47 protein-coding genes and 3 pseudogenes (1 of these 50 running past the window's edge) are annotated in these 57,671 nt (G+C 70.6%); 35 read left to right on the forward strand and 15 right to left on the reverse strand.

Annotated elements, in window-relative coordinates; translation table 11 throughout:
- Positions 1–281: 281 nt before the first annotated feature.
- The 3 genes from QH290_RS17410 to QH290_RS17420 all read left to right on the forward strand — a co-directional run bounded on the left by QH290_RS17410 (position 282) and on the right by QH290_RS17420 (position 3,190).
- On the forward strand, positions 282–974 hold the full coding sequence (locus QH290_RS17410) for a putative protein N(5)-glutamine methyltransferase (RefSeq protein ID WP_280384011.1): 693 nt from the start codon (positions 282–284) through the stop codon (positions 972–974).
- Between the two features lie 257 nt (positions 975–1,231).
- A complete protein-coding gene (locus tag QH290_RS17415; RefSeq protein WP_280383938.1) occupies positions 1,232–2,050 on the forward strand; it encodes an SAM-dependent methyltransferase in 819 nt (272 codons plus the stop codon).
- Between the two features lie 21 nt (positions 2,051–2,071).
- Positions 2,072–3,190 carry a terpene synthase family protein gene (locus QH290_RS17420; RefSeq protein WP_280383940.1) on the forward strand — a complete coding sequence of 373 codons (1,119 nt, stop codon included), beginning with the start codon at positions 2,072–2,074 and terminating at the stop codon, positions 3,188–3,190.
- Between the two features lie 150 nt (positions 3,191–3,340).
- On the opposite strand, the gene QH290_RS17425 is transcribed toward QH290_RS17420, so the two are convergent.
- Positions 3,341–4,600, reverse strand: coding sequence for an MFS transporter (locus QH290_RS17425; RefSeq protein WP_280383942.1), 1,260 nt, complete (start codon positions 4,598–4,600; stop codon positions 3,341–3,343).
- 52 nt (positions 4,601–4,652) lie between these two features.
- Positions 4,653–5,230 (reverse strand): annotated as a pseudogene (mug, locus tag QH290_RS17430) (G/U mismatch-specific DNA glycosylase).
- Between the two features lie 85 nt (positions 5,231–5,315).
- Here mug and QH290_RS17435 point away from each other — a divergent pair.
- Positions 5,316–6,296 carry a COX15/CtaA family protein gene (locus QH290_RS17435; protein WP_280383944.1) on the forward strand — a complete coding sequence of 327 codons (981 nt, stop codon included), beginning with the start codon at positions 5,316–5,318 and terminating at the stop codon, positions 6,294–6,296.
- 304 nt (positions 6,297–6,600) lie between these two features.
- Positions 6,601–6,813: an FmdB family zinc ribbon protein gene (locus tag QH290_RS17440; protein WP_280383945.1), complete on the forward strand. Its 213-nt coding sequence runs from the start codon at positions 6,601–6,603 to the stop codon at positions 6,811–6,813.
- Positions 6,814–6,824: 11 nt separating this feature from the next.
- Here the strand turns inward: QH290_RS17440 and QH290_RS17445 are convergent, their stop codons facing one another.
- On the reverse strand, positions 6,825–7,601 hold the full coding sequence (locus tag QH290_RS17445) for a transporter substrate-binding domain-containing protein (protein WP_280269646.1): 777 nt from the start codon (positions 7,599–7,601) through the stop codon (positions 6,825–6,827).
- A 75-nt stretch (positions 7,602–7,676) separates the two neighbouring features.
- Positions 7,677–8,027, reverse strand: coding sequence for a hypothetical protein (locus tag QH290_RS17450; RefSeq protein WP_280269647.1), 351 nt, complete (start codon positions 8,025–8,027; stop codon positions 7,677–7,679).
- Between the two features lie 81 nt (positions 8,028–8,108).
- Here QH290_RS17450 and QH290_RS17455 point away from each other — a divergent pair, with 81 nt between their 5' ends.
- Positions 8,109–9,074 carry a quinone oxidoreductase family protein gene (locus QH290_RS17455; RefSeq protein WP_280269648.1) on the forward strand — a complete coding sequence of 322 codons (966 nt, stop codon included), beginning with the start codon at positions 8,109–8,111 and terminating at the stop codon, positions 9,072–9,074.
- Positions 9,075–9,089: 15 nt separating this feature from the next.
- On the opposite strand, the gene QH290_RS17460 is transcribed toward QH290_RS17455, so the two are convergent.
- The gene (locus QH290_RS17460; RefSeq protein ID WP_280269649.1) at positions 9,090–9,710 is read right to left on the reverse strand and encodes a TetR/AcrR family transcriptional regulator; all 621 of its coding nucleotides are present in this window, start codon (positions 9,708–9,710) and stop codon (positions 9,090–9,092) included.
- Positions 9,711–9,793: 83 nt separating this feature from the next.
- On the opposite strand from QH290_RS17460, the gene QH290_RS17465 reads away from it, so the two are divergent.
- Positions 9,794–11,254 (forward strand): FAD-dependent monooxygenase, encoded by a 1,461-nt coding sequence (locus QH290_RS17465; RefSeq protein WP_280383948.1) that lies wholly within the window; start codon positions 9,794–9,796, stop codon positions 11,252–11,254.
- Positions 11,255–11,454: 200 nt separating this feature from the next.
- On the forward strand, positions 11,455–12,912 hold the full coding sequence (locus tag QH290_RS17470; protein ID WP_280383951.1) for a hypothetical protein: 1,458 nt from the start codon (positions 11,455–11,457) through the stop codon (positions 12,910–12,912).
- 6 nt (positions 12,913–12,918) lie between these two features.
- Here the strand turns inward: QH290_RS17470 and QH290_RS17475 are convergent, their stop codons facing one another.
- Positions 12,919–13,911 (reverse strand): heme o synthase, encoded by a 993-nt coding sequence (locus QH290_RS17475; protein ID WP_280261287.1) that lies wholly within the window; start codon positions 13,909–13,911, stop codon positions 12,919–12,921.
- A gap of 557 nt (positions 13,912–14,468) precedes the next feature.
- Here QH290_RS17475 and tkt point away from each other — a divergent pair.
- Genes tkt through QH290_RS17510 form a run of 7 tightly spaced genes read left to right on the forward strand, consistent with a single transcriptional unit; the run spans position 14,469 to position 21,953 of the window.
- Entirely contained in the window at positions 14,469–16,613 is a 2,145-nt protein-coding gene (gene tkt / locus QH290_RS17480; RefSeq protein ID WP_280383953.1) for a transketolase, read from the forward strand.
- 4 nt (positions 16,614–16,617) lie between these two features.
- Entirely contained in the window at positions 16,618–17,802 is a 1,185-nt protein-coding gene (gene tal / locus QH290_RS17485; protein WP_280261293.1) for a transaldolase, read from the forward strand.
- A gap of 5 nt (positions 17,803–17,807) precedes the next feature.
- Entirely contained in the window at positions 17,808–19,370 is a 1,563-nt protein-coding gene (zwf, locus tag QH290_RS17490) for a glucose-6-phosphate dehydrogenase (RefSeq protein ID WP_280383955.1), read from the forward strand.
- The gene (gene opcA, locus QH290_RS17495; RefSeq protein WP_280261298.1) at positions 19,367–20,275 is read left to right on the forward strand and encodes a glucose-6-phosphate dehydrogenase assembly protein OpcA; all 909 of its coding nucleotides are present in this window, start codon (positions 19,367–19,369) and stop codon (positions 20,273–20,275) included. Before zwf ends, opcA begins: the two co-directional genes overlap by 4 nt.
- Positions 20,276–20,297: 22 nt before the next feature.
- Positions 20,298–21,032, forward strand: coding sequence for a 6-phosphogluconolactonase (pgl, locus tag QH290_RS17500; RefSeq protein ID WP_280383957.1), 735 nt, complete (start codon positions 20,298–20,300; stop codon positions 21,030–21,032).
- Positions 21,033–21,087: 55 nt separating this feature from the next.
- Complete coding sequence (locus QH290_RS17505; protein ID WP_280267273.1) at positions 21,088–21,438, forward strand: hypothetical protein; 351 nt, start codon at positions 21,088–21,090, stop codon at positions 21,436–21,438.
- Positions 21,435–21,953: a nitroreductase family protein gene (locus QH290_RS17510; protein WP_280267272.1), complete on the forward strand. Its 519-nt coding sequence runs from the start codon at positions 21,435–21,437 to the stop codon at positions 21,951–21,953. Before QH290_RS17505 ends, QH290_RS17510 begins: the two co-directional genes overlap by 4 nt.
- A gap of 40 nt (positions 21,954–21,993) precedes the next feature.
- Here QH290_RS17510 and QH290_RS17515 read toward each other — a convergent pair whose 3' ends face one another.
- Positions 21,994–22,914 (reverse strand): alpha/beta fold hydrolase, encoded by a 921-nt coding sequence (locus QH290_RS17515; protein ID WP_425301788.1) that lies wholly within the window; start codon positions 22,912–22,914, stop codon positions 21,994–21,996.
- 96 nt (positions 22,915–23,010) lie between these two features.
- On the opposite strand from QH290_RS17515, the gene QH290_RS17520 reads away from it, so the two are divergent.
- Both QH290_RS17520 and QH290_RS17525 read left to right on the forward strand, forming a co-directional pair.
- Positions 23,011–23,850 carry an SDR family NAD(P)-dependent oxidoreductase gene (locus QH290_RS17520; protein ID WP_280267270.1) on the forward strand — a complete coding sequence of 280 codons (840 nt, stop codon included), beginning with the start codon at positions 23,011–23,013 and terminating at the stop codon, positions 23,848–23,850.
- Between the two features lie 184 nt (positions 23,851–24,034).
- Positions 24,035–25,120 carry a CHAP domain-containing protein gene (locus tag QH290_RS17525; protein WP_280267268.1) on the forward strand — a complete coding sequence of 362 codons (1,086 nt, stop codon included), beginning with the start codon at positions 24,035–24,037 and terminating at the stop codon, positions 25,118–25,120.
- Between the two features lie 2 nt (positions 25,121–25,122).
- Here the strand turns inward: QH290_RS17525 and QH290_RS17530 are convergent, their stop codons facing one another.
- Complete coding sequence (locus QH290_RS17530) at positions 25,123–25,980, reverse strand: LysR family transcriptional regulator (protein WP_280383959.1); 858 nt, start codon at positions 25,978–25,980, stop codon at positions 25,123–25,125.
- Positions 25,981–26,049: 69 nt separating this feature from the next.
- Here QH290_RS17530 and QH290_RS17535 point away from each other — a divergent pair, with 69 nt between their 5' ends.
- Positions 26,050–27,165, forward strand: coding sequence for a YbfB/YjiJ family MFS transporter (locus tag QH290_RS17535; RefSeq protein ID WP_280383962.1), 1,116 nt, complete (start codon positions 26,050–26,052; stop codon positions 27,163–27,165).
- Here the strand turns inward: QH290_RS17535 and secG are convergent.
- Positions 27,152–27,385 carry a preprotein translocase subunit SecG gene (gene secG / locus QH290_RS17540; RefSeq protein ID WP_280267264.1) on the reverse strand — a complete coding sequence of 78 codons (234 nt, stop codon included), beginning with the start codon at positions 27,383–27,385 and terminating at the stop codon, positions 27,152–27,154. The two genes, QH290_RS17535 and secG, sit on opposite strands and share 14 nt — an antisense overlap.
- Positions 27,386–27,510: 125 nt before the next feature.
- Between secG and QH290_RS17545 the strand changes: the two genes are divergently transcribed.
- From QH290_RS17545 to QH290_RS17585, 9 genes are read left to right on the forward strand one after another with little or no spacing between them, the layout of a single operon-like run.
- Positions 27,511–29,115: an ABC transporter substrate-binding protein gene (locus QH290_RS17545; RefSeq protein ID WP_280383964.1), complete on the forward strand. Its 1,605-nt coding sequence runs from the start codon at positions 27,511–27,513 to the stop codon at positions 29,113–29,115.
- Complete coding sequence (locus tag QH290_RS17550; RefSeq protein WP_280383966.1) at positions 29,115–30,092, forward strand: ABC transporter permease; 978 nt, start codon at positions 29,115–29,117, stop codon at positions 30,090–30,092. The genes QH290_RS17545 and QH290_RS17550 overlap by 1 nt, the downstream gene beginning before the upstream one ends.
- The gene (locus tag QH290_RS17555) at positions 30,085–30,912 is read left to right on the forward strand and encodes an ABC transporter permease (protein ID WP_280267262.1); all 828 of its coding nucleotides are present in this window, start codon (positions 30,085–30,087) and stop codon (positions 30,910–30,912) included. The genes QH290_RS17550 and QH290_RS17555 overlap by 8 nt, the downstream gene beginning before the upstream one ends.
- Positions 30,909–31,736: an ABC transporter ATP-binding protein gene (locus QH290_RS17560; protein WP_280383968.1), complete on the forward strand. Its 828-nt coding sequence runs from the start codon at positions 30,909–30,911 to the stop codon at positions 31,734–31,736. The genes QH290_RS17555 and QH290_RS17560 overlap by 4 nt, the downstream gene beginning before the upstream one ends.
- A complete protein-coding gene (locus QH290_RS17565; RefSeq protein ID WP_280383970.1) occupies positions 31,733–32,389 on the forward strand; it encodes an ABC transporter ATP-binding protein in 657 nt (218 codons plus the stop codon). Before QH290_RS17560 ends, QH290_RS17565 begins: the two co-directional genes overlap by 4 nt.
- Entirely contained in the window at positions 32,386–33,363 is a 978-nt protein-coding gene (locus tag QH290_RS17570; protein ID WP_280267259.1) for an ornithine cyclodeaminase, read from the forward strand. The genes QH290_RS17565 and QH290_RS17570 overlap by 4 nt, the downstream gene beginning before the upstream one ends.
- On the forward strand, positions 33,360–34,688 hold the full coding sequence (locus tag QH290_RS17575) for an alanine racemase (protein WP_280383971.1): 1,329 nt from the start codon (positions 33,360–33,362) through the stop codon (positions 34,686–34,688). Before QH290_RS17570 ends, QH290_RS17575 begins: the two co-directional genes overlap by 4 nt.
- Positions 34,685–35,776, forward strand: a complete 1,092-nt coding sequence (locus QH290_RS17580) for a PLP-dependent cysteine synthase family protein (RefSeq protein WP_280267257.1) — start codon at positions 34,685–34,687, stop codon at positions 35,774–35,776. Before QH290_RS17575 ends, QH290_RS17580 begins: the two co-directional genes overlap by 4 nt.
- An 8-nt stretch (positions 35,777–35,784) precedes the next feature.
- The gene (locus tag QH290_RS17585) at positions 35,785–37,200 is read left to right on the forward strand and encodes an MATE family efflux transporter (RefSeq protein WP_280383973.1); all 1,416 of its coding nucleotides are present in this window, start codon (positions 35,785–35,787) and stop codon (positions 37,198–37,200) included.
- A 6-nt stretch (positions 37,201–37,206) separates the two neighbouring features.
- Here the strand turns inward: QH290_RS17585 and QH290_RS17590 are convergent, their stop codons facing one another.
- Positions 37,207–37,824: a TetR/AcrR family transcriptional regulator gene (locus QH290_RS17590; protein ID WP_280267255.1), complete on the reverse strand. Its 618-nt coding sequence runs from the start codon at positions 37,822–37,824 to the stop codon at positions 37,207–37,209.
- A gap of 141 nt (positions 37,825–37,965) precedes the next feature.
- On the opposite strand from QH290_RS17590, the gene QH290_RS17595 reads away from it, so the two are divergent.
- The 3 genes from QH290_RS17595 to QH290_RS17605 all read left to right on the forward strand — a co-directional run bounded on the left by QH290_RS17595 (position 37,966) and on the right by QH290_RS17605 (position 42,514).
- Positions 37,966–39,375 carry a lipase family protein gene (locus QH290_RS17595; RefSeq protein WP_280383975.1) on the forward strand — a complete coding sequence of 470 codons (1,410 nt, stop codon included), beginning with the start codon at positions 37,966–37,968 and terminating at the stop codon, positions 39,373–39,375.
- A gap of 83 nt (positions 39,376–39,458) precedes the next feature.
- Positions 39,459–40,235, forward strand: a complete 777-nt coding sequence (locus QH290_RS17600) for an META domain-containing protein (protein ID WP_280383977.1) — start codon at positions 39,459–39,461, stop codon at positions 40,233–40,235.
- A 41-nt stretch (positions 40,236–40,276) separates the two neighbouring features.
- On the forward strand, positions 40,277–42,514 hold the full coding sequence (locus QH290_RS17605) for a thiamine pyrophosphate-dependent enzyme (protein WP_425303617.1): 2,238 nt from the start codon (positions 40,277–40,279) through the stop codon (positions 42,512–42,514).
- A gap of 219 nt (positions 42,515–42,733) precedes the next feature.
- On the opposite strand, the gene QH290_RS17610 is transcribed toward QH290_RS17605, so the two are convergent.
- The 3 genes from QH290_RS17610 to QH290_RS17620 all read right to left on the reverse strand — a co-directional run bounded on the left by QH290_RS17610 (position 42,734) and on the right by QH290_RS17620 (position 45,879).
- On the reverse strand, positions 42,734–43,102 hold the full coding sequence (locus QH290_RS17610; RefSeq protein ID WP_280383979.1) for a cytochrome P450: 369 nt from the start codon (positions 43,100–43,102) through the stop codon (positions 42,734–42,736).
- An 86-nt stretch (positions 43,103–43,188) separates the two neighbouring features.
- Positions 43,189–44,412, reverse strand: a complete 1,224-nt coding sequence (locus tag QH290_RS17615) for an esterase/lipase family protein (RefSeq protein WP_280383981.1) — start codon at positions 44,410–44,412, stop codon at positions 43,189–43,191.
- 435 nt (positions 44,413–44,847) lie between these two features.
- Positions 44,848–45,879 (reverse strand): AraC family transcriptional regulator, encoded by a 1,032-nt coding sequence (locus tag QH290_RS17620; protein WP_280383983.1) that lies wholly within the window; start codon positions 45,877–45,879, stop codon positions 44,848–44,850.
- A gap of 105 nt (positions 45,880–45,984) precedes the next feature.
- On the opposite strand from QH290_RS17620, the gene QH290_RS17625 reads away from it, so the two are divergent.
- Entirely contained in the window at positions 45,985–46,935 is a 951-nt protein-coding gene (locus QH290_RS17625; protein WP_280383985.1) for a cobalamin biosynthesis protein, read from the forward strand.
- On the opposite strand, the gene QH290_RS17630 is transcribed toward QH290_RS17625, so the two are convergent.
- Both QH290_RS17630 and QH290_RS17635 read right to left on the reverse strand, forming a co-directional pair.
- On the reverse strand, positions 46,914–47,798 hold the full coding sequence (locus QH290_RS17630; RefSeq protein ID WP_425303619.1) for an SURF1 family cytochrome oxidase biogenesis protein: 885 nt from the start codon (positions 47,796–47,798) through the stop codon (positions 46,914–46,916). The two genes, QH290_RS17625 and QH290_RS17630, sit on opposite strands and share 22 nt — an antisense overlap.
- A gap of 5 nt (positions 47,799–47,803) precedes the next feature.
- Positions 47,804–48,292 (reverse strand): low molecular weight protein-tyrosine-phosphatase, encoded by a 489-nt coding sequence (locus QH290_RS17635; protein ID WP_280267659.1) that lies wholly within the window; start codon positions 48,290–48,292, stop codon positions 47,804–47,806.
- Positions 48,293–48,336: 44 nt separating this feature from the next.
- Here QH290_RS17635 and cobC point away from each other — a divergent pair, with 44 nt between their 5' ends.
- The 4 genes and pseudogenes from cobC to QH290_RS38120 form a co-directional block, all read left to right on the forward strand.
- The gene (gene cobC / locus QH290_RS17640) at positions 48,337–49,374 is read left to right on the forward strand and encodes an Rv2231c family histidinol phosphate aminotransferase CobC (RefSeq protein WP_280383989.1); all 1,038 of its coding nucleotides are present in this window, start codon (positions 48,337–48,339) and stop codon (positions 49,372–49,374) included.
- A gap of 126 nt (positions 49,375–49,500) precedes the next feature.
- The gene (locus QH290_RS17645; protein ID WP_280384016.1) at positions 49,501–50,625 is read left to right on the forward strand and encodes a Nif3-like dinuclear metal center hexameric protein; all 1,125 of its coding nucleotides are present in this window, start codon (positions 49,501–49,503) and stop codon (positions 50,623–50,625) included.
- Between the two features lie 524 nt (positions 50,626–51,149).
- Positions 51,150–57,029 (forward strand): annotated as a pseudogene (locus tag QH290_RS38115) (SDR family NAD(P)-dependent oxidoreductase); the annotation flags it as partial.
- A 321-nt stretch (positions 57,030–57,350) separates the two neighbouring features.
- Positions 57,351–57,671, forward strand: a pseudogene (locus QH290_RS38120) (type I polyketide synthase); its annotated part runs 1,485 nt beyond the window's last position; the annotation flags it as partial.

Here is a 57,671-nt window from a genome sequence, read left to right on the forward strand (position 1 = left end):
CTTCTGCACCGCCGGTTCCGACGAGCCCACCAGCGCCGCCGCCCCCCCCCCCCCCCCCCCCCACCACCCCACCCCCCCCCCCCCCCCCCACCCCCCCCCCCCCCCCCCCCCCCCCCCCCCCCCCCCCCCCCCCCCCCCCCCCCCCGCGGGGTTGCCTACCCCCCCCCCCCCCCCCCCCCCCCCCCCCCCCCCCGCCCCCCCCCCCCCCCGGCCCGCGGTTTGCCCCCCCCCCCCGCCCGGCCCCCGCCCCCCCCCCCCCCCCCCCCCCCCCCACGGCGGAACTGGATTCCCTGGTGGCGCAGCGGATCTCGGGCATACCGCTGGAACATCTGCTGGGCTGGACCGACTTTCGCGGACTGCGGGTGGCGGTGGGGCCGGGCGTGTTCGTGCCGAGGCAGCGCACCGGATTCCTGGTCGAGCAGGCGGTGGACCGCGGCCGCCGCGGCGGTGCGCGGGTCGTGGTCGACCTGTGCTGTGGCTGCGGGGCGCTGGGCCTCGCGGTCGCCACGGAGCTGGCCGCGTACGGCATCGCCGTCGACCTCACCGCGAGCGATATCGAACCCGCGGCGGTGGCCTGTGCCCGGCGCAACCTCGAATCCCTGGGTGCCCGCGTCTGCCAGGGCGACCTGTTCGCACCGCTGCCCGCGGAGCTGACCGGGCGAATCGACCTCCTGCTCGCCAACACCCCCTACGTGCCTTCCCAGATGATCGGCCGTATGCCCCCGGAGGCGCGCGATCACGAGCCCCGCTCGGCCCTCGACGGCGGCTCCGACGGCCTCGATATCGTGCGCCGCGTCGCCGCCGGGGCGCCGGACCGGCTGGCGCCCGGCGGTCACGTGCTCGTCGAGGCCAGCGACGCGCAGGCGCCCCGCGCCGCGAAAATCTTCGCCCGGCACGGCCTCACGCCGACGATCGCCCACTGCGAGGAACTCGAGACGACCGTCGTGATCGGCACCCGGCTCGCCTCCGGCTGAGCCGGTCCGAGACACCTACCCCTCAGCCAGAATTCCAGCGCGCATTTTAGCGAACTCGGATCGAATGCGGAACGAAATTCGAATTCGAACCGCCCGGTAGAAATGCCGCGGCGGAGCGTGGTGGGGGTTGCGGTATAGTCGCCGTATCGCGAAAGCCTTTAGCAGACACTGGGATAGCCATGTATGCAGACAGGTGTGAGCGTCAGACGGCCGATGACGACGTGTCGCGATATTATGTGCGCAAAACGGCCGAGATCATGCACAAATACGGTCCCGGGCCACGCATCCACTTTCATGTCGGCCTATTTCCCGACGGGTCCGAGCCGCCCACGTCCAACGTGCCCGGACAGGTCCTGCAGCGACGGCTGCACGACTCTCAGGAAGAGGCGCTCACCCACGCGGCCGAGGTATGGGATGTGACCGGTCACCGGCCCGGCGACCTGCTCGACATCGGGTGCGGGGTGGGTGGTGGCTCGCTGTTCTGGGCGCAGGAGCACGACGCCGTCGTCACCGGTGTGACCGTCGCCGCCGACCATGTCGGCGTGATGCGGCAGCTGGTACGCCGTGCCGGGGCGCAGGGCCGGGTGTCGGTGCGGGCACAGGATGCTCACACGCTCACCGACCGCAATGCCTTCGATGCCGCCGTGGCGTTCGAAAGTTCCGGGTATATGAATCGAGCCCGGCTGTTCGAGGTCGTCGGCACCGCGTTGCGCCCCGGGGGCTGGTTCGGAATCCAGGAACATTTCCTGTCGCACCCGGACCGGGATAACGTCGCCGCCCTGCTGGACGGCTATTACAAAACCCGGCTCGGAGTCCTCGGGGAATACCTGTCCGCGGCCGCGGCGGCGGGATTCGTCCTCGAGGCCGACGAGGACGTCACCGCGCGCGTCACCGAATTCTGGATGCAGTCGGCGGCCTGGACGACCGCCGAACTCGCGGCGATCGACGACGGCCGGGCGTCCCCGATCCGGCGGGAGCGGCTGCTGCAGTCCTGCGTTTTCCACGGGCGGCTGTTCCGGCTCTGGCGGGACCACGCGGTGCAGACGCGTCAATTGCTGTTCCGCCTGCCCCGCTGAGAGTCCGAGGAGGAGGGCGCCGTGGCCGTTCACCGAACCGTGCACCCGAGTACCGCACAGCGATACTCGCTGCCGCCGTTCTACTGCCCGATACCACCGGTCCTGAACCCGAATCTCGCACGTGTGACCGAGCGCGCCTGGCGGTGGACCGAAAGGGTCGGCCTGTACCGCACCGACGCCGATCGTGAGTGGGGCCGGGCAACCCACAGCGGCGAGTGGGCGTGCCGCCTGATCCCGGAGCCGTCGGCCGAGGATGTGGCGGTGCTGTTCGCCCGGTGGAACTACTGGCTGTTCGCCGTCGACGATCTCCTCGATGAAGATGCGGTGGGCGACACGGCAACGACCGTATCGGCCGGGCACACCATCGAGTTCGCGTGGCGAATGATCCGCGGCATCGAACATCCGGGCGCTCGGCTCGACCGCCCCGGCGCCGACCTGGTACCCGCCACGCGCGCGGCCGTGAGCGCGGTGCAGTGGCAGCGGATCACCCGCGCGGTCCGGGACTGGATGCTGGCCGCCACCCTGGAGGCCGCCACCACCGAGCGGGCCGCCCTCCCGGCCCTCGACGACTATCTGGCGGTGTGCGCGGAGGGCAGCGGATTCCGCTTCTTCTTCGGCTGGATGGAGATCGGGGCGGGCGTCGAGGTGCCGCCGGAGCGGCTGTACGCGCCGGGCCCGCAGGCGCTCGCGCACCTGGCCGGGACCATCATCCGGATCGACAACGATCTGATGGGCTATCGGAAGGGCGACCATCTCGATCCACCGGCGCAGAACATCGCCAATATCCTTGTCCGCCACCGCGGCTGCGCGCTGCCGGATGCGATGGCCGAGGCGGCGGCGCTGCGCGACCGGCTGATGCTGCGCTTCCTCCAGCTCGCCGACCGGATCGGCGGATCGCCCGCCTGCGGCCCGGCGTTGCGGCGCTATATCGCCGGATTGGGCCACACCATTCGCGCGAACCTCGACTGGGGCAATACCGCGCCCCGGTACGCCAGCCCGCGAAATCATCACGCGCACCCCGACCCCACGGCGACCTGCGGGATCTCCGTCACCGATGCCGCACCCGCCCCGCCGACCGGCCCGCCGCGGGACGCGCCCGCGGTCGCCTGGTGGTGGGATCGGTCGCTGGACCGTCTCTAGCGGGCCGCCGGCGCCGAGAGGCGAAGCGGCTCATGTGCATCCGCCCCTCGGCGCCGGTTGTATCCGAGACAGTGCCCGGCAGGCCATGCGGCGACCACCGGGCACCATCCAGATATTCGGAGCAGCCACCGCGATGGATGCCTTCCGGCCTCATCGACCGGCCCGGCCGCCGAGCAGCGGCCGCGACAGCAGCGCCGTCGCCGCGGTGATCAGCAGCAGCACGATGATGTAGCCGGAGAACAGCGCCGGATGCGCGGCGAACTGTTGCTTCAGGGCGGGAGTGGTGCCGCCGAAGACCGCCGCGGTGATCGTGTACGGCAGCGCCATCACGGTCACGCGGTAGCGGGCCGGGGCGACCATGGCCGTGGCGCCGGGCAGGGTCGCGGCCAGCGTCACCACGCAGACCGACCCCACGATCATCAGCACCCAATACGTCGCGGGCGTAGCCGAATTCAGCAACATCTGCATCGGCAGGGTCGCCAGCGCCGAGGCCAGTGCCGCACCGGCGATCCAGCGCAGCGGGCCCACCCGGTCGGCCAAGGCCCCGAACACCGGCGCCGCCGCCATGTAGGCCAGCTGGGCGACCACGCCCGCCCACAACACCTGGGCGTCGGGCAATTTCAGCACCGAGATCGCATAGCTCGTCGGGGCGCTGACCCAGAGATAGTAGGACGACAGCGTGCCCGCGGTGATTCCCGCGACGGCCAGTGCGGGCGCGAGCAGTGCCCGCCAGTCGCGACGCCACCGCACCGGCCGCTCGGACGGCTCCCGGTCGAGGGTCTCGGGAATGGTGCGGCGGGCGAACAGGAATACCAGCGACAGCGCGGCGGCGGCGAGGAACGGGATCCGCCAGTATCCGTCGCGCAGCGCGTCCGCGCCCGCGCCGGTCACCAGCGCGGCCACGAACAGGTTGGCCGAGATCGTGCCGAGGCCGTAGAAGATCGAGTACACGCTCGTGCCGAGCATCCGGCGCCGCGGCGGCGCGGAGTCGTACATGTACGCCTGCGCGACCGCCTGCTCCCCGCCGAACGAGAAGCCCAGGACCAGCCGCCACACCAGCAGCAGGATCGGGGCCGCCGCGCCGATCGCCTCCCGGCCGGGTGTCAGCGCCATGCCCAGCGTCGCGACCCCGGCCAATCCGATCGACAGCACCAGCGCCGGCTTGCGGCCGCGCCGGTCCGCCAGCTGCCCCAGCACCAGCGCCCCGATCGGCCGGATCAGGAATCCGACGGCGAACAGGCCGAATCCGTACAGCACCGACTGCTGCAGGTCACCGCCGAAGAACTGTGGCGCGAAATAGGTCACCAGCAGCGCGTACAGCGACCATTCGTAGGCCTCGAGGGCGGCGCCCGCCGCGGCGGCGGTGATGCGATGGGCCGAGCGGGCGCGCGTGACGATCAATGTGTTCATGAGCGCGCCCACTTTAACACCGTTCAAGTTAGTTCCGTACCTGCACGTTCACCTACCGAGCGGACCGACCGGTGCACTCGACGGCTTCGCGCAGGGCCCGGAATTCCGCCGCCAGCGCATCCAGCGTGTAGTGCGCGTTCAGGCCGCTCGGATTCGGCAGCACCCACACCTCGGTGTCGCCGAGCGACTCCGGTTGGCGGCCGACGGTCGTGCGCGGACGGCCGAACGCGGTGCGGTAGGCCCCGATTCCGAGCACGGCGAGCACCCGGGGCCGGTACCGCGCCACCCGCTCGACCAGCGCCCGCCCACCCGCGCGCAGTTCCTCCGGCGTCAGCTCGTCGGCCTTCGCCGTGGTCCGCGGCGCGACATTGGTGATGCCCAACCCCACCGCAACAGCTCGTCCTGCTCGTCCGGCCGCACCGGCCGCGGGGTGAAGCCCGACCGGAACAGGGCGGGCCAGAACCGATTACCCGGCCGGGCGAAGTGATGCCCCGTCGCCCCCGACCACAGCCCCGGATTGATCCCGCAGAACAGCACCCGCAGCCCCGGGGCGATCACGTCGTCGATCGTCTTGTCCTGTGCGGCAGCCAGTTCGGCGGCCGTCGGTCGGGTGGACGGTGCCTTCGCCATGGCGTCAGTCTGCCCGAGCCCCGGCGCGATGCCCGAAACCACGGCCCACTACAAGCTGTAGTTGACGGTCGACTACCATCGGTGCGTGCTGTCTCGCGCATTCATGCGATTGGTCGATCTGCTGCCGCTGCCCTCGTTGCGGGTGCAGCGGATCATCGCGGCGGCGGTGATCCTGTCGCAGGCGGGGATCTCGGTCACCGGTGCGGTCGTCCGCGTGACCGCGTCCGGGCTGGGCTGCCCCACCTGGCCGCAGTGCTTCCCGGGGAGTTTCACGCCGGTGGCGCACGCCGAGGTGCCGGTGCTGCATCAGGTCGTCGAATTCTCCAACCGCCTGCTGACCTTCGCGGTCACGCTGTGCGCGGCGCTGGTGGTGCTGGCCGTGCTGCGCGCCCGGCGGCGACGCGAGGTGGTGATCTACGCGTGGCTGATGCCCGGCGGCACCGTGGTGCAGGCGGTGATCGGCGGCATCACGGTGCGCACCGGGCTGCTCTGGTGGACCGTCGCGGTGCATCTGCTGGCGTCGATGGTGATGGTGTGGCTGGCGGTGCAGCTGTTCGCCAAGATCGGCGAACCCGACGACGGTGTCGAGGTGACGCAGGTGCCCGCGCCCCTGCGGTGGCTGACGGTGCTGAGCGCAATCGCGTTGTCCGGCACGCTGATTGCCGGGACGCTCGTCACCGGCGCCGGGCCGCACGCCGGGGACAAGAGCATCGAGCGGCAGGTCACGCGGCTCGAGGCGGAGATCGTGCCGCTGGTCCACCTGCACGCCGACCTGCTGATCGCCTATCTCGCGCTGCTGGTCGGCCTGGCGTTCGGCCTGGCCGCGGTCGGCATGACGCGCGCGATCCGCCTGCGCCTGATCGTGGTCATCGCACTGGTGTGCGCGCAGGGCACCGTCGGCGTGGTCCAGTACTTCACCGACGTCCCCGCGGCGCTGGTGGCCGTTCACGTCGGCGGCGCCGCCGCCTGCACCGCCGCCACCGCCGCCCTGTGGGCGGCCATGCGCGGCCGCGAGCAGGTCGGGGCGTCGAACAACACCTCGACCGTCGCACGCGCCTCCTCCTGAATGGGTCGCGATCGGCTCCGGGCGTCCGGCGCGTGCCGAAGTTGGCGCGTTCGCACCGAGATTGGCGTATTCCGCTCTCCCCCAGCGGTATCGCGGCGGGGACACTGAACACGGCTGCCGCGACCGGGTGTGGTCGCCCAGCCAGGGGTTGTCTCACAGCACGCCCGCGGCTCGCCATCCCCGCGAGCGGCTGTGCGACGTGGGTTGGTGCGCGGTAGGTGAGTTTCGGGTGTTTTGCCGCGCCCACCCCTGCACTTCGATCACGGTCCTTGGCCCGCCGCGTGCCCCGCGCGATAATCCCTCCATGCCGACCTACGCGTACCGCTGCCGTGAATGCACCGACACGTTCGAACTCGTGCGCCCGATGAGCCGGTCCGCCGATCCCGCGCCCTGCCCGGGCGGGCACACCGACACCGTCAAGCTGCTCAACGCGATCGCGCTGACCGGATCGGCGGGCGGCGCCGCGGCCGCGCCCGCCCCGGCCTCCGGTGGGTGCTGCGGCGGCTGCTGCGGCTGACCCTCCCGCACTCAGGCGGTGGCGTTCGGGCCGATCCAGGCGTCGAACAGGCGATCCACGCCACCGGTGGCCAGCTGCGCGGCCAGCCATCCGTTGACCTGGGCGGCGAGCAGCGGGTCCTGCTTGCGCAGCAGGAACACCTTGCCGAAGGAGTCGAACGGCCGGTCCGGGTGCAGCACCGTCAGATCCGGATGCGTGCGCACGCGGTAGCGGCCCTCCACCGAATCCGTGGCGAAGACGTCGGCGCGCCCGGCGGCGATCTCGTCGAAGATCGTGACATTGTCCGGCCACAGGGTGAGCTGCGCGTCCGGGAAGTTCTTGCGCGCGAACTCCTCGTTGGTCCCGCCGCGGTTGACGATCACCCGGACCTCGGGCCGGTTGATCTGCTCGACGGTGGCGTACCTGTCCGCATCGGCCGTGCGCGTGATGGGGGCCTTGCCGTCGGTGCCGTAGGTGATCGAGAAGTCGGAGAAGGCGCGCCGCGCCGGCGAATCCGAGATGCCGCCGACGGCGATATCGCAGTTCAGGGCGCCGAAATCGGTCTTCAACCCGGTCCAGGTGGTCGGCACGAACTGGATCGGGCGGCGCAGCACATCGGCCAGGCCGCGGGCCAGATCGATATCCACGCCCCGGAATCCGCCCGTGCCGTCGCTCACCGAATACGGCGGGTAGTCACCGGTCGTGCACACCCGCAGGGCGGCCGGACCCTGGGCACTCGCCGGAACGGCCACGGCCACAAGAGAAATCACACCGGCCACCACCGCGGCCGCGATATGTCGAACTCGCATACTTCCCACTGCTCATGCGCGCCTCGGCGCCGCGGCGCCCTGGAGGCACGACGCTAGCAGACCGGCCGCGCGGGCTCAGCGCTCGTTGCGCGCCTTCGGAAAGCGGGTCTGGTGGGCGACCCAACCGGCCATCTTCGCCCAGTGCCCCTTCGCCGGGGTGACGATCGAGGTCAGCTCGCGGTCCCAGTGTTCGGTCTCCGACAGCCCGTTCACGGTCTCCACCAGCGCCTTCGCCGAGGCCAGATCGTCGACGACGCGGTCGCCGAGCACGCCGTCGGAGCCGACCAGGGTGACCCGGACGCCCGCGCGGCCGATGGGCTGCAGCACGGCGGTGGCGGAACCTCCGTGTTCGGCGACGAACTCCTTCACCGAGTCGATCACGGAGGGCGACAGCTTCGTCGGTGCTGCGGTGGCGGTTTCGCTCATGATCGCGAGTTTACCGTCCAGTAGGTTCCGGTCCACCGCCCGGCGGGAATGATCACAGCGCGGCGGGTGTAGAACGTTGTCATGCGCGCGATTCAGGTTTCCGAGCACGGTGGACCCGAGGTCCTGCGGTCGGTCGAGGTTCCGCAGCCGCAGGCCGGGCCCGGCCGGGTGCTGGTCGATACGGAGGCGATCGGCGTCAACTTCATCGACACCTACATCCGCACCGGGGTCTATCCGCAGGATGTGCCGTATGTGCCTGGCTCGGAGGGCACCGGCGTGGTGTCGGCCGTCGGTCCGGACGTGACCGAATTCGCGGTCGGCGACCGGGTCGCGTGGGCCGCGGCGCCAGGCAGCTATGCCGAACGGGTCTCGGTCCCGGCCGCCGTGGCGGTGCCGGTTCCCGCCGGTGTCGAGGCCCCGGTCGCGGCGTCGGCGCTGCTGCAGGGCATGACGGCGCACTACCTGATCGAATCCGTCTACAAGCCGGAGCCCGGCGAGACGGTGCTGGTGCATGCCGGTGCCGGTGGCGTCGGCCTGCTGCTGACCCAGCTCGCCACCGCGCGCGGTGTCCGGGTGATCACGACGGTGTCCACGGATGAGAAGGAGGCGCTGTCGCGGGACGCCGGTGCCGCCGAGGTGCTGCGCTACGGCGACGACCTGGCGCGGCAGGTGCGCAAGCTGACCGACGACGCCGGGGTCGCGGCGGTCTACGACGGCGTCGGCCGGGCCACCTTCGACGCCAGCGTCGACTCGCTGCGCGTGCGCGGCATGCTCGCGCTGTTCGGGGCGGCCAGCGGCCCGGTGCCGCCGGTGGACCCGCAGCGCCTCAACCGCGGCGGTTCGCTGTTCCTGACCCGCCCGACGCTCGCCCACTACACCCGCGACCGCGCCGAATTGCTGTGGCGCGCAGGCGATATCTTCAACGCCATCGCCGCGGGAACCCTCCGCGTCCGCATCGGCGCGACCTATCCCCTCGCCCGGGCCGAGCAGGCGCACCGAGACCTGGAGGGCCGCAAGACGACCGGTTCGATCGTCCTGCTGCCCTGAGCGGGCGGGCGACGGTCAGAAGTCCCGGCCGGTGAGACCGCGGTAGACGAAACGCGTCAGCCCGTCGACGGCTTGGTCATCGGTCAGCTCGACCGTGCCCTGCTCGACCGCCTCGAGCAGGGCGTGCAGGGTCAGGAACATCATGGCGAGGCTGGCGTCCGGGGTGCTCGGCAGGCGCATCCCGGCGGCGGGGAATCGGTCGAGGTGATCGGCGATCTCCGCGCGCTGCTCGGCCGTGAACCGGGCCGTCAGCGCCGCGAAGTCGTCGCTGACCAGGGCGGCCTGATCCACGGCGCGTAACACCGGCCAGTTGCGGCGGGCGAAGGTCCAGTACTGCTCGACATGGAAGCGGACGGCCCGCGGGTCGGTGAAGTCCGGGTTGTGCGCCTGCTCCTCGGCCGCCGTATCCCCTTCCGCGGCAAAGTCTTCCAGCAGGGCCTGCAGCAGCTCCTGTTTCCCGGCGAAGTGGTTGTAGAACGAGCCCGCCGCGCGGCCCGCCGCCGCGGTGATATCGGTGATCTTCGTATTCAGGTAGCCCCGCTCGGCGAACAGCCGCCGCGCCGCATCCTTGAGCGCCTGCTCGGTCTCCGCCGCCTTCTCCCTGCGGCTCCCCGGCTCCGCGCGACTCGTGGGCATCACCACCTCCTTGACGGCGGACCTTATCAACCTCGATACTGAATCTATCTTCACTGAATTCAGATTCATTATAGGAGGCCGCTGTGTCACCGCAGGTATTGATCGCCGGTGCCGGTCCGACGGGGCTCACGCTCGCCATCGATCTGGCCCGTCGCGGCGTCGAGGTCCGCATCGCCGACCGGGCGGCGGAGTTCTTCGCCGGCTCCCGCGGTGACGGCATCCAGCCGCGCACCCTGGAGGTGTTCGACGATCTGGGCGTGCTCGAGGCGATAATCGCCGCGGGCTCGCCACCGGCACCGCTGCGGGTACACCTGGGCGGGCAGTTCGTCACCGAACGCCGGATGTCCGAGCCGCGGGAGCCGACTCCCGCTGTGCCGTACCCGAATCCGTGGGTGCTCGGGCAGTCCGATACCGAGGCGATACTGCGAGAGCGGCTCGCCGAGTTCGGGGTGCGCGTCGAATCATCCACGGAGCTGGCCGATTTCACGCAGGACGCCGCCGTGGTGACCGCCACCCTGGTCGGTCCGAACGGCCCCGAGACGGTGCGGGCCGACTATCTCGTCGGCGCGGACGGCGGGCGGAGCACGGTCCGCAAGACTCTCGGAATCCCGTTCGAGGGCACCACCGACGAGTCGATCCGGATGCTGCTCGGTGACGTGCGCGCCGATGCGCTCGACCACGAGTACGGCTACTGGTTCGCCGAACCGGATGCGCCGATGGAGGGAATCGCCCTGATGCCCTTGCCCGGTGGGCGACTGTTCCAGTTCGCGGCACCACTGGCCGCCGACACCGAACCGACGCGCGCCGTGCTGCAGGGCTACGTCGACCGGCTGACCCGGCGCACCGACATCACGCTCGCCGAGCCCGCGTGGTCGACCGTCTGGCGACCGAATATCCGGCTGGCGCAACGCTTCCGGGACGGCCGGGTGTTCCTGGCCGGAGATGCCGCGCACGTGCACCCGCCGACCGGCGGGCAGGGCATGAACACCGGCATCCAGGATGCCTACAATCTCGGCTGGAAGCTCGCGGCCGCGCTCCGGTCGGCCGCACCACTCGACGACAGGTACCCCGACGGCGAGGCACTGCTCGACAGCTACGACACCGAACGCCGCACCGTGGCCGCGCGCGTGCTCGGAATCAGTACCGATCTCCTCGAAAAGCACAGGGACGGAGACGAAGACGCCATGCGGCGCGGCGCGGAGACCCAGCAGCTCGACATCACCTATCGCACGCCGGGGGCGACCGGTCCGCTGCTCGCCGGTGACCGGGCACCCGACGCGCCCCTGCGCCGGGCGGACGGCGGCACGCTGCGCCTGTTCGATGTGTTCCGCGGGCCGCATGCCACCCTGCTGTGCTTCGGCACCCCCGCCGCGGCCGAAACCGGTGGCGTCCGGGCATATTCGATCATCCCGCCGGATCGGGCCCCGGCCGACGGCGAGCTCGTCGCCGTCGCGGGTCACGCGTTCGCCGACTATGCGGCCGAGCCGGGTACGCGGGTGATGGTGCGGCCGGACGGCCACCTGGCCTGGCGTATCGACACCTGAGCACGCGAGAGTCGCCGAGGCTGGGCGCGGCCGTCGTGCCGGAGCGCCCGGTCACGGCGTCGGTAAAAGACGGTCGACCGGTACATACCGGACCGCCCCGAAGGACATGCACCGTGCGGCCGCGTCCCGAGGCGCGTTGTCCCCGGGATCACCGACACCGCCCGTAAAAATCGCCACCCGCTCGCACGGTGACTGCGCCGATGCTGGATGATCTGTGCTGCTGCGCAAGCCGATTCGTCCGGTTCGCCGTACCCTCGGACGGTGATCGGACGCCGCGCGCGGCCGAACGACTACGCATCGATCAGGGGTTGATCAAGATGTTGGTGAAGGTCCGCAACGACGACCCGTCGCGGCTGTCCAGTACCGAACGGACGGTGGTGAACTGGTTGAAGTCGTGGACCGGTGCGCACGCGCTGTCCGGGATCGCGGTGGTGAAGGCGCACGGCGCCGACCTGATCGTGTGGACCCCCACGACCTGTGTCGTGGTCGTGGTCAAGGGCTTCACCGAGCGCATGAACGGCGCGCTCCACGCCGCCGATACCGGGCCGTGGACGGTCGACGGCCACATCGCCCCGCTCGAGGGCGTGCAGGACGGTACCGAGCCGATGACCGAGGTCCGGGCCCACACGGCCGAGATCGTGCAGTTGCTGCGCGGCGCGCCGGGGCGCGAGCATGTCGCGGTCATGGGCATCGTGCTGGTGATCCCGCAGCTCGGCACCCGGGTCAGCCTGGAGAAGGGGCACCTGCCGGAGGGGCTGGACGTCGTGGTCGGCGACGGACCGTCCTCGCTGCGGGCCTATTTCACCCGCATCGCGGGCGGCGGCGACGAAACGGGCGCGGCCACGGCGGGTTCGGGCGATCCGGCCACATGGGATGCGGCCCAGGTGAGTCAGGCGCTCGGGGCCCTCGGATTCGCGGCCGCCGCGACCTATTCCGATCTGACCGCCGAGGGCTTCCCGCCGCCGCGCGGCGACCGCGCCACGTCGCATCCGGCCGAACCGGCGGCTCCGGCTCCGGCCGTGGCGCCGATTCCGCCGGTGACCTCCGTCCCGCCCGGGGCTCCGCCCGCTACGCCACCGGGGTCGGGCGCACCGATACCGCCCCCGCCCGGCGGCCCGGCCCCGATTCCGGTGCCGGGCGGCGCCGCCGCCGCGCCCCGGCCGCAGGCACGCCGCGAATCCGCGCCCCCGAGTTCCGGATACGCCCAGCCCGCCGCGAGCTACCGCGACCCCCAGCGTGAATCCTCCTCCGCCGCATCGGGTTACGCGTCCCCGCCGCGGCAATTCGGCTCCACGCCATCGGATTACGGCTCCTCGCAGCGCCCGTACGCGTCAGCCACCCCGAGTTACGGATCGGCGCCGCAGTCCTATTCCTCCCCCGCCCAGCCGTATTCGGTCCCTTTCGAGCCGCGCCCGCCCAAACCGATGCGCCCGCGCGGCCGCGGCTTCGTCCCGCTCGTCCTGCTGGCTCTGCTGGTCCTCGTCCTCGCCGTCGCCGCCTTCTGCACCGCCGGTTCCGACGAGCCCACCAGCCCCGCCCCCGCCCCACTCACCACCACAACAACCATCCCCCACACCACCACCCCAGACCCCACCGTCCCCCCGGAAACCCCCGGCCCCGCCTGCTTCCCCCTCCAACCCGACTGCCCGGCGGAGTAGGGAGGTTCAGCCGAAGAGGGTGGTGCCGATGGTGTGCCAGCCCAGGACCGAGTCGACGGCCAGGCCGCAGAACACGACGGCGAGGTAGTTGTTGGACTGCAGGAACAGGCGCAGCGGCTTGACCGATTCGCCGCGGCGCACACCGGAATACAGCTGGTGGGCCATCAGCAGGAACCACGCACCGGCGGCGATCGCGACCGCCGCGTACACCACGCCGGTGGCGGGGATCAGCGCCAGCGTGGCGGCGACCGTGAGCCAGGTGTAGATGACGATCTGCTTGGTCACGGCCTGTTCGGTGGCGACCACGGGCAGCATCGGCACGCCCGCCGCGCGGTAGTCCTCCTTGTAGCGCATGGCCAGCGCCCAGGTGTGCGGCGGCGTCCAGAAGAAGATGACCAGGAACAGCACGATGGCGGGCCACCCGATCGTCCCGGTGACCGCCGACCAGCCGACCAGCGCCGGCATACATCCGGCCGCACCGCCCCACACCACGTTCTGCGAGGTGCGGCGCTTGAGGCCCAGCGTGTAGACGAAGACGTAGAACAGGATCGTCGCCACCACCAGCAGCCCCGACAGCAGATTCGCCTGCCACCACAGCCACGCGAACGACCCCGCGCCCAGCACCACCCCGAACACGAACGCGTTGCGCGTGGGCACCGCGTCGCGCGCCAGCGGCCGCTTCGAGGTCCGCTTCATCACCTTGTCGATATCGGCATCGGCGACGCAGTTCAGCGTGTTCGCGCTGGCGGCCCCCATCCAGCCGCCGAACAGCGTGGCGAGGATCAGGCGAATGTCGATATGTCCGCGATCGGCCAGCAGCATCGTCGGAATCGTGGCGACCAGCAGCAGTTCGATGACGCGAGGCTTGGTCAGCGCGATATAGGCCAGCACGCGGCGCGTCAGCGCCGACAGCGGACCGGTGCCGGTCACACGGTCGGCCAGCGCCGTCGCGGAGGAGCCATGTGCCTCGCCTGGCGCAGTCGGCGTAGCCGTCCTCATCCTGCGCACGGCCGGAGCGAATGCGGAGGTACGCCCACCCGGCTGTTGCCCAATCCGCACTGTCTCTCCTCGCAGGTGGTGCATCGATCCGGTCTCGGGAATGAGCAGCGCACCGCGCGTCGTCCACATTCCCACGAGAGCTCGTCCAGGGCCCGGGCCGGTGCGGCGCTGCAACTACTACAGGCGATGGTAGACCTAGGCGGGTTGTGGCCCAGCACCCACCCGCCGCGAATCAGCCCGTGCCGCAGGGTTCGTCTGCGATCGTCCGACCTCGGAATGCCGAGCCGACACGCCGCGACACACCGGGCTTTCCCATACCGCGGCCGGATCCCTCCGAGTAACGGTCCGGCTGCGACTGCCGCGCGATCTCCGATCCCGGTCACGAACCCACGACACGGGCCCGTCGTTGCCGGGTTCCCGCGTGCGGGGATTTGGTCGGCCTCTAGGGTGGGGGTACACCCGGTGCGCGGTCCGAGACAGCCATGCATCACTCCGCCCGCCGGCACCCAGCCGCCGTAGTCCGCACAGTTGACGAGAAGGTCAGGAGAACCTCGGTCGTGTCAGTCACAGACGACATCCGCGCCCTCACCCAGCCGAACCACCCGGTCGACTGGACCGATCTGGACACCAGAGCCGTCGACACCATCCGCGTGCTCGCCGCGGACGCGGTGCAGACCGCGGGCAACGGGCACCCGGGCACCGCGATGAGCCTGGCGCCGCTGGCGTACACCCTCTACCAGCGGGTCATGAACTACGACCCCGCCGACCCGGACTGGGTGGGCCGCGACCGCTTCGTGCTGTCGTGCGGCCACTCCAGCCTCACCCAGTACATCCAGCTCTACCTCGCCGGTATCGGCCTGGAACTCGACGACCTGAAGAACCTGCGCAAGTGGGGCTCGCTGACCCCCGGCCATCCGGAGTTCCGGCACACCCCGGGCGTCGAGATCACCACCGGCCCGCTCGGCCAGGGCCTGGCCTCGGCGGTCGGCATGGCGATGGCGGCGCGGCGTGAGCGCGGTTTGTTCGACCCGGCGGCGGCGCAGGGCACGAGCCCGTTCGACCACTACATCTACGTGATCGCCTCCGACGGTGACATCGAGGAGGGCGTGACCTCCGAGGCATCCTCGCTGGCGGGCACCCAGCAGCTGGGCAACCTGGTCGTCATCTACGACGACAACAAGATCTCCATCGAGGACGACACCACCATCGCACTGACCGAGGACACCGCCGAGCGCTACCGCTCCTACGGCTGGCACGTGCAGGTCGTGGAGGGCGGCGAGGATGTCGTCGCCATCGAGAAGGCGATCGGCGAGGCGCAGGCGGTGACCGACAAGCCGTCGTTCATCCTGCTGCGCACCATCATCGGCTATCCGGCCCCGAACAAGATGAACACCGGTGCCGCCCACGGCGCCGCGCTCGGCGCCGAGGAGGTGGCCGGGACCAAGAAGGCGCTGGGCTTCGATCCCGATCAGTCCTTCGCCGTCGACGCCGCGGTCATCGACCACACCCGCCGCAACGCCGCCGACCGCGCCAAGGCCGCCCGCGCGTCCTGGCAGGAGCAGTTCGACGCGTGGGCGCAGGCCAACCCGGACAACAAGGCGCTGTTCGATCGTCTGCGGGCGCGCAAGCTGCCGGAGGACTGGGCCGACAAGCTGCCGTCCTACGACGCGGACCCGAGCGGTGTCGCCACCCGCAAGGCCTCGGGCAAGGTACTCGCGGCGCTGGCACCGGTGCTGCCGGAACTGTGGGGCGGCTCGGCCGACCTCGCCGAATCCAACAACACCACCATGCCCGACGTCCCGAGCTTCGGCCCGGAGTCGATCTCCACCGGCATGTGGAAGGCCCAGCCCTACGGCCGCACCCTGCATTTCGGCGTCCGCGAGCACGCCATGGGCGCGATCCTCAACGGCATCGCGCTGCACGGCCCGACCCGGCCCTACGGCGGCACATTCCTGGTGTTCTCCGACTACATGCGCCCCGCGGTGCGCCTGGCAGCGCTGATGCGGGTCCCGGCGATCTACGTGTGGACCCACGATTCGATCGGCCTCGGCGAGGACGGCCCGACCCACCAGCCGATCGAGCATCTGGCCGCACTGCGCGCCATCCCGGGCCTGAACGTGGTGCGGCCCGGCGACGCCAACGAGACCGTGCACGCCTGGCGCGCGGTGCTGGAGCTGGAGAGCGGCGACCATCACTCGCCGTTCGCGGTCTCCGAGACCCCGCACATCGACGGCCCGTCGGCGCTGGCCCTCACCCGCCAGAACCTGCCCGTCCTGGAGGGCACGAACTACGAGGGCGTCCGCAAGGGCGGCTACATCCTGGCCGAATCCTCCACCGGCACACCGCAGGTGATCCTGATCGCCACCGGCTCGGAGCTGCAGCTCGCGGTGCAGGCCCGGACTACCCTGGAGGCGCAGGGCGTTGGAACGCGTGTGGTTTCGATGCCATGCGTGGAGTGGTTCGACGCGCAGGACCAGGCCTATCGCGACGAGGTGCTGCCGCCGGCGGTCCGCGCCCGCGTGACCGTCGAGGCCGGGATCTCGATGCCGTGGTACCGGTTCGCCGGTGCCGACGGCCAGATCGTGTCGATCGAGCACTTCGGTGCCTCGGCCGACTACAAGACCCTGTTCCGCGAGTTCGGCCTCACCGCCGACGCCGTGGTCGAGGCCGCTCAGCGCTCGCTCGACAAGGTGAAGGGATAAGCGAATGGCACAGAACTCTACCCACCCCGCCGGCTCCGCAAGCTCCGCCGGCTCACCGTCCCCCCAGAACGAGAATCTCGCCGCACTGTCCGCAGCGGGGGTGTCGGTGTGGCTCGACGATCTGTCGCGGGACCGCATCCGGTCCGGCAACCTCGCCGAACTCATCGCGACCCGCAGCGTTGTCGGCGTGACGACCAACCCGACCATCTTCCAGGGCGCCCTGAGCAAGGGCCACGCCTACGACGAGCAGGTCAAGGAGCTGGCCGCGCGCGGCGCCGACGTCGAATCCGCGATCCGCACGATCACCACCGACGATGTCCGGGCCGCCTGCGACGTGTTCGCCGAGACGTTCGAGGCGTCCGGCGGCGTGGACGGCCGGGTGTCGATCGAGGTCGACCCGCGACTGGCCTTCGACACCGACAAGACCGTCGCGCAGGCGGTCGAGCTGTGGAAGATCGTCGACCGGCCCAACCTGTTCATCAAGATCCCCGCGACCGAGGAGGGCCTGCCCGCGATCACGAAGGTGATCGCGGAGGGCATCAGCGTGAACGTGACGCTGATCTTCTCGGTGGCCCGCTACCGCAGCGTGATGGGCGCCTACCTGGACGGCCTGCGCAACGCCAAGATCGCGGGACACGATCTGGCCCGGATCCATTCCGTCGCTTCGTTCTTCGTCTCCCGCGTGGATACCGAGATCGACAAGCGGCTCGAGGCGCTGGGCACGCCGGAGGCGCTGGCGCTGCGCGGTCGGGCCGGAATCGCCAACGCGCGCTTGGCCTATGCCGAATACCAGGACGTCTTCGACGGCGGCAAGCACACCTCCACCTTCGCGCACCTGTCCTCGTCGGGCGGGAACCGGCAGCGGCCGCTGTGGGCGTCGACGGGTGTGAAGAATCCCGACTACTCCGACACCATGTACATCACCGAGCTGGTGGCGCCCAATACGGTGAACACGTTGCCGGAGAAGACGCTCGAGGCCTACGCCGACCACGGTGAGCTGCGCGGCGACACCGTCTCCGGCACCGCGGCCGCCGCGCAGGAGGTCTTCGACAAGCTCACCGCCGTCGGCATCGATCTCGACGACGTCTTCCGCGTGCTCGAGCGCGAGGGCGTCGACAAGTTCGAGAAGTCGTGGGAGGAACTGCTGTCCGCGACCGCCACCGAGCTCCAGAGCACCGGGGGCCAGTAACCGCGATGGCCGGCGACGAATCGACGGCCGCCCCGGGGAATCCGCTTCGCGAACAGCGGGACAAGCGGCTTCCCCGGATCGCGGGCCCGTGCAGCATGGTGATCTTCGGAGTCACCGGGGACCTGTCACGCAAGAAGTTGATGCCCGCCATCTACGATCTCGCCAATCGCGGCCTGCTGCCGCCGGGTTTCGCGCTCGTCGGATTCGCGCGCCGGGACTACGCGGACGAGGATTTCGCTCAGGTCGTGCTGGAGGCGGTGAAACAGCACGCGCGCACGCCCTTCCGGCAGGAGGTCTGGGATCAGTTGTCGGAGGGCATCCGCTTCGTGCAGGGCACCTTCGAGGACGACGCCGCCTTCTCGCAGCTGGCGGCGACGCTCAAACAGCTCGACCACGACCGCGGCACCGGCGGCAATCACGCCTTCTACCTGTCGATCCCGCCGGACGCCTTTCCCCTTGTGCTGCAACAGCTTTCCCGCACGGGCCTGGCGCAGCCCCCGGACCCCGGGCCGGGGCGGTCCAAGCCGTGGCGGCGGGTGGTGATCGAGAAGCCGTTCGGGCACGACCTGAAGAGCGCGCAGGAGCTCAACGCCCTGGTGAATCAGGTGTTCCCCGAGGAGACGGTGTTCCGCATCGACCACTATCTCGGCAAGGAGACGGTGCAGAACCTGCTGGCGCTGCGCTTCGCCAACGAGATGTTCGAGCCGATCTGGAACGCCAACTACGTCGACCACGTGCAGATCACGATGGCCGAGGACATCGGATTGGGCGGGCGCGCGGGCTATTACGACGGTATCGGCGCCGCGCGCGACGTCATCCAGAACCATCTGCTGCAGCTGCTGGCGCTGACGACCATGGAGGATCCGGTCAGCTTCCAGCCGCGGGCGCTGCAGATCGAGAAGATCAAGGTGCTCTCGGCGACGAAACTGGTGGAGCCGCTGGACCAGACGACGGCCCGCGGTCAGTACACGGCGGGCTGGCAGGGCAGCGAGAAGGTGGTGGGCCTGCTCCAGGAGGAGGGCTTCGACCCGAACTCGCGCACCGAAACCTATGCGGCCATCACGCTCAACGTCGACACCCGGCGCTGGGCGGGCGTTCCGTTCTTCCTGCGCACCGGAAAACGCCTGGGCCGCAGGGTGACCGAGATCGCGATCATGTTCAAGCGGGCACCGCACCTGCCGTTCGACGAGACCATGACCGAGGAGCTGGGCCAGAACGCGCTGGTGATCCGGGTGCAGCCGGACGAGGGCATCACGCTGCGCTTCGGATCCAAGGTGCCGGGGTCGAGCATGGAAGTGCGCGACGTCAATATGGATTTCAGCTACGGCGAGTCGTTCACCGAATCCTCGCCGGAGGCCTACGAGCGGCTCATCCTCGACATGCTGCTCGGCGAGCCGTCGCTGTTCCCGGTCAACGAGGAGGTCGAATTGTCCTGGCGCATCCTCGATCCCGTGCTCGAGCACTGGGCGGCCGACGGCCGTCCGGAATCGTACGAGGCGGGCACCTGGGGTCCGTGGTCGGCCGACTCGATGCTCGCCCGCACCGGGCGCGAATGGCGGCGGGCATGATCGTCGACATTCCCGCGACCGATACCCGCACCGTCGCCAAGCGGCTGGTGCAGCTGGCCGAGAGCAACGGCGTCATCACCACCGGCCGGGTGCTGACGCTGGTGGTGTGCACCCTGGACAGCTCGGAGGCCGAGGGCGCCATCGATGCGGCCAACGACGCCAGCCGCGAACATCCCTGCCGCGTCATCGTTCTCGCGCGGGGCGACCGGTTCGCCGAGACCCGCCTGGACGCCCAGATCCGCGTCGGCGGCGATGCGGGCGCCTCCGAGGTCATCGTGCTGCGGCTGCAGGGTGAGCTGATCAACCACGAGAACAGCGTGGTGATCCCGTTCCTGCTGCCCGATACCCCGGTGGTGGCCTGGTGGCCGCGCGGGGCGCCGGTCTATCCGTCCAAGGATGCGGTGGGGCGCTTGGCGATCCGGCGCATCACCGATGCCACCTTCGCGCCCGATCCCCAGCAGGCGATCAAGGAGCGGGTGAAGTCGTACGCGGCGGGCAACACCGATCTGGCGTGGAGCCGCATCACCTACTGGCGCGCCCTGCTGGCGGCGGCCCTCGACGAGCCGCCCTACGAGGCCGTGCAGTCGGTGACGGTGTCGGGTCTGCGGGAGGAACCGGCCCTGGACGTGCTGGCGGGTTGGCTGGCCATGCGACTGAAGTGCCCGGTCACGCGGCGCACCGGCGAGCTGAAGGTGGAGCTGCACCGGCCGACGGTGTCGATCGCGATCTCCCGCCCGCAGACCGGCCGCACCGCCACGTTGTCGCGCACCGGCGAGCCCGACAAGCGGTTCGCGCTGGCGCGCCGCGAGACCAAGGACTGCCTGGCCGAGGAGCTGCGGCGGCTGGACGACGACGAGACCTACGCCGAGGCGCTGTCGGGCATCGGCAAGGTCATCTACGAGTGAGGCGGGACCGAAGGAGTGATCCATGAGTGAACCGGTCGTCGAGGTATTCTCCGGCACGGACGATCTGGTCGCGGCCGCGGCCGCCCGGTTCGTGGCGGTGGTGACCGAGGCGCAGGCGCTGCGCGGGTCGGCGTCGGTGGTACTGACCGGCGGCGGCACCGGCATCGGCCTGCTCGAGGTGGTGCGCAAGGCTCCCGGCGCCGTCGACTGGTCACGGCTGGACGTGTTCTGGGGCGACGAAAGGTTCGTTCCCGCAGGCGATCCCGAACGCAACGAGTTGCAGGCGCGGCAGGCGCTGCTGGATCACGTCCCGGTGGATCCCGCGCGCGTGCATCCCGTCGCGGCGTCCGACGGCGACTATCCGGATCCGGTCGAGGCGGCGGCGCAGTATTCGGCGGCCGTGCACGCACACCTGGCCCAGCACGGCGCCTTCGACCTCCACCTGCTCGGCATGGGCGGCGAGGGCCACGTGAATTCGCTGTTCCCGCACACCGACGCGGTCCGCGAGGCCCACGAACTCGTTGTCGCGGTGACGGATTCGCCGAAGCCTCCGCCGGTGCGCATCACCCTCACCCTCCCGGCCGTCCGCCTGTCCCGCCACGTCGCGGTGGTCACCGGCGGCGCCGCCAAGGCGGAAGCGGTCGCCGCGGCCCTCGCGGGCGCCGCACCGGTCGACATCCCCGCCGCCGGAGCCCAGGGCAGCGCCACCACCACCTGGCTCCTGGACCAGGCCGCCGCCGCCAACCTTCCCCACTGACGCCCCGGGCCCGCAATGGGGCCGGGTCTCGTACGGCGATCGATAGACTGGTCCGGTGCCATTAGTCGAGGTGACCTACGCAGCCCACGTGCCCGAATCGATGCTGCAGGAACTCGGGCAGCAGCTACCGCATCTCGTCTCGGTGGCCGTCGAATGCCCCGAGGAGCCCTACGACGGCGACCTGCGGCCGGGCGATGTGGAGATCCGGTTCCGGGCGCTCGGGCCGTTCGATCGCAGCGGGCTCGATGTGGTGATCGAGGTGCGGTCCAAATGGTTCGCCAGTCGAGCGGACAATCGTCAGGAGCGCTGCGAGGGACTGCACCGCGATATCGAAAAGGCTACGGGGCTGGGGAATTTCGGCGTGTACCTGTCGCTCCCGGTCGCCGCGTGGGACCAGAGCGAGTGACCGGCGTGGATACGGCGATCAAGGGCCTGCGGTCGGTGCGGCACTTTCTGCCACGGCCGGTCCCCCGCGCGCTGGTCGAGCAGATCGTCGACGTGGCGCGCTGGACCGGTTCGGCCCGCAACCGCCAGCCGTGGCGATTCGTCGCCGTCACCGATCCCGATGTGCGCCGGGACCTTGCCCGCTCGGGGAACTTCGCCCTCCATCTCGCCGAGGCCCCGCTGGTTCTGGTCCTGCTCTCGGCCGACAACGGCTTCGCCGATACCGAATTCGATATGGGCCGGGTCGCCCAGTCGATCTGCCTGGCCGCCCATGAACTCGGCCTCGGCACCTGCCTGACGACCTTCCATCCCGACGACAACGTCCGCCACGCGGCGCGGCTCGTGGCGGCTGAGCCGGGGTGGCTCCCCCGCCACGCCATCGCGGCGGGCTATCCCGACCCCGCCCGGCGCGCCACCCCGACGGCCATACCCCGTGGCCGCCTGGACACCTCCGATCTGCTCACCTGGATCCCCTGATCATCCAGGAACCCCACGCGCCGACCGGTGACCGCTATCGTCACAGACTCAGCTTGTCCAAATGGGTCGTCAGGAAGGCGTTCACCGCGTCGGTGCGTTCCAGTTGCACCAGATGCCCTGCGCCCGGGACCTTTTCGACGGCACGGAGATCGGGCACGTGGGCGCGGAGGGTGGCCAGGGGGTCGCGGCCGCTGAAACCCTCCATATCGGGATCGTTCTCGCCGTAGAGGAAGTGGGTCGGCACCGAGACCGTGGTCGGCAGGTCGGCGGTGAGCTCCCAGTTGCGGTCCAGGGCGCGGTACCAGGTGAGGCCGCCGGTGAAACCGGTGCGCTCGAATTCCGCTGCGAGCGTGTCGAATTCGGCCACGCTCAGCCAGCTCCACGGGAGCGGGGGCGCGTCGGGCAGCACGTCGAGGTAGCCGAGGCCCGGCGGATTCTTCCACGTGTCGAGATAGTGGTAATCGCCGCTGAGCGCGTAGTACACGCGGGCCAGGAATTCCCGCGGGCGCGCGGCCAGTTCCGCATCCGCCACGCCCGGGGCCTGGAAATACGACAGGTGCAGGAAGTGCCGCTCGGCCGCCTTCGTCCAGAAGGCCGACGGCGGCTTCGGCGGCCGCGGCGCGAACGGATTGTTCAGCACGAACACCGCCGCCACCCGCTCCGGTGCGCGCAGCGCCAGTTCCCACACCAGTTGCGCACCGAAATCCAGGCCGACGAACACCGCCCGCTCGGCCCCGATATCGTCCAGCAGGCCGAGCAGGTCGCCGATCACCGCGCGATTGGTCTGCGCCTCGATCCCCTCCGGGGCCTCGGTGCGGCCGTATCCACGCAGGTCCGGGGCGATGGCACGGTATCCGGCCGCGGCCACCGCCGACAGCTGCCGGTGCCAGATGTACCAGCCGTGCGGGAACCCGTGACAGAAGACGACCGGATACCCCTCCCCCTGCTCGGCGACGTGCATCCGCACCCCGCCGGTGTCCACGAACCGATGTGTCGGCTCCACTGCGCCTCCCAAAGACTAGAACGTGTTCTCATTTCACGGTAATGTCCCGGAGTCGTGAACGGAATACTCAGCGGCCGGGTCGCCGTCGTCACCGGCGCCAGCCGCGGCATCGGCAAGGGCATCGCACTCGAGCTCGGGGCGGCGGGCGCGACGGTGTACGTCACGGGCCGTTCGGCCACGCCCGGCCAGCTGCCCGGCACCGTCACCGGGACGGCGGCGGAGATCGGCGAACTCGGCGGCACCGGCGTGCCGTACGTGTGCGATCACCGCGACGACACCGCCGTCGCCGACCTGTTCGCCAAGGTCCGCGCCGACCACGGCCGGCTCGACGTGCTCGTCAACAACGTCTACAACGCCCCCGCGTCGTCGCGCTGGCTGGGTAGGCCCTTCTGGGAGGTGCCGCCCGATGCCTGGGACGAGAGCTTCGACATCGGCGTGCGATCCCATTACGTGGCAAGCCATTTCGCCGCACCGCTGCTGATCGAATCCGGCGGGCTCATCGTCAGCGTCTCCTCCCCCGGCGCCGAACACCACACGCACAACACCGTCTACGGTGTGGCCAAGGCCGCCGTCGACCGGCTCACCGCGGATATGGCCCACGACCTCGCCGACACCGGGGTCACCGCCGTCTCCATCTGGCCCGGCATCGTCAATACCGAACTGCTGCAAATGGTTCCGCCCGGCGCCGACGGACGCCGCCTGATCACCCTGCCCGGCGAGGGCACCTTCGATCTCGACGAGGCCGAGTCCCCGCGCTTCCCGGGCCGCGCCGTCGTCGCCCTGGCGGCCGACGCGAATCGCCGCGCACGCACCGGAAAGGCCTGGCGCGTGGCCGATCTCGCCGACGAGTACGGCTTCACCGACATCGACGGGCGGGTCCCGCGGGTCGGGTAGCGGAAACGCGCTCCGAACTGCGAATCGGGCGATCGGACACGGTTCCCCACCATGGGAATACTCGATACTTAAGCAACACACGGAGAAGCCGCCGGACTCCGGCGGTCTCGGACGACTGGGTACCACTGGTGATCGCGAGCCCTTCGGCGAACAATCCCATGGTCACCGTATACCGGAGGACCGGATGATCACTCCTGGCCAGTTGGTCAAAGATGTCGAGGGGCTGAAACTTCCGGAGATCGCCAGCAGCGGCCTGCAGGCTGTGCTCGGTTTGGCACAGGAGGCCATGTCGGCATCGATCCTGCTGTTCGCCTCGGGACAGAAGGCAGACCAACCCGACCTCATCGGCTGGATGAGCGAGCGAAAACTGCTCAGCGACAAGGGGCTCGACGCGCCCGAGGGCGAATCCGTGATGGCGAAGAATTACGGCGATCACCAGAAAGAGATCGACGCCAAGAAAAAGGAGATGGATGCACAGGGCAATGCGGTGAGGGACCAGGTTCATGCTACCGGCAAGCTGTCGAGCACGACGCTGCAATCGCTCGACAGCACGATCGGAACACTCCGCTCCGAACTGGGTCGGATCAAGTCGCGTCGAAACGATAAAGGCGAACTCGAGCGCCTTACGGCTGCGGACGAATCGTTCGCGCTGCGCGCGATATTGGAGGCGGTCAGCGATGTCCACGAGGCCATCCAGAACGCGCAATACTCTGCCGACATACAGGCCCGCAATATCGACAATTCGCGCCCGTACTTCCCAGGTCCGGTAGGTTCCGGCCCCGTCATGCCCACACCCTCGTCCAGCAATGCCAGCTTCACTCCGACGGGCGATGCCAGTATCGACCGCATACTCGAACATGCCGCCCGCGAAGTCGGTACCGTCGAGAAAGGCGAAGACAACGTGCCGGGCAAGGAGTACGACATCAACGCTGCCTGGTGCGCCTCCTTCGCCACCTGGGCCTGGAAGAAAGCTGGCTACCAGGTCGATTGGTCCAATAAGAACTATGTGCCCGCGATCTGGGCCGACGCCCAGCAACTCGGCTGGGACAAGAAGATTGTCGAGGCCAAGCCCGGCGACATGATCATCTTCGACTGGAATGGCGACGGGCGCCAGGACCACGTGGGAATCGTCGAATCCGTCAACGGCAACAAGATCACCACTATCGAAGGCAATTCGAGCGATGCGGTGCGCCGCAACAACTACACGATGGGCCAGTCGAGCCTGGTCGGCGTAGTCAGGCCACCGTCGTCGAAATCCGAGTCCTCGTAGCTTCAAGGACTCTGGTTCCGCGGCATCGGCGAGATCTCCAAAAACCGCTGCACCGAGCGGGACGGTGGTGGTGTGGTCCGCCAGATCAGGTAGATGCGCGAAGGCGGGGCGTCCGCGACGTCGACGTAGGCCACACCCGGGTGTGGCGCCCGGGTGCGGGCGAGTTCGGGCACCCCGCCGATACCGCGCCCGGCGGCCACCAGCTCGAGCCATTCGTCGAAATTGGTGCAGGTGACGATCTCCCGCGCGGGATCCGGCTCCGGCCAGGAGTTCTCGTCGATGGTGCCGGACACGGTGTTGACCACCAGGGGATAACCCGCCAGATCCCGCCAGCGCAGATCGGTCGCGCCCGCCAGCGGCGACGAGGTGGACACCGCCAGCACCCGGCGCTCGGTGCCGATCCTGCGCGCGGCCATGTTCTTCGGTAGCCGAATGTCCTTGCGGTACAGGGCGATATCGATGGTTCCGGCGGCCAGCGCGGCGATGGGATCGTCGACGCGATGGATCTCCACGTGCCCGCCGACAGTTTCGAACCGGGTCCGCGCGGCGCCGAACCACGTGTCGGGCAGCAGCCACGCGAAACCCACCGCCACCCCGGTGCGCAGCTGCAGGTCCGCCACCACCGCATCGAGGTCGGTGAGGATGCGGCGCGCGTGGGCGAGGAATTCCGCGCCCTCCCCCGTCACCTCGAAACGGCGCGGCGTGCGATCGATGAGGCGGCAGTCCAGAATCCGCTCGAGCTGCTGGATCGTGCGCGACAGCGACGGTTGCGTCAGGTGCAGCCGCCGCGCGGCCCGCGTGTAGCTCCGCTCCTCGCACAACACCGCGAAAGCGCGCAGATGCCGCAGCTCCAACTCCATGCGTCCAGCGTATACATGGTGCGTAGAAAGCATTTCACCGGATCGTTCGCGACGCTTACCGTCGATACGGTGACACTCGCAGCACCTCGACAGCAGAGCCTGGCCCCGGCGGTGCGGGCCGCGGCCGGTCTGGCGGCGGCGATGGGGATCGGCCGCTTCGCCTACACCCCGCTGATGCCGGTGATGATCGACGCCGGACGCCTCGACGCGCACGCCGGCGCGGTCATCGCGGCCGCCAACTACGCGGGCTACCTGCTCGGCGCGGTACTGCTGGCGCGCCGGCCGGAATGGAACGGCCGCGCGCTGTTTCGGTTCGCGGCGGGCGTGCTGGTGGCCAGCGAGGCCCTGATGGCCTGGCCCGCGCCCACCGCGGTGCCGGTCGTACTGCGCCTGCTCGCCGGGGTCGCCAGCGCGGTGGTCTTCATCGGCTGCGCGGGGATCGCGGCGCGACACGAAAACCGCAGGCGCGCAGCGGGTATCGCGTTCTCGGGTGTCGGATGCGGCATCGCGGTCACCGGGCTGCTGGCACTGGCGGCCCGGCCGGTCGCGTCCTGGCAGGCGATGTGGCTGGGCGCCGCCGTCCTGACCGCGCTCCTGCTGGTGCCAGCGTTGCGCCTCGACGTGATGCCGGGCACCCGCGCCGAGGCCACCGCGGCCCGGTCGCTGCGGGCGTGGCGGGCGCTGCTGGCCTCCTACTTCCTGGAGGGGCTGGGCTACATCGTCATCGGCACGTTCCTGGTGGCCGCGGTGAGCACACCGGGGCATCAGTCGCTGGGCACAGCGATGTGGGTGGTGGTCGGCCTGGCCGCGGCCCCGGCGACTGTGCTGTGGGGCCGCGCGGCCCGGCGCTGGACACCGCGCACCGCGCTGATCGCGGCGCTGCTGCTCCAGGTGGTGTCGGCGGTGCTGCCCGCCGTGTCCACCGGCGCGGTCCCGGCCGTGGTGTCGGCGGCGCTGTTCGGCGGGACGTTCATGGGAATCGTGATGCTGAGCATCGAGGTGGGCGGCGATCTCGCCGGTCCGGGCGCCGCGGCGGCGCTGACCGCCTGGTACAGCTGCGGCCAGATGCTGGGACCGCTGGCGGTCGCGCCCGTGCTCGGGTCCAGCTACGCCGCCGCCTTCGCGATCGCCGCCGTGGTCCTGGCGCTCGCGACCGCGGCCGCGCTGCCGGTCAGGCGAACTTGATCTCGAAACCGATGCCGAGGATGGCGATCAGCCAGACGACGCCGATGAAGATGGTGATGCGGTCGAGGTTCTTCTCGACGACGGTGGACCCCGACAGGCTCGACTGCACGCCGCCGCCGAACAGGCTGGACAGCCCTCCGCCCTTCGCACGATGCAGCAGCACCAGCAACACCAGCAACACGCTGGTGATGATCAGGAGGATATCCAGGAACATGCGCATGCCGGACAGTTTAGGCGGTCGCCCCGGCGGCACCGGCCAGGGGTGATCGGACCGGCCGGTGAACGTGTTCCGGATCACGATCTTATCTATATTGACAATCGTTATCATTAATCTACAGTGTCCGCATGCACTTGCTCCGGCTCGGAATTCTCGCCGCCGCAACATCCTTCGCCGTCGCCGCCACCGCATGCGCTGCACCGCAATCGAATTCGCGTACCGATCGGTTCATCGTCATCGATACCGAGGAGCTGGGCAACTTCAACCCGCTGCTGGGGCACGGGAAGACGAGCGAGTCGAAGATCTACGACAGCCTCTACCGGGTGCAGGAGGGCGTCGACGACCGGATTCCCGAGGCGGTCGCGGTGCTCGCCACCGGGGCCCCGCAGCCCGTGGACGGCGACTACAGCCGATGGGTGGTGCGCACCCGGCCCGGCGTCCACTTCTCCGACGGCAGCACGTTCGGACCGGAAGATGTTGCCGCAACCTACAATTCGGTCATCGATCCGGCTTTCGCCTCGCCGATCGCCGCGGATTACGAATTCCTCCGCCGCGCGACGGCGACCGGGCCCGACACCGTCGAATTCCAGCTGAACGGCCCCTACCCCGATTTCGACCATCGGCTGTTCCTGGCCGTCGCCCCCGCCGAGGCGTTCGCACGCCCCGGACCGGCCGACAGGTCCGAACTCAACCACCACCCCGTCGGCACCGGGCCGTACGCCCTCACCGAACTGCGGCCCGATCAGGCGGTGCTCACCGCGCGCGACGACTATTGGGGCGAGCGGCCGCAGGTGAGGACGTTCGTCGTGCGGCGCACCGACGACGACAACGCGCGCGCCGCCCAGGTACGCGACGGCGCGGACGGCACCAGGCTGCCCGCGGAGCTGGCAGAAGGCGTGGCGCGCAACGGTTTCCGGGTCGTCACGGCCACCGCCAACGACTGGCTCGGGATCAGCCTGCCGACCGGCAACCCCGTGGCGGGCGATCCGGCGATCCGCCGGGCCCTCAATCGCGCCGTCGATCGCAACTCGATGGTCGAGCACATCCTGCAGGGCGCCGGGCGCCCGACCTCCACACTGATCGGCCGCATCTACGGTGACGCCTACGATCCGGCGCAGGATTTCGCCTTCGATCCCGCCGAGGCCGAGCGAATCCTCGACGCCGCCGGGTGGCGGCGCGGGACCGACGGGATCCGCGCCCGCGACGGCCGCCGGGCCGCCTTCGAGATCGCCTACTACCCCACCGAGGTGGTGCGCCGCGACCTCACCATGGCGACGGTGTCGGACGCCAAGAAGGTCGGCATCGACATCACGCCGGTGGCGGTGGACAAGAAGAACATGACCCCGGACTATCTGGCGCGCACGCCCTTCATGGTGGGCGGCGGCGGACAGCCCTACACCATCGACAGCCAGCTCTACACCAAATTCCACTCCCGCTACGCCGCCCCCGGCGCGGGCTCCAAGTGGGACAACCTGTCCGATTACGTGAACCCGCGCGTCGACGCGATCCTCGATGCCGCCCGCGTGGAGCCGGATCCGCGGCGCCGCGCGCACCTGTACCGGCAGTTTCAGGCCGAGTATCATGCCGATCCCGCCATGCTCACCCTCGTCAGCGAGAACCACGTCTATGTGGTGCGGGACAAGGGCTTCCGGATTCCGCCGACCGCGCTGGAGCCGCACGCGCACGGCGTCGGGTGGGGTCCGTGGTACTCGCTGGCCCGCTGGACCCACTGATGCGGGCTCGTCGCGTACTGCGGCTGGCCGCCCGCCGGACCGCCCTGGCGGTGCCGCTGGTCGTGCTCGTCTCGATCGCGGTCTTCGCGCTGGCCGCCGCCAGCCCCTTCGACCCGCTGGACGCGTATCTGCGCGATCAGGGCGATCGTTTCACCGAGGCGCAGCGCGCCGAGTTGCGGGAGCGGCTGGGCCTGGATCGCGGGTGGCCGGGCCAGTGGTGGTCGTGGCTCACCGACCTGCTCGGGGGCCAGCTCGGTGAATCCCGTTCCTACGGTGAGCCGGTCGCACAGGTGCTGGCCGAACGGCTGCCGTGGACGCTGCTGCTCGGTGCGTGCGGCGGGCTCGTGGCCGTCGTGCTGGCGTTCGCCCTGGGCGCCTGGGCCGGATTGCGCGGCGGCGGGCTCGTCGACCGGGCGCTGCGCGCCCTGGCCGTCGTCCTGCAGTCGATTCCGCCCTTCGTGCTGGTGCTGGGAACGGTGCTGCTGTTCGCGCTGACGCTGCGGTGGTTTCCGGCCTCGGGCCTCACCGATCCGGGCGAACCGATCTCCGCGGCCTCGACGGTGCGGCACCTGGTACTTCCGGCGATCGTGCTCGGCCTCACCCAGCTGCCGTGGCTGCTGCTCGGCCTGCGCGAAACCGTGACCGCGCAGCTCGGCGGCGATGCCGTGCGGGGAGCCCGGGCGCGCGGATTGCCCTGGCACGTCATCGCTTTGCGCCATGTGCTGCCGATGTCGATCGCGCCGTTCCTGACGTTGTGCGGCGCGCGGCTGCCCGAACTGCTGGTCGGCGCCACCGTCGTCGAGACCGTCTTCGCCTGGCCCGGCCTGGGTGAGGCCACGGTGAATGCCGCTCGCGCCCTGGACTTTCCGCTGCTGGCCATCCTGACGGTGCTGACCACCGCCGTGGTGCTGCTGGGCAATCTGTGCGCGGATGCGGCCGGGGCACTGATCGATCCGAGGATCGAGGCCGATGGCTGAGCGTTCGCGCGGGCGGCCGGTCGCCGCGGCCGCCGCAGTCCTCGTGCTCGCCGTGCTGTACGCGGTCCTGGTGCCGGTGCTGCGCCCGCTGGATTCGAGCCTGGTCGACTTCGCCATGAGCCGCAGGCCGCCGTCGCTCCGCTTCCCGTTCGGCACCGACGGCGCCGGGCGCGATGTCTTCGTCCAGGTGGCGGAGGGAATGCGGATCTCGCTGGGCATCGCCCTGGCCGCCGCGATCAGCTCGGCACTGCTGGGGATCGCCATCGGTGTCACCGCGGGTGCCTTCGGCGGCTGGTGGGACCGGATCGTGATGCGCGTCGCGGAGGGGTTCGGCGCGCTGCCCGCCCTGCTGCTCACGCTGCTGATCGTGGCGATGTTCCGCGGGTCGATCACCGCGATCGTCGCCGCCCTGGTGCTGACGCACTGGACCTCCATCGCCCGGGCGGTCCGCAGCGAGGTGCTGGCCCTGCGGCACGCCGAGTTCGTGCAGGCGGCGCGGCTGCGGGGCCTGCCCGCGCACCGGGTCGTCACGCGGCATTTCGTGCCGGTGGCGCTGGGACAGGCGCTGGTCGGTGTCGTGCTGCTGATTCCGCACGCCATCTGGCACGAGTCCACGCTCTCGTTCCTCGGGGTCGGTCTGCCGCCGCACCGCGCCTCGCTGGGGACGCTGCTGTCGGACGCTCAGACGTCGATCCTGTTGGGCGACTGGTGGTTACTGGTGTTCCCCGGCGGCGTGCTGGTGCTGGTGACGCTGTGCGTTTCGGTGATCGGCGGGCGCTGGCAGGCGAGAACCGCTGCACCGCAGGAGGTTTCGCTGTGACCCTGACTCTCGAGGGCGTGACCGTCCGGCTCCCGCTGGCTCCGGGCCGGGTGGTGCACGCCGTCACCGAGGCCGCGCTCGAGGTGCGTGCGGGATCCGTGCACGGCCTGATCGGCGAATCCGGTTCGGGCAAGTCGATGCTCGGCGCCACCGTCACCGGTCTGCTGCCGCGCCGGGCCGAGGTATCGGGCACCGTCACGCTGCGCGACGGCGACCGCACGCTGACCGGTGCCGAGATCCACCGGGCCCGCGGGCATACCGTCGCCCTGGTGCCCCAGTCCGCGATGACCTACTTCACGCCGGTGCGGCGCATCGGGCCGCAACTGTCGGAGACGATCCGCTACCTCGGAACCCGGCACGACCCGGGTGAACTGCTCGAGCGGGTCGGTCTGGAAAGCTCTGCGCTGCACCGATACCCGCACGAGCTGTCCGGCGGCATGGCCCAGCGGGCGGCGGTCGCCTTCGCGCTCGCGGGGGATCCGGCCGTCATCATCGCCGACGAGCCCACCTCGGCCCTGGACGCCGAGCGGTCGGCCGCGATCCTGAAGCTGCTGTCCGACTTCGCGGGCGAGGGTGGCCGCGTGCTGCTCATCACCCACGACATCACCGCGCTCCGCGAGTCCGCGGTGTGCACCGAGCTGTCGGTCATGCACGCGTCCCGCATCGTGGAAACCGGCACGCCCACAGCGGTTCTCGACAGCCCACGGGACGAATACACCCGCGACCTGCTGGCGGCGCTGCCCGAGAACGGCCTGCGGCCCCTCCCCCATCCCACCCCCGAACTGGTGAACCTGCCCGCCGACTACCGATACGGTGCGCGATGACCGACAAAGCCCTTGCCGCCCACGATATCTCCGTCTCGTTCGGCAGGCGGCGCGTCCTCGACCGGGTGTCGATCGGCGTGGCCGCCGGGGAGGTCGTCGGGCTCACCGGACCGTCCGGGACCGGGAAGACCACGCTCGCGCACGTGCTTGCCGGTCTGCGCCGACCGGACTCCGGACGGGTGCGCTGCGACGGCGTCCCGCTGTCGCCGCGGCGCCACACCGGCCGGATCGCCATGCTGTTCCAGTCGCCGCGCCGCTCCTGCAGCCCGCGAATGACCTTGCGCGACACCATTTCCGAGCTGGCCACCGGACCCGTGGAGTGGGAGGGCGTGCTGGCCGCCGTCGGCATGACCCCCGACCTGCTCGACCGCTACCCGGCGCAGGTCTCCGACGGTCAGCTCCAGCGCGCGGCGGTGGCGCGGGCGCTGGCCTGGCGGCCGGACTACATCGTCTGCGACGAGATGACCGCCATGCTCGACCCCGCCACCACCGCCACCGTCGTCCGAACCGTCACCGCAACCGCCGCCACCGGTGTCGGCGTGCTCCTCATCGGCCACGACCTGCCGCTGCTGCGGGCCTGCACGACTCGCCTCGTGCACCTCGACGGCACCGGCCCGACCGGCCGATCCGCAACGACAGAGGAAACGAGATGAACCCCACGCTGCACATTCTCACCCGCACCGATCTGGCCGACGTCGACATCACGCCCGGTGAGATCATCGAGCTCGTCGAGGACGGCTATCAGGCGTTCGCCCAGGGAGATTCGCGCTGCCCGACGAAGCTGATGATGCCGATACCGATCGAGGAGCGCGACGCCGTGTCGTACTCCATGCTCGGCTACGACGGCTCGCTGCAACAGCTCGGCTTCAAGACCTCCTACCGGCAGGGCAACGACAGCGCCGAAAAGTACTACACCACCATCAGTCTCTACGACGACACCACCGGCCTGCCGTTCGCGTTCATGGACTGTCAGCGGGTCGGCGCCTCCCGCACACCGGCCACCACCGCCATCATCGCCAAGTACAGCGCCCGGCCGGATGCCACCAGCGCCTTGATGATCGGCACCGGGATCCAGGGGCGCAATACGCTGCCGTTCCTGCTGACGGTGCTGCCCGGCCTCGAGCGGCTGCGCCTGTTCGGCACCCATCCCGACGGCATCGCCGACACCGTCGCCACTCTGCGCCGCCACTTCCCCGACCGGGAGGTCGAACTCGTCGACGACGTACCGTCGGCGGTCGCCGACTCCGATATCGTCGTGGCCGCCTCGGGCCGCGCCGCGCACCCGAAGGTGCAGACCGCGTGGCTGAAGCCGGGCGGGCTGCTGATCTCCGTGGCATCGAAAGGTGTTGCGGGCGGGGCTCTCCGCGACGCGGACTACGCGATCGCCACCAACACCGGCCAGCTCGGAGTGACCGGCACGCGGCTCGCCGGGCCGGACGGCAAGGTGGAGATCCATGCCGAACTCCCCGATATCGTGGCCGGTCGCGCCCCCGGGCGCCGCGCCGCCGACGATCGCGTCTTCGCGTTCTCGAGCGGCATGGTGATCACCGATATCCCGGTGGCGCACGCGCTGGCGACCCGCGCGGTGGCGGCCGGTCGCGGGCGGGAGGTGTCGCTGTGGTCGTGAGCACGATTTCCCTGCCCGCCCTGGAAAAGCCTTGGGCGCACCAGGTTCGGGCCGATCCGCGGCTGCTGTTCGATATTGCGCACGCCGTGGGCGGGCCGTACCACGTCGTGTATCCCGAGCAGTTCGGTGACAACCTGCGCGCGTTCCAGTCGGTGCTCGGCGACCGCGGCGTGCGCGGCCAGGTCTATTTCGGCAAGAAGGCCAACAAGGCGGGCTGCTGGCTGCCGAAGGTCGCGCAACTGGGCGGGGCGGTGGATGTCGCCAGCGCACCCGAGCTGATTCACGCTCTGGCACAGGGGATCCGGGGACGCGATATCGGCGTCACCGGTGCCGCCAAGAGCGACGAGCTGCTGTGGCTGGCGGTGCGGCACGGCTGCCTGATCGCTATCGACTCCCTCGACGAACTGGACCGCCTCGCCGCGCTCGCCCGCACCGACGGCCCGGCCCGGCTCCTGTTGCGGGTGCTGCCGCCGCGCGCACCGCACAGCCGGTTCGGTCTGTCGGCCCGCGACCTGGAGGCGGCGCTGGTGCGCTGCGCCGAGTTGCGGCCGCATCTCGACATGTCGGGCTTCTCCTTCCATCTGGACGGCTATGCCGTCGAGCCCCGTGCCGAGCTGGCCTGGGAGCTGATCGAATTGATCGCCAAGGCCCGGGCCGCCGGACTCCCGGCCCAGGCGCTCTGCCTCGGCGGCGGCTTCGCGTGCACCTACCTCGCCGCCGACGATTGGGAGGCGTTCACGACCGGGCACACCGACGACTGGTTTCACGCCGGGAAGCGGTTCGACAAGTTCTATCCCTACGCGCAGGGCCCGGTCGGGGCGGCCATGCTCGACGCGATCCTGGCGGCCGAGTTCGACGGCGTTCCGCTGGCACAACACCTGCGCGACAACGATATCCGGCTGTTCCTCGAACCGGGCCGGGCGCTGCTCATCGACGCCGGATTCACCGTCTTCCCGGTGCAGGGCTTCAAACGCAATGCCGACCACGGCATCACCACGGTGGCGGGGCTGAGCATGAGCGTCTCCGAGCAGTGGAAGGGCAGCGAATTCCTCCCGGACCCGATCCTGGTGCCGCACACCACGATTGCCGATGCGGAGCCTGTCGCGTCCTGCGTGGGCGGCGCGAGCTGCATGGAGTACGACGTGCTCACCTGGCGCAAGGTGCCGTTCCCGCAGGCCCCCGCCCCCGGGGATCTGCTCGTCTATCCCAATACCGCCGGGTACCAGATGGACAAGAACGAGAGCGAGTTCCACCAGCTCCCGCTGCCCCCGAAGATCGTGCTGACGCGCGAGGACGGGCGGTTCCGCTGGAGGCTCGACCGATGACGGCGGGGCTCGCGCCACGAGATGCCGACCGCGAGCACGCCCGAACAGTACCCGAACGCGTCGTGCGGCGGGCCTCCGAACTGATCGGTCGCACGCCGCTGCTCGAGCTGACCCGCACCGGCACCGGCACGCGGCTGCTGCTCAAACTCGAGCAGTTCAATCCCACCGGCTCGGCGAAGGTCCGCATGGCGCGCGAGATGGTGCTGCACGCCGAGCGCGCCGGTCTGTTGCGGCCGGGCGGGCACATCGTCGAGCCGACCTCCGGGAATACGGGCACCGGCCTGGCCCTGATCGCCCTGGAGCGCGGCTACACCTTCACCGCCGTCGTCGACGGCCACGCGGCACGCGACAAACTCCGGGCGATGAGGGCCCTGGGTGCGCGGCTGGTGTTCGTCGACAACGGCGGCAGCGGTGGGCCGAGTACCGTCGCGCGCCGGGCCAAAGCGGCCGAGATCGCGGCGGCCACCGGCGCCTACTGGCCGGACCAGCACAACAATCCGGGCAACGGGGCGGGCTACCGGGGACTGGCCGGGGAACTGCGCGAGGACCTCGGCGACATCGACTGCCTGATCGGCGCGGTCGGCACCGGCGGATCGCTGTGCGGCACCACCGAAGAACTGCGCCGCCACGGCTCCCGAGTGCGCACCATCGGTGTCGAACCCACGGGCTCGATCATCTTCGGCGGGCCCGGCCGACCGTACTGGCAGACCGGCGCGGGCAGCCCCGCCGGGTTCGACGTGGGCAGCAATGTCGACTACCGCCATATCGACGAGGGCTGCAAGGTCACCGACGCCGACGCGTTCGCCACCGCCCGCGTCGTGGCCCGCCGCACGGGGCTGCTGGTCGGCGGAACCGCCGGTGCCGCAATCCATGTCGCGCTGCGGCGGCTGCTGCGCCTGCGGCCCGGCAGCACCGCCGTGGTGCTGGTGTGCGATGCCGGGGAGAAGTACCTCGACTCGGTGTACGACGACGACTGGCTGCTCGAGCGCGGCCTGCTCGACCATCTCGCGCATCAGCGGACCAAGAGACTACTGACCGCCTACGACGACTCGGTCCGGCTCGCGGCGGCCGAACGGACCGGAACATGAGGGAGCACATGAGGATTCGCTGGACCGACTATCGCGCGATCCTGGCCGTCGCCGGTCCCGTCATCGGCATCCAGCTCGCCCAGATCGCGCTGACGACCGTCGACCTCGCGATGATGGGCCTGCTGGGCGTGGCGGCGGTCGCGGCGGGCGGGCTCGCGCTGCTGCTGTACAACCAGATTCGCACCATGTGCGTCGGGATGGTCACCGGCGTGGGCAATATGGTGTCCGGGGCGGTCGGCCGGGCCGAAAAACGCGGCGGCGGTAGCCAACTCGACGAGCAAGCCCGCACCGAGATCCGCGGCTACCTGCGCGCGGCCTTCGCCGTCGCCACACTCACCTCGGTGACGGGGGCGTTCGTGCTCATCGCGATCGGGTACCTGCTCGGCCCGCTCGGGCAGCGCCCGGAGGTCGTCGACGCCGCCCGCTCGATCATCTGGACGCTCGCGCCGGGACTGGTGCCGATGCTGTGGCTGAACGTGTTGCGGCAGTTCGCCGTCGGGATGCGCCGGGCGGGTTCGCTGCTGCGGGTGACGATCGTGTCGATCGGGGTCAACGCGCTGCTCAACGCCGTATTCATCTACGGGTGGCTGGGCCTGCCGAAGCTCGGGCTCGCCGGAATCGGATTGGCCACCACCCTCGTCCAGCTGTGGACGTGCGGCACCTATCTGGTCTCGGTGCGCCGCGACGATCTGCTCGGCTCCCTGCTGACGCTGCGCGGCTGGCGGGCCGAGTTCGCCACGGTGCGGCGCATCGTCGCCATGGGCACCCCGATCTCGCTCACCTACGGGTCGGAGGCCGCGATCACCTCGGTCGCCACCCTCATGATGGGCAGCTTCGGCCCCGTGCCGCTGGCGGCCAGCAATATCGTGAACAATCTGGCGCAGATCGTCTACCAGTTCAATATCGGCCTGTCCCAGGGCTCGTCGATTCTGGTGAGCCGCGTGGTCGGACAGGGCGAGCGGCACGCCGCGCGGGGCATCGCCCGGCGCACGTTCGCCCTCGCGTTCGCGTTCATGACCGTGGTCGGGCTGGTGTACGTGCTCGCTCCCGATGCGGTGCTCACGCCGTTCCTGCGCGAGCACCGCGACGACGCCGCGGTCGCCTCGGCGGCGGCCACGCTGCTCTGGTTCGCCATCGCCCACCAGTACTGCAAGGGATCGCAGAATCTGTGCATCGGCCTGCTGCGCGGCCTGGGAAACACCAAGGCGGGCATGAAGAACACGCTGATCGGCTACTTCGCCGTCGGCATTCCCGCCATGGCGCTGTTCGGCTACGGGCTCGGCTGGGAGGGGCCGGGAGTGTGGCTGGGGCTGTGCCTCGGATTCGGCACGACGGCGGTACTGGTGTACCGCACGTTCCGCCTCGAATCGACTGCGCCGCAACAGGAACCGAATCCGGCGGTCGCGGCGGGCAAGCCGAGCTGAGCCCGCCTACGGATTCGCACCGCGCTCCGCGTAGGCGCGCAGCATGTCCTCCAGCACCCTCAGCACCGCGTCGTCGAGGTCCGGGCGGGAGTACACGCCACGCACCACGGCCTCCCCGGAGAACACGTAGAGCATCGCGAATATCAGCGGCTCCCGCACCTGCGGCGGGAAGTTCGCCAGCACATCGGCCTCGTGCACGGCCGTCACGATGTCGCGGTAGTAGGCATCGGCGATTGGCGTTATGCGCGAACGCAATTCGTCGTCCGAGCGGGCGGCCAGATAGATCTCGCGCAGCGCGTGCGTGAGCGCCGAGGACTGCGCCCGCCGCAGATACCGCAGGGCGATATCGAGAGCGTCGTCGGCCGCGCCGAGTTGTGCTGTCGCCGAGCGGAATCCGTCGATCTGCCGGGCCACGATCGCCTCGGCGGTGCGCACGATCAGCTCCATCCGGCTGTCGAACTGCCGGAACATCGCCCCGGTCGACAGCCCGGCGCGCCCGCAGATCTCCTGCACGCTGGCACGCTGATAACCGACCTCGCCGATGGCGGCGATGGTGGCATCGATCAGCTTCGTCACCGTGGCGGCGCGGCGTTCCTGCTGGGTGCGGCGGTGCGGTCGGGTCACGACCGCCCATCATGCCAGCCGGGCCGAAAGTGACCGTTGACACAGTTTCCGGTAAAGACATACAGTCATGCACGCAACTTAGGAAGTGATCGCTCTCTATTTCCGTACCGGGCGCGATCCGCGCGTGTGGAGGAGTTCGGAATGAAGGCGACAACGCGGGCGATCGCCGCCCGGGCCTGTGTGGCGATGGCGGCCGGACTGACCGTGGCCGTGTGCCCGATCGTCGCGAATCCCGCTGCCGCGGAACCGATTCCGATCGCACCAGCGCTGCCGTTCCCGCTCCCACCGGCGCCGCCGTACCAGGATCAGGGGTTCTACGATCCGGACCCGGCACGGGTCGCCGCGGCCCGGCCCGGCGAGATCCTGGCGGCCCGGCAGGTGAATCTCGCCAACTTCTGGCTGATTCCGCTGAACGTGCGGGCGTGGCAGGTCTCCTACCGCAGCACCAACACCCGCGACGAGCCGATCGCCGCGGTCGCGACGGTGATCGTCCCGCATCGCCCGGCGCCCACCGGCCGGCGCAGCCTGCTGTCGTTCCAGTTCGCCGAGGACTCGCTGTCGCAGAACTGCGCCCCGTCCTACGCGCTGCAGATGGGATCGCTGCCCAACCCCCTCAACAACGTCATCCAGCTGGAATTCATCGAGGTCCAGGCCATGCTGCAGCTGGGGCACGCGGTCGTGGTCCCCGATCACGAGGGTCCCGGCGCGGCGTATGCGGCCGGGCCCCTGGGCGGGCGCATCACCCTGGACGGCATCCGGGCCGCGGAGAACTTCGACCCGGCCGGGCTGCAGGGCGCCGAGACCCGCGTGGCGATGTGGGGCTACTCCGGCGGGGCCATTCCCACCGCGCACGCCGCCGAACTGCAACCCACCTACGCGCCGGAACTGAACCTCGTCGGCTCGTCCACCGGGGGCCTGATGGCCGATATCCGGATGGCCCTCGACTACAACAACGCCACCTCCACCTTCGGCGGCGCGGTACTCGGCGGTCTGTTCGGGGTGGCGCGGGAGTACCCGCAGCTCAACGCGTTCATCGACAAGTACATGAACCCGCTCGGCAAGGACGTCCGGGTGATTCACGAAAACCAGTGCGTCGCACTGCAGTTCGCCGGATTCCCGTTCGTGAACATCAAGGGCCTGTTCGACTATCCGGGCGGCGATCCGCTGCTGGCGCCCGAACTGCAGCCGCTGCTGGACGAACTGACCCTCGGCAACCGCGGCACCCCCACGGCGCCGCTGCACATCTACCAGGCGCCGTTCGACGAGGCCATGCCGATCAACGCCGTGAACAAGACCTACGACATCTACTGCCGCGACCCGCGAGCCAGGGTCTTCTACACCCGCGACATCCTCAGTGAGCACGGCATCGCCGCCGTCTCCGGAACCGCCAGCGCCGCCATGTGGCTCAACGACCGGCTCAACGGCATTCCCGCGCCCGCGGGCTGTCACAACCGCGACGTGCCCAGTCAGATCCTCGATCCCGGTGCCCTCGGCACCTTCGTCGACGCGGTCGGGCAGACCCTCGCCTCCGCACTGGGCATACCGGTCTGATCGCATTTCGGGTACGACGCGCGGGCCCGGCCTGCCGGTCTCGGCTACGGCTCGCGCGCAGCACCCGCCGGTAGGATCGCGGCATGCCGGCTACCCTGCTGCGATTGCTTCCGATCCTGGCCGTGCTCGGGCTGGTGGTCGCCTGCTCGGACGATAAGACCGCCGCGCCCGAGCCGACACCGATGGGGCGCTCGTTCGTCTCGACCACGGTGGACGGCACCCCGATCCCCGGCGGCGGGCCGATGCAACTCACCTTCGCCGACGGGCGGGTGTCGGCCAACTCGGGCTGCAACACCGGCAGCGGGCCGGTCGACTTCGACGGCGACGTCCTGCGGGTGTCGGGCCTGGCGACCACGCTGATGGCCTGCCCGGACGGGAAGTCCGGGGCCGACGGCTGGCAGACCGACCTGCTGCAGTCGGCACCGAAGTGGAAACTCGCGGGCGACACGCTCACCCTCACCGGCGACGACATCACCGTCACGCTGCTGGACAAGAAGGTCGCGCAACCGGATCGGCCCCTGACCGGTACCGCCTGGACCGTCACCGCATTGCTGCGGCCCGATGCGCAGGTGCGCTCGCAGGCCCTCGACGACGCGCACCCGACGCTCACCATCGCCCCCGACGGGCAGGTGACCGGCAGCGCCGGATGCAACCGCATGATGGGCACGGCCGAGATCGCCGGCGGCGACGCCACCTTCCGGATCGCCACCACCCGCATGGCCTGCCCGCCGGAGGTGATGGAGGTCGAGCAGCAGGTGCTGACGGCGCTCGACGGCAGGACCTCGGCCACGATCGACGCCGACACGCTGACACTACGCAATTCGGGCAACAATACCGGCCTGGTCCTGCGCGCCCGGTGAATCCGGCCCGCTACCGGCCGCGGGGCAACATCATGGGAGACGTGATCAACGAACGGGAAGCTGAGCTCGATCGGCGGTTCCGCACCGAGGTGGAGGCCGCGAAACCGGGATTTCGCTGCGCCGCAGATGATCCGGTCCACAAGGGCTACCCCTATACGGCCGCGGACTGCCTGCGGTACTTCGACGCGCAGGCGACCAGCCGCCACCTCGATCTGGCCGCGCGCCGCCTGAGCGCCGCCGGACGCGGCTACTACAGCATCGGCTCGGCCGGGCACGAGGGCAATGTGGCCGTGGCCGCCGCGCTGCGGGCCTCCGATCCCGCACTGCTGCACTATCGTTCGGGCGCGTTCTTCGTCTACCGCGGCCGCCAGGCGAACGGCTCTGATCCCGTGCGCGATGTGCTGCTCGGCGCGGTGGCCGCCGCCGCGGACCCGATCTCCGGTGGGCGGCACAAGGTTTTCGGCAGCAAGCACGCCGCGGTGATCCCGATGACCTCGACCATCGCCTCGCACGTGCCGCGCGCGGTGGGGCTGGCCTTCGCGCTGGGCCGCGCCGACCGGCTCGGCCGATACACCGAGTGGCCGCCGGATGCGGTGGTGCTGTGCAGCTTCGGCGACGCCTCCGCCAACCACTCCACCGCCGCCGGGGCCGTCAATGCGGCGATTCACACCGCGCACCAGCGGATTCCGATGCCGGTGCTGTTCGTGTGCGAGGACAACGGCATCGGTATCAGCGTCCCCACCCCGCCCGAATGGATCGAGCATGCCTACGGATCCCGGCCCGGTATGCGGTATTTCAGCGCCGACGGCTGCAATCTGCTACAGGCACTGTCGGTTTCGGCGCGGGCGGTGGACTGGGTGCGCGAGCACCGCGAGCCCGCCTTCCTCCGGCTGCGCACCGTGCGGCTGCTGGGCCATGCCGGATCCGATGTCGAGTCCGCCTACCGCCGATCCGCCGACATCTCCGGCGACGCCGAGCGCGACCCGCTGACGGCCACCGCACGCCTGCTCGTCACCGCCGGAGTCGCGGACGCGACCGAGGTGATCGCGCGGTACGACGCCATCGGCGCGTATGTCGCCGAGGTCGCGGAAAGCGTTGCGCACGAGGCGAAACTGGCCTCGGCGGCGGCGGTGACGGCGCCCCTGGCCCCCACCGACCCCGACCGGATTCGCGCCGACGCCACCCGGACCGAGCCGCTACCGCACGACCTGCCCGAGGCCGGGATCGCGGTGGGCGCCGACCCGCAAGCGCGCTCCGGCAACAGCATTCCGATGACCCTCGCGCAGGCCGTCAACGCCACGCTGGCCCAGGCCTTGGAACGCGACGACGACGTGCTGGTCTTCGGCGAGGACGTCGGGCGCAAGGGCGGGGTGTACGGAGTCACCAAGGGACTGCAGAAAAGCCATGGGGCGCGGCGGGTCTTCGACACCCTGCTCGATGAACAGAGCGTGCTCGGCACCGCGCTCGGGGCCGGGCTCGCCGGATTCGTGCCGATTCCGGAGATCCAATATCTCGCCTACCTGCACAACGCCCTCGACCAGATCCGGGGCGAGGCGGCCACGCTGCAGTTCTTCTCCACCGGGCAGTTCCGCAATCCGATGGTCGTGCGGATCGCCGCCTACGCCTATCAGAAGGGGTTCGGCGGGCACTTCCACAACGACAATTCCGTTGCGGCACTGCGGGATATCCCCGGTGTGGTGGTCGCGTCACCGGCCCGCGCCGACGATGCGGCCGCGCTCCTACGCACCTGCATCTCGGCGGCGCGGGTGGACGGCCGGGTGTGCCTGTTCCTGGAGCCGATCGCGCTCTACCACACCCGCGACCTGTACGAATCCGGGGACGACGCCTGGCTGGCCGAGACCACCGGGGAACCCGCCGAGATCGGGAGCGCCCGAATCTACGGTGGCGGAACAGATCTCACCATCGTCACCTTCGCCAACGGGGTGCCGATGAGCCTGCGCGCCGCACAACGCCTGTCCGATCGGGGAATTCACGCTCGCGTGCTCGACTTACGCTGGCTCGCACCGCTTCCCGAGGACGACCTGCTGCGCCACGCCCGCGCCACCGGCCGGGTACTGATCGCCGACGAGACGCGCCGCAGCGGCGGCGTCTCCGAATCGGTGTGCGCCACCCTGCTCGACGCCGGATTCGACGGCCGCATCGCCCGCATCACCAGCACCGACAGCTTCGTCCCCCTCGGCCCCGCGGCAAGCACCGTCCTCCTGGACGAGACCACCATAGAGACGGCAGCGGAAAAGCTGGTCACAGCCTCGAGGTAGATTCCGGCCAAAAGCACGCCGGAAATGAGAGCTGACACCCGGACATGCGAGATAGCGCGCCGGAACAGCAGGGCAGCACCCCCGGAAGGCAGGACACAGCACGCCGGAATGCCTATTTCCCTATCCCGGCTGCCCACCTCCCCTATCCCGGCTGCCTACCTTCCTTATCCCGGCGTACTAATGCTTACTTCCTTTTTCCCGGCGTGCTTTTGGCCGGGATCAGCGGGCGACTACGGTCGTGGGCAGCGATGCGAAGCCCCGGTTGTTGGAGGAGTGGATTCGGCGCAGGCTCTGCGCGTCGATGTCGTAGTCCGAGATCCGCGCCACGATCTCCTGCAGGGCGATGCGCAGCTCCAGCTGGCCGAGATTCGAGCCGAGGCAGTGGTGGCGGCCGCTGCCGAACACCAGGGATGCGCCGGTGTCGCGATCCAGGTCGAACGCGTCGGGATTCGGGAACACCTCCGGGTCGCGGTTGGCCGAGCCGCTGATCAGCAGCATCCGCGCCCCGGCGGGAATCCGCACCCCGTGCAGCTCGATCTCCTCGGTGGCCGTCCGCAGGTTGGACTGCGTGGCCGGGTCGTAGCGCATGCCCTCGGCGATCCAGTCGCCGAGGCGGGCCCCCCGGGGCCCCCCCCCCGGCGCGGGGTGGTTCCCCCCCCCGGGCGCGCGGGTCGTCAGAGCTTGCCGCCTCCGCCGATGAGCCACGGGTTGAAGGTGCACTGCAGCGGCGCCGACGGATCCAGGGTGTTGAGGATGATCGACAGCGCGCGGGGCGAGTACATCATCGTGATGTGATCGGACAGATCCTGCTCGCAGCCGTCCTGCAGGGTGATGTTGCGGACCTTCGCCTCGGGCCCGGCCTTCAGGAAGGTCGAGTCGTAGGGGGTGGTGACCTCGTCGTATCGGGTGCCGACGACCGTGTAGTCGACGCCGGGGACGGTGTCGCCGTTGGCGTTGAGAGTGTTGATGTAGTCCGAGCCCACGGTCTGCTGGATCCCGGAGTGCCCGACGAAGATCTCCACCAGGCCGAGCACGTCGATGCCGAAGTTGTTGATCGCCCGGCCCAGCGCGCCGATGCCGATCAGGGTCGTGCCGTGGTGGGTGGCGCCGAAGGTGATCAGGTGGTGCACCTTCGACGCGCCGCCCTCGAGGTTGACGTAGTGCCGCGAGGCCGTGCCGCCCTGGGAGTGACCGACGATGTTCACCTTCGCCGCACCCGTCGCGGCGAGCACCCGGTCGACGAAGGCGCCGATCTGCTTCGCGGAGTCCTGGATGTAGCCGACGCCGTTGCGGCCGGGCAGGATCGAGCCGACCCCGCCGCCCTCGAGCAGGTTGGACTGGCCGTAGTTGAAGGTGAACACGCAGTACCCGGCGTCGTGGAGGGGCTGGGAGATGAAGGCGAAGTTGTCGTAGGCGTTCTCCCAGGTGCCGTGGGCCAGCACCACCGGTTCCGGATGTTCGGGCGAGGGCTTGCAGTTCCAGTCGTTGGTCCCCGGCGGTGCCACGGCCGGATTCAACAGGCCGTAGCCGAATGCCGCGAGCCACGACGTCGACGCCGGGCCGAAGCCGACGGTATCCGACGAGTGGCCGCCCGACGATCCGGAACTGGATCCGGAGCCGCCGTAGCAGTCGCCGGACCCGTTACCCGAACCCGCGCCGCTGCCGGACGTGCAGGCCGATCCGGAACTGCCGGCGCTGCCGCTGTCTTCGGCGATCGGCCGCGCGGCCGGGTTCTTCAGGCCCTGCTGGATGATCTCGGCCAGCTGGTGCTGTTGCTCGATGTCCGGCGCCGGTGCCGGGTCGGCGTGGACGCCGAGTCCGGACAGGCCCAAGGTGAGCAGGGCGGTGCCTGCCAGAACTCCGGCACGAAGCGTCCTGCGGGTGATCGTTCGTTTCATTCCTGCCTCCATGCAGTACCTCATCGCGTGAATTCGGCGTGGGAATTTCGGCGCCGATTCCTCGCTGAAGGTAGCCATGGACCCGGTTCGAAAGAATGTCTCGGAGAGAGTTTTCGGGCACCTCACCAATAGGCCGCACCGGGGTAGGTAAATCACACATATGCCTCGAACGAAAGGCGCAGGCCGGGCAGAAGTGCAGTCCTGCCCGGGCCTGCGCCGCTGGTCACCCGGTCGAGGTCGCTGCGATGGGGGAAATGTTCGCGCTGGTCCTCGGGCGGGTGGGCCTTGACTCGGGACGCCCCGGAAAAGAGGTGGATTCGATCGGAGTCCGGTGCCGGAAAACGTGGTGTGATCAATTCCGGGCCCGGGCGACGAATTCTTTCATCAATGGTTGTTCCGATCATTACGGACGTGGATCTCGTGCTCAATCCGATGTCAGGACAGCGCGTTACGATTTCCGGACACATCGCGGTATGCGCGCGGGGGCATGCCTTTCCAGCGGACGAATGCCGTGGTGAAGGCGGGCGTGGCGTTGTAGCCGAGGCGGCGCGCGATCTGTTCGATGCTGAGGTCTCCGGCGAGGAGGAGTTCCTCGGCGAGTCGCTGCCGGACCTCGTCGACGAGGCGGCGGAACGTGGTGCCCTCGCCGTCGAGGCGGCGTCGCAGGGTGCGCGAACTGAGGTGGAGCCGGTCGGCGACCTGTTCGATGCCGGGCATGTCGCCGGGGGACGCCGTCAGGAGCTGCCGTACTCTTCCGGCGAATCCGGTCCGTGCGCGCCAGTGCGCGCGCAGTTCGTGGAGCTGGGCTCGGGTCAGTGCCGCGGTGTGGGTGTCGGCCTGCGGGAGCGGGGCGTCGAGCAGGGCCACCGGGATCTCGATGTAGTTGGTGGACGCATCGAATGTCGGTGGCGTGCCGAGGAATTCGGTGAAGGGCGTCACCGAAGCCGTGGGCGACTGGCGCAGGTGGGTGGGCGCCGGGGCGGTGGTCAGGCCGCTGGCCTCGCGGGCGATGGTGACGACCGAGGCGATCTCGCGCTGCACCAGGAAGGTGCGGACATCGTCGGGCACCTGATCGTCGTCGAAGATCATTCGTCCGATGCCGTCGTGGATGTGCGGGTAGATGTGGCAGAAGGCCCAGGTGAGTTCGAGGAATGCCACGCCGAGGTCGAGGGCTTCCCACCCGTTGCGGCAGCTGGCCAGCGCGAATCCCCACATGCCGTGGGTGGTCAGGTGATATCGGCGCCCGGCCTCGAGCCCGAGCGTGTCGAGGTCGGGACGGGCCGCCTGGAGGTTGCGCACGATCCGCAGTTCGGCGCCCGCGGGTACCGCGTGATCGGGATCGGCGAGCTGGGCGGCGGTGATTCCGGTCCCGGCCAGGCAGGCATCGGCAGGCACGCCGTGCTCGCCGCCGACACGGACCAGCAACGCGGCGCTGGCCGGTGGCCGAAGCTGGTCTTCACTGATCACGCCGTCACCCTTCAGCACTAGCCCGGAAATCATTAGCACCGTGTCCGCAATTCGTAAAGCGGGCCACCCCCGCACCCGCGCCCCGTGGCTGGTTACGCTCGCTCGGTGCGCTCGGGGACTGCTAGGGCTGTGGGGCTGGTGCTGGGATTCGCGCTGGATCGGGCGCTGGGGGATCCGCGGCGGTGGCATCCGGTCGCCGGGTTCGGGTCGGCGGCGGCGCGGCTCGAGGCGGTGACGTATCGGGATTCCCGCGCGGCGGGCTTCGTGCACGAGGTTGTGCTGGTCGGGGGCGTCGTCGCGGCCGGGGGCATCGTGCAGCGGCGGATGCCCGGGGATTCGGGGACCGTGCTGGCGCTCGCGCTGGCGACGTGGGCCGTGCTGGGCGGGACGACCCTGGCGCGGACGGGGCGGGAGATGGCCGATCTGCTGGAGGCGGGGGATATCGAGGGTGCGCGGCGCGTGCTGCCGTCCCTGTGCGGGCGCGACCCCGACCTGCTCGACGCCGACGGGCTGGCGCGGGCGGCACTGGAATCCATCGCCGAGAACACCTCCGACGCGGCCGTGGCGCCGCTGTTCTGGGGGGCCGTCGCGGGCGTTCCGGGGCTGCTCGGATATCGGGCGGTGAACACCCTGGACGCGATGGTCGGATATCGCAACGAGCGCTACACGAACTTCGGCTGGGCCGCCGCCCGCATCGACGATCTGGCGAATCTGATTCCGGCGCGGCTGAGCGGGGCACTGACCGCGGCGCTGGCCCCGCTGGCCGGTGGGCGGCCCGCCGCCGCCGTGCGGGCGTGGCGCCGTGATGCCGCCGCGCACCCGAGTCCCAATGCGGGCGTGGCCGAATCGGCGATGGCGGGTGCGCTCGGCATACGCCTCGGCGGCCGGACCGAGTACCGGCACGGCACCGAGATGCGCCCCACCCTCGGCGACGGCCCGGCCCCCCGCACCCCCGACCTGCGCCGCGCGGTCCGGCTCTCGCAGGCGATCCAGGCCGCCGCCGCCCTCGCCGCCGCGCTGGGCGCCTACGCCCGTCAGCGGCGGGTGTTTCCGTAGCGATCCGCCAGGCGGTCGGCGTTGGAGGGTTTTTCGGGTGCCGGGGTGGTGACCGCGTCGGAACCGGTTGTGGCGCTGACTGGTTCGGTGGGAACGGGCGCGGCGGGCGCGGTGCGCTCCCTGCGGCGCTCGCGCAATTCGGCCCAGACGAAATAGCCGAGCCCGAGCGGGGCCATGATGCCGAAGGCGATCCACTGCAGGCCGTAGGACAGGTACGGGCCCGCGTCGAGCTGCGGTAGCGGGGGCGGGCTGAAGGCGCCCGGCTGGCCGTCGGTCAGCTGCAGAAATCCGCCGTCGGGCGGCACCGTGGTGAGCGGGGTGCCGTACACGGCCGACAGCTGGCCGGTGTCGATGGAATACACCTGGCGGTAGCCGTCCTGGGTCATCGGATCCTTGCCCGGGATCACGCCCTCGGACTTGCGTATCCGGCCCTCGAGGCGCTGCGGCCCGGGCGGAGGTTCGGCGATCGGCGGGATGCGGGCGCCGTCGACGGCGGCGATCAGGCCGCGGTCGATCAGCAGCGTGCGGCCGTCGTCCAGCCGGAACTCGGCCAGCACCCCGTAGGCCGGGCTGTCGTTGAGCCGCTGCAGCCGCTCGAGCACCGTGGAGCCGGGAACGTAGCTACCCGTGGCGACGACCCGCCGCCACTCGGTGTCGCGCGCCTCGGGATCGTTCAGCAGCGTCGTGATGTCCACCGGCGCCGCGTTCACCGAGGCGGCGATGAGATCGTTGCGATGCGAGGTGCTGGTGTTCTTGCCCAGCTGCCACGGCGCCAGCACGGTGAAGCACAGATACGCGAACGCCACCACGATGACCGCGAGGATCAGCCAGCTGGGTCGCAGCAGGAAGGTGAGGCGGCGCAGCAGGCTCATGATCGATCGTCGCCGAGCTGATCGCGGACCCAGTCGAGCATTCCGGGGACGGCGGCCTCGATCTGCGCACGGACCAGCTCGAATTCGTCGTCGCCGCCGTAATACGGATCCGGCACGTCGCCGTCGTCGGCGAGGGGATCGAAGCTGCGCAGCAGGCGGCGGCGCGCCCGCGGCACGCCCAGCCGGGCCAGTTCGCGCTCGTGCGAGGTGGCGAGGGCGACCAGCAGATCGGCGTCGAGATGGTCGGCGCCGATCATGGCCGCGAGGTGGCCGGTCGGATAGTCGTGGCGGCGCAGCAGCGCGGTGGTGCGGGGATCGGCGTCGGAGCCGACGTGCCAGGCCGTGGTGCCCGCGCTGCTGACCCGCACCCGGTCGGCGAGCCCGGCCCGCTCCAGGTGCGCGGCAAAGATCTTCTCGGCCATCGGAGACCGGCAGATGTTGCCGGTGCAGATGAAGGTCACGTGCAGCTCGCCCACGACAGCCATTCTGGCCGGTCGGTGCCGACGGTGGCCACGTAGGGTAGGGAGCTGTGCCACGGGACACGACCGATCACGCGAAACTGCGGCATCACGGCGACGCCGACGTGCGCCCGGGGATGCTCGATTTCGCGGTGAACGTGCAGGGTGCCGAGCCGCCGCGGTGGCTGCGGGAGCGGCTCGCAGCCCGGCTGCACGATCTCGCGCGGTATCCGGACGCGGACGAGGAGTCCGAGGTGCGGGCGCTCGTGGCCGCCCGGCACGGGCGCACCCGCGACGAGGTGCTGCTGCTGGCCGGCGCGGCCGAGGGGTTCGCGATGCTGCCCCGGCTGGCGCCGCGGCTGGCGGCGGTGGTCCACCCGTCGTTCACCGAGCCCGAGCTGGCGCTGCGGGAAGCGGACGTTCCGGTCGCCCGGGTCGTGCTGGAATCGCCGTACGCCTTGGACGCGGAGCTGGTGCCGGAGGCCGCCGACCTGGTGGTGATCGGCAACCCGACCAATCCGACCTCGGTGCTGCACCCGAAGGCCGCGATCCGCGCGCTGCGCCGCCCCGGCCGTCTCGTGGTCGTCGACGAAGCCTTCGCCGACGCGGTGCCGGGGGAGACGGAATCGCTGGCGGGAGAGCCTGTTCCGGATGTCCTGGTGCTGCGCAGCCTGACCAAGACGTGGGCGCTGGCGGGCCTGCGCTGCGGCTATTTCCTCGGCCCACCGCCGGTGCTGGCGCGACTGCGCCACGGCCGGGCACACTGGCCGCTCGGCACGCTGCAACTGGAAGCCATTGCCGCGACGGCGGATCCGGCGGCGGTTGCCGAATCACGTACGCGCGCAGAACGAATCGCCGCGGATCGGGACGCGATGGCCGGGCGTCTGCGCGAACTCGGCATCGAGGTGCACGAACCCGCGCACGGGCCCTTCCTGCTGATCCGGGTCCCCGACGCCGAACTGCTCCGCAAACGCCTGGCGGACAAGGGAATCGCCGTGCGCCGCGGCGACACCTTCCCCGGCCTGCCCCCGGGCCACCTGCGCCTGGCCGTCCGCGCCCCCGCCGCGGTCGACCGCCTCGTCGCCACCCTCCGGGAGCTGGGCCCGTGACCGGCGCTTCCCGCACCCTTTGTTCGTTCCCGCACGGCCTTCCGGGCCTTGCAGGGGGTGCGGGAATGTGGAGGGGGTGCGTGGATTGCGGGGGTCGGTGAGTACGGGAGTGGAGGAGGTTTGGTGATGGTGGGGTTGTCGGAGTTGGTGGGGGTGTTGGAGGAGGCTTATCCGCCGCGGCTGGCCGAGGCGTGGGATTCGGTGGGGCTGGTGTGCGGGGATCCGGCGGAGCCGGTGTCGCGGGTGCTGTTCGCCGTCGATGCGACCGCCGCCGTGGTGGACGAGGCTATCGACTGGGGCGCACAGGCTTTGGTGGTGCATCATCCGCTGCTGTTGCGCGGTGTCGACTCCGTGGCGGCGAGCACGCCGAAGGGAGCGCTCGTGCACCGGCTCATCCGGCACGGCTGCGCGCTGTTCACCGCGCACACCAACGCCGATTCCGCGGACCCGGGCGTCTCCGACGCCCTGGCACAGGCGATCGGGCTGACCGTCACCGGGCCTCTGTCCGCCAAATCCGCTGCGGCCGTGGACAAATGGACGGTCCAGGTGCCGCGCGAGCATACCGATGACGTGCTGGCGGCGCTGTTCGCGGCGGGCGCGGGCCACAGCGACGGCTATCGGGACTGCTGCTGGCAGGTGCCGGGAACCGGGCAGTTCCGGCCCATCGAGGGATCGAATCCGACTGTCGGCGTGGCCGGTTCGCTGGAACGGGTCGCGGAGGACCGCCTCGAACTGGTGGCCCCGCCGTCGGCCCGAGCCGCCGTGCTGGCCGCGCTGCGGGCGGCGCATCCGTACGAGGTGCCGGGCTACCACGTCACCGAGCGCGCCGAGCTGCCGTCCGGGCAGGGCCTGGGCCGCCTCGGGGAGCTCGCGCGGCCGGAGTCGTTGCGCGCCTTCACCGCCCGGGTGCGCGCCTCGCTTCCCGGGACCGCATGGGGGGTGCGCGCGGCGGGCGATCCGGACCGGATGATCCGCACCGTCGCGGTGTGCGGCGGCGCCGGGGATTCCTTCCTCGGCACCGTCTCCCGCCTCGGCGTCGACGCCTACGTCACCGCCGACCTGCGCCACCATCCCGCGGACGAGCACCTGCGCGCGGGCGGCCCGGCACTGATCGATGCCGCGCACTGGGCGACCGAATTCCCGTGGTGCGCCCAGGCCGCGGGAGTGGTGCGAAAGGCCCTGCCCGCCTTGCAGACCCGCGTGTCGGAGATCCGCACGGATCCGTGGACGCTGGGAGCCGCCGACGGGTGACGTCTGCCGCGCCGTCGTGATCGAGCGAACCTGCCCGGCCGTTAACGAGGAATTTCTCATACTGCCGTTCGTCGTCGTTTCCAGTATCGTCGGCCGGGATATCCGAGTCGCGTTCAATTGACGGAGGATGGACGGCAGGTGAACCGATCGGCACCGGGCTGGTGAAATCGTGCACGAGGGAACGATTGTCATCGAGCACAGCCCGTGACGGCGGTCGGCTGTACCCGGGCACAGGCTTCCCCCCGCTGGGAGGTAGCTGCGTGACGGGTGGCTTGTATAGTCCCTCGTGCTTACGACTCATGGGTCGAGTCGTCAACCTGTTTGCTGAATGGTCACGGTGTCGTGCCGTGTAATGGTCTGGGGGAGTGCAGCTTCGAATTCGTGTGGCGCCGCGCGGCGCATGCAGCTACCCGAATTGTTTCCGTCGCCATCACCGTGCGGGCGCCTATTTCGATTATCGAGAGCGCGATATTCCGGCGCCGGCGGTCTGGTGATTCGTGCTTTCGTGAAGATTGGTGATTGCAGTGTATCGCTCGTTTCTCGACGTCCTGGCCGCGCAGGAGCTCCGGCAACCCGATGCCATCGCGTACCGGTTCCTGGAGACCGGGGACGTCGACGGGCCGACCGCGGAGCTGTCGTACGGCGAGCTGGGCCGCCGCGCCCGCGCGATCGGCGCCTACCTGGTCGACGGCGGATTCACGCGGCGGCGCGCCCTGCTGCTCTATCCTCCCGGGCTCGAATTCGCCTGCGGCTTCCTGGGTTGCATGGCCGGGGCGGTGACCCCCGTGCCCGCCCCCGTGCCGCAGCCACACGAATTCGACCGGGCGATGCGCAGGCTGCGGGACATGATCGCCGATGCCGATATCGACGTGGTGCTGGCGACGCGGCCGGTGATCGATGCGGTGACCGGGCTGGCACAACAGCTTCCGGAGCTGGCCGCGCTGACGTGGATCGCCACCGAGGACATACCCGACGAGGCCGCGTCGTCGTGGCGGCCGCCGCGGCTCGGGCCGGATTCGCTGGCGTTCCTGCAATATACGTCCGGTTCGACCAGCGCACCGCGTGGCGTGATGGTCACGCACGGCAACCTGATGCACAACCAGCGGGCGATCGCCGAGCTGACGAACAGCTCACTCGAGCGCGTGGCCGAGTGGGACGGGGCGGCGTGGTCGGTCAGCTGGCTGCCGATGTATCACGACATGGGACTGATCGGCCCCATCCTGCAGACGCTGTACCTCGGTGCCTGCACCGTGCTGATGTCCCCGCTGCATTTCCTGCAGCAGCCGCGGCGCTGGCTCACCGCGGTCTCGGAATTCGGCGCGCACACCAGCGGCGGGCCCAACTTCGGCTACGAGCTGAGCCTGCGCCGGGCGACGCCGCAGTGGCTGGACGGCCTGGACCTGAGCCGATGGCGCGTGGCGTTCAACGGTGCCGAGCCGGTGCGGGCCGATACGCTGGGCCGTTTCGCCGATCGCTTCGCCGCGGCCGGATTTCGCCCGGAGGCGTGGCAGCCGGTGTACGGATTGGCGGAGGCCACGTTGCTGGTGGCCGGTACACCGGCCGACCGGGCGCCGACCCTGGCCGAGCACCCCGACACCGTCGGAAAGGTGGTCGCCGCAGGTCATCCCGGGTCCGGCGTCACCGTGGTGATCGCGGACGCCGAACACCGGACCGAGCTCGCCGACGGGGAGATCGGCGAGATCTGGGTGGCCGGGGACGGCGTGGCGTCGGGCTACCTGGGCGACGAGGCGGCGACCGCCGAGGTGTTCGGCGTGCGCCTGGCCGACGGCCGGACCGGATTCCTGCGCACCGGAGATCTCGGATTCCGCCGGGACGGTGAGCTTTTCGTCACCGGCCGCAGCAAGGACCTGCTCGTCATCGACGGCAAGAACCACTATCCGCAGGACCTGGAACTGACCGTCGAGGCGGCGCACGAGCACGTCCGGCGTGGCTGCGTGGCGGCGTTCTCCGTCGACCACGGCGACGGGGAGCGGCCCGTGATCGTCGCGGAGGTATCCACGACCGACGCCGGGGAACTCGCGGCGCTCGCGGATGCGGTGCGCGGCGCGATCAGCGCCGGACACGGGGTGTCGGTGCATGCGGTGGTGCCGGTCGTACCGCGCACCATCTTCAAGACGAGTAGTGGCAAGATTCAACGGCAGGCGTGCCGGAAGGCTTATCTCGCAGGCGAATTGGTCACCGTGGAGCCCGTGGACGCGGCGCCGGTGACCGCCGGTCCGAGCGTGCCGCGCGACACCGGAGTGACACGGTGGCTGGTGGAGAACGTGGCGGCGGCCGCGCGGCTGGATGCGTCGCGGATCGACCACGACCGGCCGCTGCGGGAGTTCGGGCTCGGCTCCCGCGAACTGGTGGAGCTGACCGCCGGACTCTCCGAACACGTCGGCCGGGAACTGGATCCGAGCCTGATCTTCGAGTACCCGACGATCAACGCGCTGTCCGCCGCGCTGGAGGACGAGACCGGCCCGCAACCCGACGGGCCCGCGGCCGACTCCGAGGGCGCGGTGGCCATCATCGGCATGGCATGCAGGCTCCCCGGTGGCGTCGAGGATCCGGAGGCGTTGTGGCGGTTGCTCGTCGACGGCGCCGACGTGGTGTCCGACCCGCCGGACGGTCGCTGGGACACCGCCGGACTCCTGGACTCCGACCCGGACGCCATGGGGAAGGCCTACACGCTGCGCGGCGGATTCGTCGACGGCATAGACCTTTTCGATGCCGAGTTCTTCAGGATCGGGCCCAAGGAGGCCGCCGCGATGGACCCGCAGCAGCGGTTGCTGCTGCAGGCGAGCTGGGAGGCGATCGAGCGGTCCGGCCGCGACCCCCGGCAGCTGAACGGCAGCGCGACCGGCGTCTACCTCGGGCTCTACAGCAGCGGCTACCTTTCCGGCGCGGGCCTGGATCAGCTGAACGGCTACGTGGGAACCGGTACGGCCCCGAGCGTCGCCTCCGGCCGGATCTCCTATGCGCTCGGCCTGCGGGGCCCGGCCGTCACCGTCGATACCGCGTGCTCGTCGTCGCTGGTCGCGCTGCACCTGGCGGCGCAGGCGCTGCGCCTGGGCGACTGCGAGATGGCGCTGGCGGGCGGTGCGACACTGCTGGTCTCGCCCGGAGCGCACGTCGAATTCAGCAGGCTCGGCGTGCTGTCGAGGTCGGGCCGATGCGCCCCGTTCGCCGCCGACGCCGACGGCGCGGTGTGGTCGGAGGGCTGCGGTGTGGTCATGCTGAAGCGGCTCGATGACGCCGTGCGCGACGGCGATCCGGTGCTGGCGGTCGTCCGTGGGTCCGCCGTCAACCAGGACGGCCGCAGCCAGGGATTGAGCGCGCCGAACGGTGTCGCGCAGGAGCGGGTCGTGCGCGCCGGGCTCGCCGCGGCGGGCCTCGCGCCGGGCGACGTCGACTACGTGGAGGCCCACGGCACGGGCACGGTCCTGGGCGATCCGATCGAAGCGCGGGCGCTGGCAAGGGTTTTCGGTCCGGGTCGGCCCGCGGATCGGCCGCTCGCGATCGGTTCGCTGAAGTCCAACCTCGGGCACACCCAGGCCGCCGCGGGCATCGCGGGCGTCATCAAAACCGTGCTGGCGCTGCGGCACGGGCTGCTTCCCGCCTCGCTGCACGCCGACGCCGCGACCACGCGGGTGGACTGGGACCGCGGCGGTCTGCGGGTGCAGGACCGACCGGCACCGTGGTCGCCCGGCGCGCGGATCCGGCGGGCGGGGGTGAGCGCCTTCGGGATCAGCGGCACGAACGCCCATGTGGTGCTCGAGGAGGCCCCGGCCGCAAGGTCGTCGACGGCCGGGTCACCGACGAGGTCGTACCGATCGGCCACCGAGGCTGGCCCGGCCGCGGCGCCGCTCGGGCCGGTGCTGTACCCGGTCTCGGCGCGCAGCGCGGCGTCGCTGTGTGGGCAGGCCGCGCGGCTGCACGCCCTGGTCGCCGCGGACCGGGAGCTGTCGCTCCCGGCGCTGGCGCGTTCGCTGGCGCGGGAGCGGAGCCATTTCGAGTGGCGCGCCGTCGTGCTCGCGACGAACCGGGAGGAACTGCTCGCCGGGCTGCGCGCGCTGGCCGACGGACACCCCCGCGCGGGTGTCGTGGTCGGATCGGGCCCGGCAGCGCCGGGGAAGCTGGCATTCGTGCACTCCGGCCACAGCATGGACGCCGCATCCCACGCACGACTGTGGCGGGCGCGCGGAGTGGTTCCCGACGAGGTGGTCGACACCGCGGAGCCGATCGACGCGACCGCGGAACGCCTACGCGCCGAAGGCTTTCGGTACATCGTGGACGTGCGGCCGGGAGACCCGTCCGCCGTCGAGAACATGGTGGTCGTCGGCTCGGCCGATATCGACCGCGCGCTGGCCGAGCTGTATGCCGGTGGCCGGGATCTCGACTGGACGCGGCTGACACCCGCGCACGGCCGCATCGATCTGCCCACGTACGCCTGGGATCAGCGGTCGTTCTGGACCGCGCCCGCGAGCGGCGACGCCGGTCATCTGGGGCTGGCCGACGCCGCGCATCCGCTGCTGGGAGCCGTTGTGCAGCACGCGGATTCGGGGTCGGTGACGCTGACGGGCCGGGTGTCGGCCGGGACGCACCCCTGGCTGGCCGACCACGCCGTGCAACCGGTCGGCGGCGACCGGACGGTCCTGGTCCCGGGCACCGGACTGGTCGAGCTGGCCGTGCGGGCGGGCGACGAGGTGGGCTGTCGCGAGCTGGCCGAGCTGGTCATGACCGCGCCGCTGGTGATACCGGAAACCGGCGGTGTCGCAGTGCAGGTCGTCGTCGGCGCACCGCAGGACACCGGCGAACACGAGCTGTCCATCTACGCCAGGGCCGAACGCGGCGATATCGTCCAGTGGGTGTTGCACGCCCGCGGCACCCTGGCGCCGGGCCGGAACACCACGGTGCCAACGGAACTGGTGCATTGGCCGCCGCCGGGCTCCAGCGCCGTCGACGTGCACGACCTCTACGACCGCCTGGCCGACCGCGGCCTGCATTACGGTCCGGCATTCCGGGGCCTGCGTGCCGCCTGGCGCCGCGGTGAGGAGGTGTTCGCGGAAGTCGCCCTGCCCGAGGCACTCGGCGACGCGAGCCGCTACCGGCTGCATCCGGCCCTGCTGGACGCCGCCCTGCATGCGACGCTCTTCGCCGGATTCGAGGCCGAGCCGGAAACCGTTGCGCTGCCGTTCCTTTGGAGCGAGACATCGGTGCATGCCGTCGGTGCGACGACGCTGCGAGTGCGGCTGACCCGCCTGCCCGACGGCCGCATCCGGGTGACCGCGGCCGACGAGGCGGGCGATCCGGTGGCCGAGGTCGGCGCCCTGACCTTGCGCCCGCTGAGCCCGTCCAACCTCGGTGCGCCGCATCGCGAGGACACCTCATACGCGGTCGAGTGGATGCGGATCCCGCGGCCGGGCGCGGTCACCGACGCTGTGCCGGGCCTGCTGCTGGAGTGCGAAAACGGGACGGCAACAGGGGAATTCGGCGATTCGGTGCGGTCCGCTGTCGCGTCGGTTCTGGAACGCGCGCAGGAGTGGCTGCTCCGGCGTTCCGGCGCCGACGCACAGGACCCCGGTGACTCGCGGGTGGTGGTCGTGACCCACCGCGCGATCGCCACCGACGACTCGGAGGATGTGGCGGATCTGCGGCACGCACCCGTATGGGGCCTGCTGCGGTCGGCGCAGACCGAGAATCCGGGCCGCATCGTGCTGGTGGACGTCGAGGATCCCGCGGACCGGGACACCGCCGTCGCGGCCGCCCTGGCCTCGGAGGAGCCGCAACTGGCCCTGCGCGGCGGCGAGATGCTGGTGCCGCGGCTGCGCCGGGATCGTGGCGAGGCCGGGCAGCCCGCTGCCTGGAACCCGGACGGCACGGTGCTGCTGACCGGCGGCACCGGCGTGCTCGGTGGCATCATCGCCCGTCATCTGGTGTCCGAGCACGGGATCGGTCACCTGGTACTGCTCGGGCGGCGCGGCCGCGAGGCCGACGGTGCCGACGCGCTGGCCGCCGATCTGCGCGCGGCGGGTGCGGACGTCCGGATCGAGGCCTGCGATGTGTCCGACCGGGACGCGCTGGCCGCCGTGCTCGCCACGATCGGTTCCGAGCATCCGCTGACCGCGGTCGTGCACGCGGCGGGCGTGCTCGACGACGGCGTATTCACCGGTCTCACCGCCGAACACCTCGACACCGTGTTCCGCCCGAAGATCGACGCCGCCTGGCATCTGCACGAACTGACGGCGGAGCTGAATCTGTCCGCGTTCGTGCTGTTCTCGTCCGCCGCGGGCGTCCTGGGCGCGCCGGGGCAGGGCGCCTATGCCGCCGCCAACACCTTCCTCGACGCCCTGGCCCACCACCGCCGCTGTCGCGGACTGCCCGCCACCGCGCTCGCGTGGGGGCTGTGGGAGCGCGCCACCGGCATGACCGGCCATCTCGACGGCGCCGACCGAAATCGACTGACCCGCGGCGCGATTGCGGCCATGTCGTCGGAATACGCTCTGGCACAGCTCGATTCCGCGATGGCTTCGGACCGCCCACTGCTGGTACCCGCGCGGTTCGACAGCGCCGCGGTGGCCGAGCTCGATGAGATCCCCGCGCCGCTGCGGGGATTGGTGCGCGCGGAGCGGCGCACCGCGGGCGCATCCGATGTGGCCGCCCGGTTCGCCGCTCGGCTCGCCGGACGCACCGCCGCCGACCAGGAGGAGCTGGTGCTCTCGGTGATCCGGGAGCACGCGGCGGCGGTGCTCGGACACGACGACGGCCGCCTGCTCGACGCGGCAACGGCCTTCCAGGAGGCGGGCTTCGATTCGCTCGGGGCCGTGGAGTTCCGCAATCGGCTGCAGCGCGCGACCGGGGTGCGGATGCCCGCGACCGCCGTCTTCGACTATCCGACCCCGATCGCGCTCGCGCGCCGATTGCGAACCGAACTGACGGGGGAGCGATCCGCGGCGGCCGTCCCGGTCGTCGCCACGCCCGCGGATGCGGACGATCCGATCGTGATCGTCGGCATGGCATGCCGATTCGGTGGCGGTATCGCC

This window comes from Nocardia wallacei (assembly GCF_029869545.1).
In the GTDB taxonomy this organism is placed as follows: domain Bacteria; phylum Actinomycetota; class Actinomycetes; order Mycobacteriales; family Mycobacteriaceae; genus Nocardia; species Nocardia wallacei_A.

Excerpts from the sequence above, each read along its gene's own strand:
- QH290_RS17615 (WP_280383981.1), bottom strand. The coding sequence starts at position 44,412 with ATGAAACGAACGATCACCCGCAGGACGCTTCGTGCCGGAGTTCTGGCA.
- QH290_RS17555 (WP_280267262.1), top strand. The coding sequence starts at position 30,085 with ATGGCTGAGCGTTCGCGCGGGCGGCCGGTCGCCGCGGCCGCCGCAGTC.
- QH290_RS17475 (WP_280261287.1), bottom strand. The coding sequence starts at position 13,911 with ATGAGGACGGCTACGCCGACTGCGCCAGGCGAGGCACATGGCTCCTCC.
- QH290_RS17595 (WP_280383975.1), top strand. The coding sequence starts at position 37,966 with ATGAAGGCGACAACGCGGGCGATCGCCGCCCGGGCCTGTGTGGCGATG.
- QH290_RS17525 (WP_280267268.1), top strand. The coding sequence starts at position 24,035 with ATGATCACTCCTGGCCAGTTGGTCAAAGATGTCGAGGGGCTGAAACTT.
- QH290_RS17530 (WP_280383959.1), bottom strand. The coding sequence starts at position 25,980 with ATGGAGTTGGAGCTGCGGCATCTGCGCGCTTTCGCGGTGTTGTGCGAG.
- QH290_RS17600 (WP_280383977.1), top strand. The coding sequence starts at position 39,459 with ATGCCGGCTACCCTGCTGCGATTGCTTCCGATCCTGGCCGTGCTCGGG.
- pgl (WP_280383957.1), top strand. The coding sequence starts at position 20,298 with ATGAGTGAACCGGTCGTCGAGGTATTCTCCGGCACGGACGATCTGGTC.
- QH290_RS17450 (WP_280269647.1), bottom strand. The coding sequence starts at position 8,027 with ATGAGCGAAACCGCCACCGCAGCACCGACGAAGCTGTCGCCCTCCGTG.
- QH290_RS17460 (WP_280269649.1), bottom strand. The coding sequence starts at position 9,710 with ATGCCCACGAGTCGCGCGGAGCCGGGGAGCCGCAGGGAGAAGGCGGCG.
- QH290_RS17565 (WP_280383970.1), top strand. The coding sequence starts at position 31,733 with ATGACCGACAAAGCCCTTGCCGCCCACGATATCTCCGTCTCGTTCGGC.
- QH290_RS17645 (WP_280384016.1), top strand. The coding sequence starts at position 49,501 with ATGGTGGGGTTGTCGGAGTTGGTGGGGGTGTTGGAGGAGGCTTATCCG.
- QH290_RS17550 (WP_280383966.1), top strand. The coding sequence starts at position 29,115 with ATGCGGGCTCGTCGCGTACTGCGGCTGGCCGCCCGCCGGACCGCCCTG.
- QH290_RS17515 (WP_425301788.1), bottom strand. The coding sequence starts at position 22,914 with ATGCACGTCGCCGAGCAGGGGGAGGGGTATCCGGTCGTCTTCTGTCAC.
- QH290_RS17415 (WP_280383938.1), top strand. The coding sequence starts at position 1,232 with ATGCACAAATACGGTCCCGGGCCACGCATCCACTTTCATGTCGGCCTA.
- zwf (WP_280383955.1), top strand. The coding sequence starts at position 17,808 with ATGGCCGGCGACGAATCGACGGCCGCCCCGGGGAATCCGCTTCGCGAA.
- tal (WP_280261293.1), top strand. The coding sequence starts at position 16,618 with ATGGCACAGAACTCTACCCACCCCGCCGGCTCCGCAAGCTCCGCCGGC.
- QH290_RS17455 (WP_280269648.1), top strand. The coding sequence starts at position 8,109 with ATGCGCGCGATTCAGGTTTCCGAGCACGGTGGACCCGAGGTCCTGCGG.
- QH290_RS17610 (WP_280383979.1), bottom strand. The coding sequence starts at position 43,102 with ATGCGCTACGACCCGGCCACGCAGTCCAACCTGCGGACGGCCACCGAG.
- QH290_RS17470 (WP_280383951.1), top strand. The coding sequence starts at position 11,455 with ATGCTGGATGATCTGTGCTGCTGCGCAAGCCGATTCGTCCGGTTCGCC.
- QH290_RS17580 (WP_280267257.1), top strand. The coding sequence starts at position 34,685 with ATGACGGCGGGGCTCGCGCCACGAGATGCCGACCGCGAGCACGCCCGA.
- secG (WP_280267264.1), bottom strand. The coding sequence starts at position 27,385 with ATGCGCATGTTCCTGGATATCCTCCTGATCATCACCAGCGTGTTGCTG.
- QH290_RS17635 (WP_280267659.1), bottom strand. The coding sequence starts at position 48,292 with ATGGCTGTCGTGGGCGAGCTGCACGTGACCTTCATCTGCACCGGCAAC.
- QH290_RS17425 (WP_280383942.1), bottom strand. The coding sequence starts at position 4,600 with ATGAACACATTGATCGTCACGCGCGCCCGCTCGGCCCATCGCATCACC.
- opcA (WP_280261298.1), top strand. The coding sequence starts at position 19,367 with ATGATCGTCGACATTCCCGCGACCGATACCCGCACCGTCGCCAAGCGG.
- QH290_RS17445 (WP_280269646.1), bottom strand. The coding sequence starts at position 7,601 with ATGCGAGTTCGACATATCGCGGCCGCGGTGGTGGCCGGTGTGATTTCT.
- QH290_RS17585 (WP_280383973.1), top strand. The coding sequence starts at position 35,785 with ATGAGGATTCGCTGGACCGACTATCGCGCGATCCTGGCCGTCGCCGGT.
- QH290_RS17570 (WP_280267259.1), top strand. The coding sequence starts at position 32,386 with ATGAACCCCACGCTGCACATTCTCACCCGCACCGATCTGGCCGACGTC.
- QH290_RS17440 (WP_280383945.1), top strand. The coding sequence starts at position 6,601 with ATGCCGACCTACGCGTACCGCTGCCGTGAATGCACCGACACGTTCGAA.
- QH290_RS17545 (WP_280383964.1), top strand. The coding sequence starts at position 27,511 with ATGCACTTGCTCCGGCTCGGAATTCTCGCCGCCGCAACATCCTTCGCC.